This window comes from Maritalea mobilis (assembly GCF_019800885.1).
Lineage (GTDB): Bacteria > Pseudomonadota > Alphaproteobacteria > Rhodobacterales > Rhodobacteraceae > Roseibacterium > Roseibacterium beibuensis.
Genome location: NZ_JAHVKE010000001.1, coordinates 1,625,591 through 1,681,943, shown reverse-complemented (window position 1 = coordinate 1,681,943; position 56,353 = coordinate 1,625,591). Strand labels below are relative to the sequence as shown.

Sequence of the window (56,353 nt, the reverse complement as noted above, 5' to 3'; positions counted from 1 at the left end):
CCCCGGCAGCGTTCACGAGCTTCCTGCCCTCGTGGACCGTGTCGCCCACGCTGACCTGCCAGGTCCTGCGGACCCGGGCGATGGCGCTGACGCGCGCACCGGTCTGCACCGTGCCCCCGTTGGCGCGGATCTGGCGGGCGAAAACCTGGATCATCCGATCAGTGTCGACATCCCAGGCATCCGCGTGATGTGCGGCGCGCCGCACATGGGACGGGTCGAGGATCGGAACCATCTCGCAGGCCTTGTCCACCGCGATCTCCGGCAGTTCCATCGTCTCGCGATCGCGTTCGAACCGCCCCTCTTCTCCGGGTCCGGCCAGGAGCATCAGCCCGCGCGGCGACAGCAGCCCGCCATCGAGCGTCTGGTGGTCATGGCGCGAGGCCTCGTTGAGCGCGATGGTGACGGGATGCCCGTAATTCGCCTCGTAGAGGGCGGCCGACCGCCCCGAGGCATGGTAGGCGAGTGCCGACTCTGCTTCGAGCAGGAGGACACGACCGAATTCCGAGAGGCGCGCGCCGGCCGAGGTGCCGGCAATACCGCCGCCGATAACGATGAAATCATAAACCATTTCGGTGTGGTTGCACGGGTCGTGCGCCGTTGCAAGGGGCAGGCGGCGCGCCACGCGGGGCATCGAGCCCCCCGTGGCGCCGGCGCTGTCGCGCCGATGCATATTTGAAGGATAAAGATGGGGCAGGGAGGGCGCGGATCGGGGGCCGGCACGCATCCCCGGAAACGGGAAAGGCCCGCGTCGGGCGCGGGCCTTTCGGATCGTGTCGCTTCGCGTTGGCGATCAGTTCGGGATTTCGCCCGTCAGGCCTTCGACGTAGAAATCCATGCCGGCCAGCGTGCCGTCATCGGCCACTTCGCCTTCGGCCAGCCACGCGGTGCCGTCCTGGCGATTGATCGGGCCGGTGAAGGGGTGGTACTCGCCTGCTGCGATCGCCTCCATCATCTCGGTGGCCGAGGCGCGGACTTCTTCGGGGATGGCGTCGGTCATCTCGCCGATTTCAACCATGCCCGGGCCGATGCCGTCCCAGGTGTCCATCGATTCCCAGGTGCCGTTCATCGCCGCTTCGACGCGGGCGATGTAATAGGGCGCCCAGTTGTCGATGATCGACGCCACGCGCGGCGCGGGGGCGAACTGGTACATGTCCGAGGCCTGGCCGAAGGAGATGATGCCGGCCTCTTGTGCGACCGTCTGCGGCGCGGTGGAGTCGGTGTGCTGCATGATCACGTCGGCACCCGCGTCGATCAGCGCCTGGGCCGCGTCGGCCTCGGCGGCGGGATCGAACCAGGTATAGGCCCAGACGACGCGCATCTCGACATCGGGGTTCACTTCACGCGCATGCAGGAAGGCCGAGTTGATGCCGCGGATCACCTCGGGGATCGGGTAGGAGCCGATGTAGCCGATGATGTTGCTTTCGGTCATGTGGCCGGCGATATGGCCGATCACCGCGCGCCCCTCGTAGAAGCGGGCCGAGTAGGTCGAAACGTTCGGCGTGTCGCGGCGGTAGCCGGTGGCGTGCTCGAAATACACATCGGGAAATTGGGCCGCGACCGCGTTGGTCGGGTCCATGTAGCCAAAGGATGTGGTGAAGACCATGTCGGCGCCACCAAGGATCATCTGGGTGATGGCGCGCTCGGCATCCGCACCCTCGGGCACGTTCTCGAGATAGACGGTTTCGACGGCGTCGCCGAAATGCTCCTCTACGGCGAGGCGGCCCTGGTCATGCTCGTAGGTCCAGCCCAGATCGCCGACCGAGCCGACATAGATGAAGCCGACCTGGAACGGGTCGTCCTGTGCGGTGGCCGCGCCCGCAAGGGTCGCGGTGGCCAGCGCTGCGCTGGCCAGAAGCTTGGTGATAGATTTCATGTCAGATCATCCTCCATGTTGGATTTCGGGATTTCGGTGTAACGTGTCTCGGACGGCTCGGGCGCCTGTTCCTCGTGCGTCTGTTCGATCAGGGCGACGGTGATCAGGCCCGCAGGCACGGCCACGACGCCAAGGCCGATCAGCAGGACGCAGCCCGTGAAGATGCGCCCGCCCGTCGTGACGGGGTAGACATCGCCATAGCCCACCGTGGTCAGCGTCGACAGCGCCCACCACAGGCTTGCGGGAATCGAGCCGAAGAACTCGGGCTGCGCCTCGCGCTCGAAATGGTAGATGCCGACGGCGGCCAGGTACAGGATCACGGTCGAGATGAAGCTGAAGATCAGAAGCTCGGCCTTTGTCTGCTCGAAGGCGCGCGCGATGCGGTCGAGCGCCCGGTTCGCCTTGAAAAGCTTGAGCAGCCGCACAAGCCGCAACAGGCGCAGCGAGCGGACCGTGACAAGGTCGGGAAACAGGAACACCACCGCCGGGACGATGGCGATGAAGTCGATGATGCCCCACGGGCTGAGTGCGTAATGCAGCGGGCGCGGCGAACAGATCAGGCGCGTGACATATTCCACCGCGAAGAGCGCGAGGATCACGGCCTCGCCCCAGCGCAGGGCCTGCCGCAGCTCGGGCGACAGGGCGGGCAGGGTTTCCAGCGCGATGATCACGGCCGAGATCACGATCAGCGCATAGAGCACAAGCGCGACGCGGCGACCGACACGCGGATGCGTGCCGTCGAGGATCTCGATGATGTCGCTGCGGTGCATGGGCACTCCGGGTCGGCCTCCCGTTCATGACGACGTGCCTCTTGGTATCGCGGAGGTCAAGCTTTCAACTCCAGCCGGTCGATCGCATCCTCGACGCGGTAATGGTCTTGCAGCAGAACGTAGTCGCCTTCGGTAATCTGGCACAATCGGTCAATCTGTGCCCGGGTCAGCCGCGCATCGCTTGCCGGGGCGCGCGAACTGTTCGCGGTCGGCATCGCTACCGGCGTGCCGAAGCGGTCACTGATCAGCCGTTCGAGCGGGGAGATGGCGTCGATCCGATGGATCGAGTCGAAGAACCCGAGACTTGGGCCAAGGTGCCAGGTGAACGGGGTGGTGTGGATGAAGATGTTGGGGCTTATCTCGCGATAACTGTCGATATGATCGATCAGCGTTCCGAGATCGGGTGCCGCGGGCAACCCCAGTTTCTGGAACGCGGCCCGTTCGGGATGGGTCTTGCCGTGAACCCGGTTGGCGATCTTGCCGCGCCACGCCGACACAAAGCGCCCGATCGGGTCGCGCACAACCGCGAACTTGTGAAAGCCCTCCGCGCCCTCGGGGTCGGGATCGAACGGGTGGGTCCGCAGGAAGGGTACCTTGTGCACATTTGTCCAGGCCGACATCGGGGCATGACCGCGGAAGCGCTGGCGCAAACGCTTGAGCAGTTTGTTGGGCCTTGGAACGAAGGGAGTGCCGGTTTCGATCCGGTAGAACAACTCCTTGATCGAGGTGCTGCCGACCTTCGTCACGTCGTAATAGACCAAACGCGTTTTTGGAGAGACGATCGCCATCTGCGCGGTCAACTGCTTGCGTGAAAGACGCGCCCCAGGGCTGCGGGCGCGTTGAGCGCCGCGCGCGAGCGGTCCGACGAGATGAGGACGAGGACGATGATCGTCACGAGGTAGGGCGAGGCATCCAGAAGCGCCACGGGCACGCCGATCTCGGCCGCTTGCAGGCGCAGTTGCAGGGCCGCGATGCCGCCGAACAGGTAGGCGCCGAACAGCACGCGCCACGGTTTCCAGCTGGCAAAGACGACCAGCGCCAGCGCGATCCAGCCCGCGCCTGCCGTCATCCCCTCGATCCAGTTCTGCACGCGGACGACCGACAGGAACGCCCCGCCAAGGCCCGCGCAGGCGCCACCGAACAGGATGGCGAGGATGCGGATGCGCACGACCTTGTAGCCAAGCGCGTGCGCCGCCTCATGGCTTTCACCCACCGCGCGCAGGATCAGGCCGGTGCGGGTGAAGGCCAGCACGTACCAGACGGCGGCGACCAGCAGGACGGAGAGGTAAGTGACAAGCGAATGGCCGAACAGGATCGGGCCCACGACCAGGATCTCGGCCAGTGCAGCCGGGAACGGATCGGTCACAACCGGTGGGGTCTGGCCGGGATAGCCCACGCCCAGAAGCGCCGAGAGGCCGAGGCCGAACAGCGTCAGCGCCAGGCCCGTCGCCACCTGGTTCGACAGCAACAGTTGCGTCAGAACGGCGAAGATCAGCGACAGGGCCATGCCCCCGCCCATCCCGGCAAGGAAGGCCAGGGTGGGCGATCCGGTTTCGACCGCCGTGACGAAGCCCACGACCGCCCCGGTGATCATCATTCCCTCGACGCCGAGGTTCAGGACACCCGATTTCTCGACCACCAACTCGCCGATCGCGGCCAGCAGGACGGGGGTGGAGACGGTGATCAGCGCCACGGTCAGGGCGACGAGGTCGATACTCATGCCGCGGCCCTCCCCGTGCCGAACCGGATGCGGAAATTCGACAGGACGTCGAGCGCGAGCAGGAAGAACAGTAGCATCCCCTGGAAGGCCTGGATCGCCGGGGCGGGCACGCCCAGCATCAGCTGCGCCAGTTCTCCGCCGATATAGGTCAGCGCCATCAGCAGGCCCGCCAGCAGGATGCCCACGGGATGCAGGCGGCCCAGGAAGGCCACGATGATCGCGGTGAACCCGTAGCCCGAATTGAAGTCGATGCTGATCTGCCCCGCGGGGCCGGACACCTCGAACAGGCCCGCCATCCCGGCCAGCGCGCCCGAGACGCCGAGGCACAAAAGCACAAGCCGCGTCGGCTCCACCCCGGCGAAGCGGGCGGCGCGCGGGGCCTGGCCCGCCAGCTTGATCTGGTAGCCCAGTACGTGACGGTTCAGCAGCACGTAGGCCGCGATGACGGCGATGAAGGCCGCGACGACGCCCCAGTGCATCCCGGTTCCCGCGATCAGTTCGGGATTGTCGGTGCCGGGATGACGGGCGAGGTTCCGGCTGCCGGGAAAGCCCCGCGCCTCGGGGTTGCGCAGCCAGTTCGTCGCGGCCGAGGCAAGGATCGCTTCGGCGACGTAGACCAGCAAAAGCGACACGAGGATTTCATTGGTGCGAAACCGCGTTTTCAGGATGCCGGGGATCATCGCCCAGGCCCATCCGCCAAGCGCGCCCACGATCACCATGCCGGGAAAGATCAGGATGTTCTCGGACGGGTAAAGCGCAAGGCCGAAGGCCGCGCCGCAGATCGCGCCGATGATGTACTGCCCCTCGGCCCCGATGTTCCAGATGCCCGCGCGGAACCCCAGCGACAGGCCGATGGCGATCAGGATCAGCGGCCCTGCCTTCACCAGAAGTTGCGGGCGCGAGTAGCTGGCGAATTGCGGGTGAAACAACGGGTCCCAGAAGATCACGCGGATCGCCTCGACCGGGTCCTGACCAAGCGCGGCGAACATCAGCCCGCCCGCGATCATGGTCAGGATCACCGCGATGACCGGGGTCGACAGCGACCAGAAGCGCGAGGGCGTGGGGCGTTTTTCAAGGCGGATCATTGGGCGGCCTCCACCTCGTGCATGTCATGGGCGCCACCCAACATCAGGCCGATCTCTTCCATCGACAGGCCACGCGCCGGGCGCGGGGCCGACAGCCGCCCTTCGTTCAACGCGCAGAACCGGTCCGAGATCTCCAGCAACTCGTCGAGGTCCTGGCTGATGACGATCACCGCAGCACCATTCTGCGCCAGGTCCAGCAGCGCCTGCCGGATCGCGGCGGCGGCGCTGGCGTCCACACCCCAGGTGGGCTGGTTCACCACCAGCACGTCGGGGTCCTGCAAGATCTCGCGCCCAATGACGTATTTCTGAAGGTTTCCGCCCGACAGCGCGCGCGCGGCCACGTCGGGGCCAGGGGTGCGCACGTCGAAGCGCGCGATGATCTCCTCGGCAAAGCCCTTGGCCTTGCCCCAGCCGACGAAGCCGTTCTGATCGAGCCCCTTGCGCACGCGTCCCGTCAGCACGGCGTTTTCCGTCAGGCTCATGTCGGGCGCGGCGGCATGGCCCAGCCGTTCCTCGGGGGCGCAAAGCAGCCCCAGCTTGCGCCGCGCCTCGGGGCCTGTGTCGCCGATGGGCGCGCCCTTGAATTCGACCGCGCCCGGGGCGCTGCGGCGCTCGCCCGACAGCGCGGCCAGCAATTCGTCCTGCCCGTTGCCCGCGACGCCCCCGATGCCCAGCACCTCGCCCGCGCGCACCTCCAGCCCGACATGGCGCAGCGGTGTACCGAAGGGGCTGGCGGGTTCCATCGACAAGCCCGCCACGGTCAGCAAAACCTCGCCCGGCTCTGCTTCGTCACGTGCGGGCTGGCTCAGCGACTTGCCGACCATCATCTCGGCCATCTGCGCCGCCGACACCTCGCGCGGTGTGCATTCGCCCACCACCTTGCCCAGACGCAGGATCGTGGCGGCATCGCAAAGCGTGCGGATCTCTTCCAGTTTGTGGCTGATATAAAGGATTGCCGTCCCCTCCGCCGACAGCTTGCGCAGGGTGTGAAACAGGATTTCCACCTCCTGCGGCGTCAGCACGGAGGTCGGTTCGTCCATGATCAGGAGTTTCGGGTCCTGCAACAGGCAGCGGATGATCTCGACCCGCTGACGTTCGCCCGCGCTCAGGTCGCCCACCAGCCGCGCGGGGTCGAGCGGCAGGCCATAGGTCCGGCTGACGTCGTGGATGCGCTGCGCGAGGTCGCGGGGCTTGGGCGGGTCTTCCATCCCCAATGCGATGTTTTCGGCGACGCTCAGCGCCTCGAACAGGCTGAAATGCTGGAACACCATCGCCACGCCCGAGGCGCGGGCGGCGCGCGGTTCGCTTGGCGTGTAGTCCGCCCCGTTCAGCGTCATCGTCCCGGCATCGGGCCGCACCAGCCCGTAGATCATCTTGACCAGCGTGGATTTTCCCGCGCCGTTCTCGCCCAGAAGCGCATGCACCTCGCCCGGTTGAATCGCAAAGGACACGTCGTCATTCGCGACGACGCCGGGATAGGCCTTGGTCAGCCCCTTGATCTCAAGGAGTGCGCTCAAAGGTGGCGTCCCTTCATGTCCCCTGATGTCCCCCGTCCGGCAGTTTTGCCGAATCCTTGTGCATTTGCCCTTTCAGTAGCCTTGCAGCGACCCCAACGGCAATGGCTTGGGGGTGTTTCCCAAGGCTCGGGTCGCCAATCGGGCAGGTAATGCGCGAAATTTCAGCATCTTCGTGCCCCAGCGCGGCAAGCCGCGAGCGAAAGCGCGCCCATTTGGTGGCCGACCCGATCACCCCGCAACTTGCGAACCCGTGGGTCAGCGCGGCATGGCACAGCGCAAGGTCGATCTCGTGGCTGTAGGTCAGGATCAGGTGATGCGCGCCGGTCGGGGCATGGGCCATCGCACGCGGCGGCTCGGCGGCAATCAGGCGCGTGACGCCGTCGGGCAGGTCATCGGGAAAGCGGTCGGGCGCGGTGTCGATCCAGGTGATGCTGAAGCCGGGCAGGGGGGCGAGCGTCGTGACGATGGCGCGGCCCACATGCCCCGCGCCCCAGACCCAGAGCGGCGTGCCCTCGGGCCGCGCGATCCCCTCGGCCGCCTCGAAACGCAGCGTCACCGCCCCGCCGCAGCATTGCCCGAGCGCGGGGCCAAGCGCGATGGTGCGCTCTGCCTGCACCTCGCCCGCCGCGATCATGCGCCGGGCAGTCTCCATCGCCTCCCATTCCAGCGCACCGCCGCCGATGGTGCCAAGGGTGCGGTCCGCAAAGACGAGCATCGCCGCCCCCGCCTCGCGCGGGGCGGAGCCGCGCGTGCCCGTCACCGTGACGCGGATGCCGCTCACGCCGTGCCCTTGGCCCGCTTGACGGCGGCCAGAACGGCCTCGGGCGTGGCGGGGGCTTGCAGGTCGGGGAAGTTCGGGCCGCAGGCGGCACAGGCGTTGCCCAGGGCCGAAAACACGCTGATCCCCAGCATGAAGGGCGGCTCGCCCACGGCCTTCGAGCGATAGATCGTGTCCTCGCGATTCTCATCCTGCCAGAGCGCGACGTTGAACACCCAGGGCCGGTCGGAACAGGCGGGGATCTTGTAGGTCGAGGGCGCATGCGTGCGCAGCCGCCCCGCGTCATCCCACACCAGTTCCTCCATCGTCAGCCAGCCCGCGCCCTGCACGAAGCCGCCTTCGATCTGCCCGATATCCAGCGCCGGGTTCAGCGAGGCGCCTGCGTCATGCAGGATATCGGTGCGCAGCACCCGGTTCTCGCCCGTCAGCGTGTCGATCACCACCTCGGAACAGGCGACGCCATAGGCGAAATAGAAGAACGGCCGCCCCTGTCCCTTGATCCGGTCCCACGCGATCTTGGGGGTCTTGTAGAACCCCGTCGCCGACAGGCTGAAGCGCGCCATGTAGGTACGCTTCACTGCCTCGTCGAACGGCATCGAGGCCCCGCCCGCGATCACCTGCCCGTCTTCGAACACCACGCTGGCGGGGTCGGCCTGCAACTCCTCGGCCACCACAGCGGCGATGCGGCCCCTGATCTCGTCGCAGGCGGCCTTGACCGCCATGCCGTTCAAATCGCTGCCGGAACTGGCCGCCGTGGCCGAAGTGTTGGGCACCTTGCCCGTATCGGTGGCCGTGATCTTGACCCGGTCGATCCCCACGCCGAACCGGTCGGCGGCCACCTGCGCCACCTTCTGAAACAGGCCTTGGCCCATCTCGGTCCCGCCGTGGTTCATGTGGATCGAGCCGTCCTGGTAGACATGCACCAGCGCGCCCGCCTGGTTCAGATGGGTCAGCGTGAAGGAGATGCCGAATTTCACCGGCGTCATCGCGATCCCGCGCTTGAGCACGGGGTTCTCGGCGTTCCACGCGGCGACCCGGGCGCGGCGTCCGTCCCAATCGCTCGCCTTGGCCAGCGCCTCGGTCATCGGGTGCAGGATGAAATCCTCGACCTCCATGCCATAAGGCGTGGTATTGCCAAACTCGGTGCTGGGCACCGGCGAATGCGCCCCGCCAAAGCGCGTGGCATGACCCGCGCCGGTCTCGACCTTGACCGAGCCGCGCCCGGCCAGATCGGCGGTCTCCAGCCGCCCGCCCGGCGTCGCAACGGCGGCTTCGCCGTCCTGTCCACTGCCCTTGGCCGGCGCATAGTAATTCAGGCGGCGCAGTTCCAACGGGTCCACGCCAAGGCTGTGGGCGATATGGTCCATCACCCGCTCGATGCCCACCATCCCCTGCGGCCCGCCAAACCCGCGAAAGGCCGTGGCGCTTTGCGTGTTGGTCTTCAACCGGTGCGAGGTGATCCGCGCCGCCGGCAGCAGATAAGCATTATCGGCATGCAGCATCGCGCGGTCGGCCACCGGCAGCGACAGGTCCATGGCCCAGCCGCAGCGGATATACTGGGTAAAGTCGATCCCCGTGATTTTCCCCTCGGCATCCACCCCCGCGCGATAATCGATCCGCGCATCATGCCGTTTGCCGGTCACGACGAAATCGTCGTCGCGGTCATAGCGCATCTTGGCGGGCCGCCCGGTGCGCGCGGCCACCAGCGCGCAGGCGATGGCGAGGTGATTCCCCTGGCTTTCCTTGCCGCCAAAGCCGCCGCCCATGCGCCGCACCTCGACCCTCACGCCATGCATCGGGATCCCCAACGCATCGGCCACCTTGTGCTGGATTTCCGTCGGGTGTTGCGAGGAAGAGTGCACGATCATGTCGCCCCCTTCCTGCGGCAGGGCGAGGGCGGATTGCCCTTCGAGGTAGAAATGCTCCTGCCCGCCCATCTCGATCCGGCCCTCGATGACATGAACGGCGCGGGCCAGCCCGGCCTCGACGTCGCCCTTGGCATAGACGCGCGGCCCGTCCTCGAACCGGCTGTCGGCGGCCATGGCCGCGTCGATGGTCAGGATGGGGGCCTCTTCCGCGATTTCGACACGCGCCTTCGCCGCCGCCTTGCGCGCCAGCAGGTGAGAGCTCGCCGCGACAAGGAAGATCGGCTGCCCCGCGTAATGGATCGTGCCGTCGGACAGCAGCGGTTCGTCATGGTTGGACGGGCTGCAATCGGGGTTGGGGCTCAGGTCCTCGGCAGACAGGACTGCGACAACCCCTTCGGCGCTCCGCACCGCGTCCAGATCCAGCGCCGTGATCCGCCCCTTCGCCACGGTGGACAGGCCAAAAGCCAGGTGCAGGCAATCGGCAGGCGTCGGGATGTCATCGACATAGCGCGCCGCGCCCGTCACATGCAGGCGGGCGGCGTCATGGGGCAGGGGCTTGTGCACGCTCATGGCCGCACCTCCAGCGCCGAGGTGGGCACGCCCGCGCTGTCGTGGAAGGCCCGCCGCAGCATGTTCTGCGCCGTTTCCAGCCGGTAGGCGGCCGAGGCGCGCATGTCGCTCATCGGGGTGTAATCCTGCGCGAAGGCGGGCAGGGCGGCGGCGATCGTCGCCTCGGTCCAGGGTTGGCCGGTCAGCGCGGCCTCGACACGGGCGGCGCGTTTCGGCGTCCCCGCCATGCCGCCGAAGGCGATGCGCGCCGAGGTCACCGTGCCCCGTTCGACCACGATGTTGAACGCACCGCAGACGGCGGAGATATCCTGATCGAACCGTTTCGACAGCTTGTAGACCCGCAGCGTGTCGGGCTGGACCGGGATGCTGACCGCTTCGACGAATTCCCCCGGCGCGCGGTCCTGCTTGCCGTAGTCGATAAAGAACTCTTCGAGCGGCAGGCTGCGCCGCGCCGCGCCTTTGCGCAGGTGCAGCGTCGCCCCTAGCGCGATCAGCGCTGGTGGGCTGTCCCCGATGGGCGAGCCATTGGCGATATTGCCCCCCACCGTCGCCGCATTGCGCACCTGGACCGAGCCGTATCGGCGGATCATCTCGGCCAGGCTTGGATGCCGGTCGGCGATGAACGCTCCGAACTCGGCCACACTGGTCATTGCCCCGACGCGGATTGTTTCGCCATCGGTAACAATCCCCTTCAGATCGGCGCATTGGTTCAGGAATGCGATGGGCGACAGGTCACGTAGACCCTTTGTCACCCACAGCCCCACATCGGTTGCCCCGGCGATCAGCGTGGCATCGGGGTTGGCCGCGTACCACTCGGCCAGATCGTCCGAGGTCCGGGGAATGAAGGGCGTTTCCGGCGCGGGCGCATCCGGCAGTGCGGCCAGGTCTTCGTGCATCCACGCGGGCACCGGCGCGCCCTCGGTGGCCTCGGCGGCACGGATGATCGGAGCGTAGCCTGTGCAGCGGCACAGGTTCCCCGCCAGTTGGTCGTCGTGATCCGTCCGCCCATTCAGATGCGCGGTCGCCATCGAGACGACGAACCCCGGCGTGCAGAACCCGCATTGCGACCCGTGATGGTCGATCATCGCCTGTTGCATCGGGTGCAGGTCGCCATCGGGCCCCGAAAGCCCTTCGACCGTGCGCACGGCCTTGCCGTCCAGTTGCGGCAAAAACAGGATGCAGGCGTTCAGCGCGCGCGCCCCGTCCTGATCCGTCACCATCACCGTGCAGGCGCCGCAATCGCCCTCGTTGCAGCCTTCCTTGGTGCCGGTCAGGTGCCGTTCCTCGCGCAGCCAGTCGAGCAGCGTCACCGTGGGGGCGGCCTCGACCACCTGTGCCTCGCCGTTCAGCAGAAAGCGGATCGCCATGGATGTCTTCCGCCGCGCTACCCTGATGGGGTGGTCGTCCGGCCCTCGATGCGGCGTAGAGGGCGGCCCCGTCCGTGCGTTGACCAGATGGTAGAAAACCGGGGCGGGGCGGGCAATGCAAGCCTTGCGTCGGGTCGGTTGCCCTTCTGACGTGCGATTGCGCGCGAAATGGGCAATCATGGCCCCAGGTGTTCGCGCAATCCAGCGGGGTGGAGTGACTCGTCATGTGGGGCCTGGGGGCGGTTCTGATCGGTCTGGCGCTGGGCGTTGGGCTCCAGCAATGGCTGGCCCGTCGCTTCGCCGGCGATGCCAAGGCGCTGGGCGAGCGTGTGCTGCGCGGGCGCACGGTCGGGCGCGGCGACCCGCCCGCCATCCTGCGCATGCGCGCCGAGGGGAACGGGGCAGGCGGCACCTGGCGCGCCGCCCGCCTGACGCAGGAGGCCGAGATGCGGCTTGGCCCCGACAAGCCCTGGGCCGCGATCACGGCCGAGCAGGTGATCGGCCTGGGGCAGCCGGGCTTTGTCTGGACCGCCAGGCAGGGCCGTGGCCCCGTTCCGAAGATCGTGGTGGTGGATGCCTATGCAGGCGCGCGCGGGCGGCTGCGGGCCGCGCTGTTGGGCGCGGTCAACGTGGCCGATGCCTCCGGCCCTGAAATGGACCGGGCCGAGGCGATGCGCTACCTCGCCGAACTGCCCTGGGCGCCCGACGCGGTTTTGGGCAATCCCGATATCCGCTGGCGCGACGGGCCGGATGGCAGCATCGAGGCCGGGCTGGCCGTGGGCGGGTCCGTCGCCTGGGTCCGCTTCCACCTCGACGCGGTGGGCGACATCGTGGCGGTCGAGGCCGACCGCCCCGAGCGCACGCAGGACGGCACCGTGATCCTGCGGCCCTGGCGCGGAGAGTTCCGCGAGTATGGCGAGATCGGCGGACGGCGCATGCCGCTCTCGGCCGAGGTCGGTTATATCTACGACGACGGCTACCACGCCTATTGGCGCGGGCGCATCACCGGCTACGAATTGATCAGGTGACGCGACCCCTCGGGGTTATCCACAGCCTCGCCACCAGATGATGTGGTTTGACGGTTCCCTCGCGGGCAGGCTTTGGCTAGCGTGAGCGCATGGCCGATCCCCGATTCATTCATCTCCGACTGCACACCGAGTATTCGTTGCTGGAAGGCGCGATGCGGGTCAAGAAACTGCCCGGCATGGTCGCGGATGCCGGCATGCCCGCCGTCGCGGTGACTGACACGAACAACATGTTCTGCGCGTTGGAGTTTTCCGAAACGGCGGCCAAGGCCGGGGTGCAGCCCATCATCGGCTGCCAGTTGGACGTGGACTATGCGCCCGTTCAGCCCGGTGAACGTCCGAATCCGCCCGCCGCCATCGTCCTGCTGGCCCAGAACGAGGCGGGCTACAAGAACCTGATGAAGCTGAACTCCGCGCTTTACCTGCGCGGCGATGGCAGCTTTCCGCATGTGACGCTGGAGGAACTGGCACAGCATGGCGAGGGGCTGATCTGCCTCTCTGGCGGACCCGAGGGGCCGGTGGGCCAATTCCTGCGGGTCGGCAACACGGGGCGGGCGCGGGCGCTGTTGGAACGGATGGCCTCGATCTATCCCGACCGGCTCTATGTCGAATTGCAGCGGCACCCGGGCGAGGGCGGCCTGCCCGAGACCGAGGCCCAGACCGAGCGCGGCCATGTCGAACTGGCCTACGAGTTGAACCTGCCGCTGGTCGCCACCAACGATGTCTATTTCCCCAAGGCCGAGATGTACGAGGCGCATGACGCGCTGATCTGCATCGCCGAGGGTGCCTATATCGACCAGTCCGAGCCGCGCCGTCGCCTGACCCCGCAACACCATTTCAAGACACCCGAGGAGATGGCCGCGCTCTTCGCCGATCTGCCCGAGGCGCTGGAAAACACCGTCGAGATCGCGCGGCGCTGCGCCTTTCGCGCGCGCACGCACCCGCCGATCCTGCCGCGCTTCGCCGATGACGAGGTCGAGGAATTGCGCCGCCAGGCGCATGAGGGCCTGCACGCCCGCCTTGCCGTCATCCCCCACGCGGATACCGTCGAGGCCTATGAAAAACGGCTCGAATTCGAGCTTGGCATCATCGAGGGGATGGGCTTCCCGGGGTACTTCCTGATCGTGGCCGACTTCATCAAATGGGCCAAGGATCATGACATTCCGGTCGGGCCGGGGCGCGGTTCGGGTGCGGGTTCACTCGTGGCCTACGCGCTGACCATCACCGACCTCGACCCCCTGCGCTACAGCTTGCTCTTCGAACGCTTCCTGAACCCCGAACGCGTGTCGATGCCCGACTTCGACATCGACTTCTGCATGGACCGCCGCGAAGAGGTCATCCGCTACGTGCAGGAGAAATACGGTCGCGACCGGGTGGGCCAGATCATCACCTTCGGCGCGCTTCTGTCCAAGGCCGCCGTGCGCGACGTGGGCCGCGTGTTGCAAATGCCGTTCGGCCAGGTCGACCGCCTGTCCAAGATGATTCCGGTCGAAGGGGTGAAGCCCGTCTCGATCGCGCAAGCCATCAAGGACGAGCCGCGTTTCATCGAGGAAATGCGCGAGACCGAGCAGGACAAGCGCGATGGCCGCGTGAACCCCACGCGCCGCCTGATGGATTACGCCGAGAAGATCGAGGGCCTGCTCAGGAATGCCTCGACCCACGCCGCCGGCGTCGTGATCGGCGACCGCCCGCTGGATGAGCTTGTGCCGCTCTACCGCGATCCGCGCTCCGACATGCCGGCCACGCAGTTCAACATGAAATGGGTCGAACCCGCGGGCCTGGTGAAATTCGACTTCCTCGGTCTCAAGACCCTGACGGTGGTGCAGAACGCCATCGACCTGATCCATGCCTCGGGGCGGCAGCTGCACGAGGCGCCGGACGGCAGCACCATCTACCAGCCGCCCGAGGGGGCCGAGAACCAGATCAACGCCATCCCGCTGGATGACCCCGCCACCTACGCCCTTTACGCCAGCGCCAAGACGGTCGCCGTGTTCCAGGTGGAAAGCTCGGGCATGATGGATGCGCTGCGGCGCATGAAACCCACCTGCATCGAGGATATCGTCGCGCTCGTGGCGCTCTACCGCCCCGGCCCGATGGAGAACATCCCGAAATACTGCGAGGTGAAGAACGGCATTTCCGACCGCGACCGCCTGCATCCGCTGATCGACCATATCCTCGACGAGACGCAGGGCATCATCGTCTACCAGGAACAGGTGATGCAGATCGCGCAGGAAATGGCGGGCTACAGCCTCGGCGGCGCCGACCTGCTGCGCCGCGCCATGGGCAAGAAGATCAAGGAGGCGATGGACGCCGAACGCCCCAAGTTCCTCGAAGGCTCCGCCAAGAACGGGGTGGACGAGGCCAAGGCGCTCGAAGTCTGGAACCTATTGGAAAAATTCGCCAACTACGGCTTCAACAAGTCCCACGCCGCCGCCTATGCCGTGGTCAGCTACCAGACCGCGTGGCTCAAGGCGAACCACCCGGTCGAGTTCATGGCCGCCGTCATGAATTGCGATATCCACCTCACCGACAAGTTGGGCATCTACAAGCAGGAGGTCGACCGCCTCGGCATCGAGACCGTGCCGCCCTGCGTCAACCGCTCGGCCGCGACCTTCACCGTGAAGGACGGCAAGATCCTCTACGCGCTCGGCGCGCTGAAGAACGTGGGCGTCGAGGCGATGCGCATGATCGTCGAGGCGCGCCAGACCGAGCGCGGCGAAAAACCCTTTGCCACGCTCTTCGATTTCGCCCGCCGCGTGGATCTCAAGCGCGTCGGCAAACGCTCGCTCGAAATGCTTGCCCGTGCCGGGGCCTTCGACGATCTCGACCGCAACCGCGCGCGCGTCTTCGCCGCGCTCGACGCGCTGACGGCCTATTCCGCCGCAATCCACGAGCAGAAGGCCAGCAATCAGGTCAGCCTGTTCGGCGAAGCGGGCGAGGACCTGCCCGAACCGCGCCTGCCCGACCCGACCGACTGGCTCCCGAACGAGAGGCTCGCCAACGAACACCAGGCCGTTGGCTTCTACTTCTCCGGCCACCCGCTGGACGATTACCTGCCCGCCCTGAAACGGCGCGGGGTGCTGACCCTGGCCGAGGTCGAACAGCGCGTGCAGGGCGGCGCCTTCGTCACCAAGATGGCAGGCGCCGTCTCGGTCCGGCAGGAACGCAAAAGCCAGCGCGGCAACCGCTTCGCCTTCGTCTCGCTGTCGGACCCCACAGGCCTGTACGAGGTCACCGTCTTCTCCGACGTGCTCGAGGCCAGCCGCCAGCACCTCGAAACCGGCTCGAACGTCATTCTGCAGGTCAAGGCGGAGCTGGAAAGTGACCAGCTCAAGCTGCTCGCCGCCGCCGTGCAGCCCGTCGATGACGGCATCGCCGCCGAAGCGGGCGGCCTGCGCGTCTTCATCGAGGACCCGCGCGGCGTCGAAACGGTCTCGACCCTTCTCGAACATGCCCGGGACGAGGCGATGCGCTCGGCCAAGGGGCCGATCCACATGTGCCTGTTGCACCCCGACCTGCCCGGCGAGGTCGAGGTTCTCCTCGGCGACGACTTCCCCGTCTCTCCCCAGATCAAGGGCGCCCTGCGCAGCCTCGAAGGGGTGGTGACGGTCGAAGAGGTTTAAACGGCGTCTTTCACCGGGTCAGGTTCGGAGCCAAACCTGCCTGCCATTCAAAGAAACGCAGGACATTGCGCGGCTGGTTTCTGGCACTGAACGCACGTTGCACCGCGTTCGGCGTCGCACAGGAGAAAAGCTCACTGCCATTGGTCCCCACCACCGATACACAGATGCCCGGGTAGCTACTGTCAATCTCGCCGCTGTAGAGCTGCCAGTATCCGATGGATACCGTGTTGCCGGTCAAATTGCAGACCTGAACCACACTGGAGCCGCCATCCCACGCGTATTGACGAATGGCGGCAATGGGTCCGAACCCGGACGGTGCATTCACGCGCGCCCAGCCGACGGCACTCCCGGCGGAACACCTGGGCGATGCGTTGGCCGGGGTCACAGCCACGAAGGCAGCAATTCCAAAAGCAAGAATGGAAAGAAAAAAACGGTGCATTTCGATCTCCAGCAGTAAAAAGAACGCACGTTCCTTCTTTACCCTGCACGAATAGTTGATCGAATAAAGCAAATTCTTGTCCCGCCGGCGCAAGCCCTCGGCCTGAATCGCGTGCAAACACCGTTCGAGTTCTCCAATGCAATGGCTGGGCCTGCGGGCGCGGAAACCTGTCCGCACCATGGGCTGTTCTCAGCCCGCCAACCCTGTCGCTCAAGGCGATGATCGTGTGACGGCCTCACTCGGTGATGTTCGCCATCACCTCCGCCTGCCAGTCCTCGAAGCGCAGGATCGACTCCTCTGTGCCGGGCGTGGCGGCATAGGCGGCCGCGACCACCTCGGGCGTCGCGCAAGAGAACATCTCGGCCCCGTCCTCCCCGGTCAGGCGGATGCAGATGCCGCCATGGGCCTCGCTGATCTCGCCCGAGAACAAGTACCAGAATTCCGCGAAATCGCCGGTGCTCGACAGAAGGTTGCACACCTCGACGATCCCGTCCGCGCCATCCCAGGCGAATTGCGTGGCGATCTCGACCGGGGCCATCTCGGGCAAGGTCAGATGCGCCTCGGCGACGTATTCCCCGGCGGAACAGACCGGTTGCGCCGCGGCGGGAAGGGCGAGGGCTGCCAGGACAGGCAGGGCGAGGGCGGGGGAGAAGACGGACTTTTTCATGGGGCCGAGGTAAGGCGGTGTCGCAATGCCCTGTCAACCTTGCAGGATGGGCCGTGGCGGGGAAAATCAGGCAGACAGCGACACCCGCTCACCGCGCTTCCCATTCACGGGGCGACGCCCTACCGTCGCCGCCATGAGCCAGACCCTCGACAGCCGCACCTCCTGGATCCGCCTTGCCCTCAGCCTAGCCCTGTCGCTGATCGGCAATGTGGGGATGTGGGCGATCATCGTGATCCTGCCGGCGGTGCAGGCCGAATTCGGGCTGGACCGCGCGGATGCCTCGATCCCCTACACCCTGACCATGCTGGGCTTTGCACTGGGCAATTTCCTGATCGGCGGCTGGGTGGACCGCTGGGGCGTCTCGCGTGCGCTCGCCGTCTCGGCGCTGATGATCGCGGGCAATTTCGGCGCGGCGGCGCTCGCCCCGAACCTGTGGACCCTCAGCGCGGTGCAGGCGGTGATCGGGTTCGCCACGGCGGCCAGCTTTGGCCCGCTGATCGCCGATGTCAGCCAATGGTTCCTGAAACGGCGCGGCATCGCCGTCGCCATCATCGCCAGCGGCAACTACCTGTCCGGCGCGATCTGGCCGCTGATCCTGGCCGATATCCTGGCCGGGCCGGGCTGGCGCGCGGCCTATCTGGTCATCGCGGCCACCGCGCTGGCGGTCATGCTGCCGATGACATGGGCCTTGCGCAAACCGCTCCCCGAGGAGGCCATGCGCGCCTCGGAGACGGCCGCAGCCCTTCGCGCCCGCACCAGCGGCCTCTCGCCGCGCATGCTGACCTGGGCGCTGGCGGCGGCGGGGATCGGCTGCTGCGTGGCCATGTCCATGCCGCAGGTCCATATCGTCGCCTATTGCGTCGATCTCGGCTACGGCCCCGCCGTGGGCGCGGAGATGCTCAGCCTGATGCTTCTGGGCGGGGTCGGCTCGCGGCTGGTGTCGGGCCTTCTCGCGGACAGGCTCGGCGGGGTGCTGACCCTGCTGATCGGATCGACCCTGCAAATGCTGGCGCTCTTCCTCTACCTGCCGACGACCGGCCTCATGCCGCTTTACATAGTCAGCCTCGTCTTCGGCCTGGCGCAGGGCGGCATCGTGCCCTCCTATGCGCTGATCGTGCGCGAATACCTCCCCCCGAAAGAGGCCGGCGCTCGTGTCGGCTTCGTCATCATGGCGACGATCCTGGGCATGGCGCTGGGCGGCTGGATGTCGGGCTGGATCTACGATCTGACCGGCAGCTATCGCTGGGCGTTTCTCAACGGCATCGCCTTCAACGCGCTCAACATCGCGATCATGCTGGGCATCCTGCTCCGCTCCCGCCCGCGCAAACCCGCCATGGCCGCCGCCTGACGCCCGTTAAGGTTAACGCGCGCGGCCCTGCCCATCTTTATCCCCTGAAAATGCCGGGGGCTTGGGGGCAGAGCCCCCAAATCGGCCGCTCACCAATGCGGCGGCTTCTGGTCGGCCAGCGGCACGGTGCCGCCCTGCTCCAACTCGCGCTCTGCCTCGCGCTCCATCAGCATGCCGACCCGCCGGGACAGCCGGGTGATCTCGGCATCCTGCCGCGCCACCACCTCGGACAACTCGTCGACCACGCGGGTCAGATGTGCCAGCGCTTCTTCCAGCTTGTCCGTCTCCGCCATCGCCCAGCCTCCTGCCTTTGCGCCACCCTTGCGTATGCACGGGGTGTGTACGGGATGTGTACGCCCTGTGCACGGCGATTTTGCATCGCTTCGCGCCCCGTCGCGGCCTGGCCCCCGCACTCGCCTTGCCCATCCGCCGCCCCTCGGATAGAGGGGGCGCGACCCTGAAAAACCTCCGCGATCCAGCATGGCCAAGCAAAAGAAACAGCCCCGCCCCAAGGCGGAAACGCCCAAGGGCTTCCGCGACTATTTCGGCGCCGAGGTGACCGAGCGGCAAGAGATGCTGCGCCAGATCGCCGAGGTCTATGACCGCTATGGATTCGATCCTCTGGAGACCAGCGCGGTCGAGACGGTCGAAGCCCTGGGCAAGTTCCTGCCCGACGTGGACCGCCCCAACGCGGGCGTCTTCGCGTTCCAGGAAGACGGGGGCTCGGATGACGGCACCTGGCTGGCCCTGCGCTATGACATGACCGCGCCCTTGGCCCGCGTCGCGGCGCAGTTCCGCAACGACCTGCCGAACCCCTACCGCCGCTACACGATGGGCCCCGTCTGGCGCAATGAAAAGCCCGGACCGGGCCGGTTTCGGCAGTTTTATCAATGCGATGCGGATACGGTCGGCGCGGCCAGCGTGGCCGCGGATGCCGAGATCTGCGCCATGCTCGCCGACACGCTCGAGGCCGTGGGCATCCCGCGCGGTGACTACATCGTGCGCGTCAACAACCGCAAGGTCCTGAACGGTGTGCTCGAGGTGGCGGGCCTGTCCGGTGACGACCAGGAGCACGAGCGCGGCATCGTCCTGCGCGCCATCGACAAGCTGGACAAGTTCGGCCCGGACGGCGTGCGCCTGCTTTTGGGTGAAGGGCGGATGGACGAGTCCGGCGATTTCACCAAGGGCGCAGGGCTGAGCGAGGCGCAGGCCGATACGATCATGGGCTTCATGGACGCCAAGCGCGACAGCGGGGCCGAGACGGTCGCCCGCCTGCGCGAACTGGTCCAAGGCTCGGATGTGGGGGCCAAGGGCGTCGAAGAACTCGAAACCATCGCCGAGCTTCTCGCCGCCCAAGGCTATGGCCCTGATCGCATCGTTATCGACCCCTCCGTCGTGCGCGGCCTTGGCTACTATACCGGCCCGGTCTACGAGGCCGAGTTGACCTTCGAGATCACCGACGAAAAGGGCCGCCCGCGCCAGTTCGGCAGCGTGGCGGGCGGCGGGCGTTACGACGACCTCGTCAAGCGTTTCACGGGGCAGGAGGTGCCGGCGACCGGCGTCTCCATCGGGGTCGACCGTCTGCTGGCCGCGCTGCGCGCCAAGGGCCGCATCCACGGCACCCGGCAGGGGCCGGTCATCGTGACGGTGATGGATCGCGACCGCATGGCCGACTACCAGGCGATGGCCAGCGACTTGCGCGCGGCGGGCATCCGGGCCGAGGTCTATCTCGGCAACCCCAAGAATTTCGGCAACCAGTTGAAATACGCCGACAAACGCGAAAGCCCCGTCGCCGTGATCCAGGGCTCGGACGAGAAGGACCGCGGCGTGGTGCAGCTCAAGGACCTGATCCTCGGCGCGAAGCTGGCGCAGGACGCCACGCTGGAGGAATGGAAAAGCCAGCCCGCCCAGACCGAGGTTTCCCGCGCCGATCTTGTGCAAGAAGTCCGCGCCATGATGGAGCGTCACGGGTGAGGGACAAGGCCGCCATTCGCGCCGAGGCCGAGGCGCTGGCCTCGGTCTTTTCCGAGGCGGGCGCGGTGCCCGTCGAGGCGCCGCTGATGCTGTCGGCGGACACGCTTCTCGACCTCTATGGCGAGGATATCCGCGCGCGCGCCTACACCACCGACGACCCCGACCGGGGCGAGATGATGCTGCGCCCGGATTTCACCGTTCCGGTGGTGCAAAGCCACACGGAAAACGGGGCCGAGCCCGCGCGCTACACTTATCTGGGTGAGGTGTTCCGCAAGCAGCCCGCCGGGTCGGGCCGCCCCACGGAATACCTGCAGCTGGGGTACGAGCTGTTCGACCGGACGGACCCGGCGCGCGCCGATGCCGAGGTCTTCGCCCTGTTCGTCAAGGCGCTCGAAGGCCTTGGCCTGCGCGCCGTGACCGGGGATATCGGCATCCTTCTGGCCGCGATCGAAACGCTTTCCACCACCGAACCGCGCAAGGCCGCGTTGCGCCGCCATGTCTGGCGCCCGCGCCGGTTCCGCGCGCTGCTCGACCGCTACACCGGTCGGGCCGATCCGCCCGCCGGGCGCGCGGCGCTGCTGAAGGCCGTGCGCAAGCACGGCGTCGAGGCGGTGATCGCCGGGGCCGGCCCCGCCGTGGGGCTGCGCGGCACGCCGGAAATCGCCGAGCGGGTCGAACGCCTGCTGGCCGATGCCGACACGCCCCCCATCGGCACGGCCGAGGCCGAGGTGCTGTCCGAGATCCTCAGCCTGCGCGCGCCGCTGCCGCAGGCTTGCGACCGTCTGTGGGACATGACCGTGGACCTGCCCGGCCTGACCCAGGCCGTCGAACGCTTCGCCGCGCGGATCGAGGCGCTGGCAGGTGCCGGGCTGGACCCGGCCAGCCTGCCGTTCGAGGCCAGCTACGGGCGCACCACGATGGAATATTACGACGGCTTCGTCTTCGGCTTCCTCGCCGATGGCCGCCCCGACCTGCCCCCCGTCGCCACGGGCGGGCGCTACGATGCGCTGACCGCGATCCTGGGCGATGGCCGCGCGATCCCGGCGGTGGGCGGCGTGATCCGCCCCGAACTGGTGCACCAGTTGAAAACCGGGGAGGGCGCGGCATGAGCATCCGGCTGGGCGTGCCCTCGAAGGGGCGGCTGATGGACAAGACCTTTGCCTGGTTCGCCGAGCGCGGGATCGAGATGCGCCGCACCGGGTCCGAGCGTGAATACGCCGCCGAAGTCGCGGGCGCGGATATCGACCTGCGGCTTCTGTCGGCGGGCGAGATTCCGCGCGAACTGGCCTCGGGGCGCATCCATCTGGGCGTGACCGGCAGCGACCTCGTGCAGGAACGCATCCCGGCCTGGGAGCAGGCGGTCGAAGTCGTTGCGGAAATGGGCTTCGGCCATGCCGACCTGATCGTGGCGGTGCCGACCTGCTGGGTCGATGTCTCGACCCTCGACGATCTGGATGCGGTCGCGGCGCAGTTCCGCCAGCGGCACGGGTATCGTCTGCGCATCGCCACCAAGTATCACCGGCTGGTCCGCGATTTCCTGCGCGAAGCGGGCGTGGCCGATTACCGGCTGGTCGACAGCCAGGGCGCGACCGAGGGCACGGTGGCCCATGGAACGGCCGAGGCGATCGCCGACATCACCTCGACCGGAGAGACCTTGCGCGCCAATAACCTGAAAATTCTCGAAGATGGGCTGATCCACCGCTCCGAAGCGACCCTGTTCCGGGCGCGCGGGGCAGAGTGGACTGAGAATGAACGCGGGGCACTCGCGGAGTTTTACGAGCAACTCGGCCTCGACTAGGACCCGCGCAATATAAAGGCGCATCCATCAGGCTGACTGGTGTTCGCCTTTCAAAGAACGCCGATCTCGGCCAGGGCGTTTTCCAGTTCGGGTGGCAGGGCCTCTTCCTGCTCGCGGCCCGGGGGCAGGTCGCGCGGCGCATCTTCGGGGCGCAGGTAGCGCCAGCCCTGGAACGGGCGTTTCGGGGTCGAGGCCACGCGAACCGTCGCCGGGTCCAGAACGATGCCGCAGCGCGAGATCCCGTCGCCACGATCCACCGGGTCGAGCCGCAGGATCGGCTGGCGGCACAGTATCAGCCCTTTGAACACCCAGTAGAGCGACCCGCCGTCCAGAACCTCCTCGGCGCGCTTGGGCCACATGCGCGTGACATGGCGCGGCAGGCCGTCCGGTCCCTTGGCGCGGGCGGTGGCCTGCCATGCGGTCAAGTCCTCGACGCGCTCGGCGCCAACGCAGAGTTTCACAAGATGAACGGTCACGGCAGCCTCCTGACCCAATACCTAGCGCGCCCGCAGCGGCGGGAAAAGGGGCGGACCGGTCCTGGGCGCGACAATCCGGTGTGTTGTCGCCGTGACCCGGCTGGTGTCCGGTATGCACGGGAAAAAGGAAGGGTCCGGGCCGGGTGGGGCGGCCAAGACATGTCACTGTGCGTTTCGCGTATCCGGAAGCGATTGGCCTGCCTTCTTGTGCTGGGCCTCGCGGGCTGCGGGCTGGCCACGCCGGGGACCGCGCCCGAGGACGCACCACGCCTCGTGTCGCCGTTCCGCGAAACGGCCCTTGTCGTCAGCGCGGCGCGCAGCACCCTCGCCCCGCCCGGCCCTGCGCAGAGGCCTGCCGTAGTCGAGGTTTCGCCGATGGCGTGGCGCGACGGCACGGTCACATGGCTCGGCCATGCGAGCCTTCTGGTGCGGCAAGCCGGGCAGTCCATCCTCATCGACCCGGTTCTCGACACATCCGACGAGGGCCGGGTCGCGCTGCTGAGGCGGGTCGGTACCCCGGCGGACCTGTCGGGCCTGGATCGGCTGGATGCAGTGCTGATCACCCACGATCACCGCGACCATTTCGACAGTTCGAGTTTGGCGATGCTGGCCGCCCGCTTTCCCGAGGCGCGGCTGATCCTGCCGCGCGATGCCGCCCTGCGCACGGCGCTGCCCTTCGCGTCGGTCGAGCGGGTCGATCCGTGGCAGGACCTGCACCTCGGCGCCCTGCACGTCACCGCCGTGCCTGTCGTTCACCACGGAAGCTCCCCCGCCTTCGCTGGGTTGGGGCCGCGCTCTCTCGCGCTTGGCTATGCGTTGCGCGGGGGCGGGCGCGCGGTGCTTGCGGCGGGCGACACGGGGCTTGGGCCGGTCTTCAGCGAGATCGGGGCGCGATTGGGCCCCTTTGACCTTGCCATGGTGCCCATCGCCTCGGGGGATCCGGCCTCGGTCTTCGGGCATATGCATGCCAGCCCCGAGGATGCCGTCACCATCGCCACCCGGCTGCGCGCGCGCCGGGCGATGCCGATCCATTGGGGCATGTTCCCGGTGATCCGCGTGCCGCACGGCCCGGTCGTCGACCGTTTCGTCGCCGCAGCGCAGGCGGCTGACATGCCGACGATCGTGCTGCCCGTTGGGGGAACTGTCCCGATCCGCCCCTGAGATCCGCGCCGGTCGTTGACCGGTAGGGGCAGTGCATCTATCTTGCGGTGCCCGACCCCAAGCCCATCAGGATGTTGTCATGACTCGCTTTGCCGCCCCGATCGCCGAGCAGATCTGGGACATGAAATACCGCATGAAATCAGCCGATGGCGCGCCCATCGACCAGACGGTCGAGGATACGTGGCGCCGCATCGCGCGGGCGCTGGCCAGCGTCGAGGATCAGCCCGCCGGGTACGAGGGGGCCTTTTACGACGCGCTGGAGGACTTCAAGTACCTGCCGGCAGGCCGGATCGTGGCGGGCGCGGGCACGGGGCGGTCGGTGACGCTGTTCAACTGCTTCGTCATGGGCACCATCCCCGATTCCATGTCGGGCATCTTCGACGCGCTGAAAGAGGCCGCGCTGACCATGCAGCAGGGCGGGGGGATCGGCTACGATTTCTCGACCATCCGGCCCAAGGGCGCGCCGGTGGCGGGCGTGGCTGCCGATGCCTCGGGGCCGCTCTCGTTCATGGATGTCTGGGACGCCATGTGCCGCACCATCATGTCGGCGGGCAGCCGGCGCGGGGCGATGATGGCGACGATGCGCTGCGACCATCCCGATATCGAGGATTTCATCGCGGCCAAGTCCGACCCCGCCCGCCTGCGCATGTTCAACATGTCCGTGCTGGTCACCGACCCGTTCATGGAGGCGGTGAAGGCCGACGGCTCGTGGGAATTGCAGTTCGACGGCAAGGTCTATCACACCGTGCAGGCCCGCGACCTTTGGAACCGGATCATGCGCGCGACCTATGACTATGCCGAGCCCGGCGTGATCTTCATCGACCGCATCAATGCCGAGAACAACCTGTCCTATGCCGAGGAGATCGCGGCGACGAACCCCTGCGGCGAGCAACCATTGCCGCCCTACGGCGCCTGCCTTCTGGGGTCGATCAACCTCGCGCGGCTGGTGGACCGCCCGTTCGAGGCGGGGGCCGAGATCCCCGATGCCGCGCTGGATGACCTTGTGGCCACCGCCATCCGCATGATGGACAACGTCGTCGATGCCTCGCGCTTCCCGCTGGAGGCGCAGGCGCAGGAGGCGCAGGCGAAACGCCGGATCGGGCTTGGCGTGACCGGCCTTGCCGATGCGCTGGCCATGGTTGGCCTGCGCTACGGATCGGAAGAGGGCGCGGCGCAAACCGGCCGCTGGATGCAGGCCATCGCCAATGCCAGCTACCGCGCCTCGGCCCTGCTGGCGAAGGAAAAGGGCACTTTCCCGCTCTACGATGCGGCGGCCTATGCCAAGGCCCCGATGATCACGCGGCTCGACCCGGAGGTGCAGGCGCTGATCGCCGAGCACGGGCTGCGCAACGCGCTGCTGACCTCCATCGCGCCCACGGGCACGATCAGCCTGTTCGCGGGCAATGTCTCCAGCGGGATCGAACCGATCTTCGCCAATTCCTACACGCGCAAGGTGCTGCAACCCGACGGCACCCGCACCGAGGAAGAGGTCGTCGATTACGCCGTCGCCCTGTGGCGCGACCTGAAGGGCGACGCACCCCTGCCGGATCATTTCGTCACCGCGCAGGATCTCGCCCCGCTGGAGCATGTCCGCATGCAGGCCGCGGCCCAACCCTGGATCGACAGCTCGATTTCCAAGACGATCAACGTCCCCGCCGATATCGATTTCCAGAGCTTCAAGGACGTCTATCTCGAAGCCTACGAGACCGGCTGCAAGGGCTGCACCACCTACCGCCCCAACGACGTGACGGGCAGCGTGCTGAGCGTTTCGGAAACCGACAGCAAGGACGAGGGCGCGCGCGCGGTCGAGGCCGCCTCGGGCGAGATCGTCTACATGTCCGAACCACTCGACCGGCCGCAAAGCCTGGAGGGGCACACCTACAAGCTGAAATGGCCCGACAGCGAGCACGCACTCTACATCACGATCAACGATATCGTGTTGAGCGGGCATCGCCGCCCCTTCGAGGTGTTCATCAACTCCAAGAACATGGAGCATTACGCCTGGACCGTTGCGCTGACGCGGATGATTTCGGCGGTGTTCCGGCGCGGCGGCGACGTGAGCTTCGTCGTCGAGGAGTTGAAGGCCGTTTTCGACCCGCGCGGCGGCGCGTGGATGCAGGGCAAATACGTGCCTTCGATCCTTGCGGCCATCGGCGGCGTGATCGAGCGGCACCTGATCTCCATCGGGTTCATCGAGGGGGAGGGGATGGGCCTGAAATCCGACCCGCAAGCCGAGGTGGTCAATCTCGGCCAACGCCCCGGACCGGCCTGCCCGCATTGCGGCCAGTACGACATGCGCATGGTCGAAGGCTGCTTGACCTGCGGCAGTTGCGGCTACTCGAAATGCGGCTAAGCCGCGCGTGACAGGCTTTTGACCAGTTCCGGCACGACCAGCAGGGGCACCGCCAGCACCAGGATGCTGCCCCAGTGGTCGAGGCTGAGCGGCGCGGTGTGTAGCAGGGTCTGTATCGGCGGCCAGTAGACGGCCGCGATCTGGGCCAGCACCATCGCGGAAAAGGCCATCCATAGCGCCGGATTCGACGTCCAGCCGAGGCGCCAGCAGGGCGTCCGAAGCGATCGGAAGGCGAAGACGCTGGTTTTCTCGAACAGGACCATCCCCGTGAAGGCGGCCGTCCGCGCGACCTCGACCCCCTGGTCGAGCAGCGAATAGAAAAGCCACAGGCTGGCCCCCGCCGTGTAGAGGCCGAAGGCCAGGATCACGGGCAACGCGGACAGGCCGAGCAGATGCATGCGCGGATCGCGCGGCGGCACGCGCATCTGCCCGGGTTCGGGTTTTTCCAACCCCAAGGAAATCGCCGTCACGCCATCGGTGACGAGGTTCATCCAGAGGATCTGCGTCGGCAGGAAGATCAGCGGCCCGCCGAGGCTGAGGTTGACCAGCAGCGCAAGAACCTCGCCGGTATTCGAGGCCAGCAGGTAGCGCACGAACTTGCGGATGTTCTCGAACTGGCGGCGGCCCTCGGCCACGGCGCCGACGATGGTCGCGTAATTGTCGTCAAGCACCACGAGATCGGACGCATCCTTGGCGACCTCGGTGCCGCGAATGCCCATGGCAAGGCCGATATCGGCGCGTTTGAGCGCCGGCGCGTCGTTGACCCCGTCGCCGGTCATGGCGACGATGGCGCCCCCGTCCTGCAAGGCGGCCACGATGCGCAACTTGTCCTCGGGCTGGACCCGGGCGAAGACGACGTTTTCCCGCAGCGCCTCGGCGAGGGCGGCGTCCTCCATGCCGGCCAGATCATCGCTCGTCAGAACGCGATCGCCGGGAATGGCCAGTTTCTCCGCGATGTTCATGGCGGTGGCCGGATGGTCGCCGGTGATCATCACGGTTCGGATGCCCGCGCGCGCGGCGAGGGCGACCGCGTCGCGCACCTCGGGGCGGGGCGGGTCGACAAGGCCGACGAGGCCCAGGAACACCAGCCCCTCTTCGACGATCGGCTCGGACGCCCCGGGGCTGTAGGCCAGCGCGATGGTGCGCAACCCGCGCCCGGCCATCGCCTCGACCTCTGCCGCGATCTCGTCCCTAAGGGTAGGGGGCATCGGGGCGGGGCCCTCTGCCCGGTCGATCCGGTCGCAAATGGCCAGGATCTGTTCCGGAGCGCCCTTGCAGTGCAGCACCATGCCCGCGCCCGTCCGCTCCAGCACGCTCATGCGCTTGCGGTCACTGCTGAAGGGCAACTCCTCGACGATGCTGTCGCGGTCCACCGGGTCGGCCCAGGCCTTGGCCGCCAGCGTGGCAAGCGCGCCTTCGGTGGGCTCGCCGACCATGTCCCACTGGTCGCCGCGCCGGACCAACCGGGCGTGAGAGCAGATCTGCGCGGTCTGGGACAGTCGCGCCAGGACGGGGTCGTCCTCGGCCCGGGTTTTCTGCCCGTCGCGGGCGATATGCCCGGCCGGGTCATAGCCGCTGCCGGTCACCTCGTAGCGCGCCTCGGCGGTGCGGATGACGCGGGCGGTCATCTTGTTCTCGGTCAGCGTGCCGGTCTTGTCGGTGCAAATGACGCTCGCCGCCCCCAGCGTTTCGATGGCTTGCAGGTTGCGCACCAGCGCGTTGCGGCGCGCCATCGCGCCGGCGCCAAGCGCAAGGGTCACGGTGACGACCGCCGGCAAGCCTTCGGGGACCATCGCCACGGCCAGCGACAGGCCCAGCATGAAGACATCGGCCAAAGGCCGGTCCGTCAGAAGCGCGGCGACGGCGACCACACCGGCCACGCCGACGGCCAGCAGCCCCAACTGCCGCGCGAGGCCCTGCAACTCGCGTTGCAACTGGGTCTGCGCATCGCTGACGGTGGCCGTCAGCGTGGCGATCTTGCCGAACCGCGTCTGCTGGCCGATGGCGGTGACGCAGACCTCGGCATGGCCGCGCAGGACCGTCGTGCCCGAGGCGACGGACTCTCCGGCGGCGCGCGAGACGGGCACCGACTCGCCCGTCAGCACGCTTTCATCGATCAGAAGCCCGGCCTCGTGCAGGATGTCGGCATCGGCCGGAACCCGGTCGCCCTCGGCCAGGATCACGAGGTCACCGGGCAAAAGCTCTCGCGCGGGGATGGTGCGGCGCAGGCCATCGCGCACCACGACGGCGGCGGGCGACAGCATCTTGCGTAAGGCCTGCATGGTCGTCTCGGCGCGCCATTCCTGCACGAAGCCGAGGATCGCGTTCAGCACGACGACCGCGATGATGGCGATGAAATCCCCGATCTCCCCCAGGAGAAGGGAAATCGCCGCCGCCGCGATCAGCAACAGCACCAGCAGGTTCATCACCTGGTTGGCCAGCAAGGCCAGCGGCGAGGCCCGGGGCGGCTCGGGCAGTTCGTTCCAACCGTGCTGCGCCCGCAGGTCGGGCACGGATTTGTCGCTGAGACCGTGGTGCATCGCCTGGGTCCTGTTCCGGCGTTCGGGTCCGAGGGTATCGCGACGGTGGCGCGCAACGTTGATCCGGGTCAAGGGCGGCCGCGATGGGGTGTCAAATACCGCACAGGCGCGGCTGCACTGTTTCAACGGCAATGGCTTTTCTTGCTTTTTCTGCGCCGCCGTCTCTATTTTCGCCACAATCCACCGCCAAGACGAGCGGAAAGAAAAAAACGACGAGGCATGGTTATGGCAAGTTACGGCCCCTGGGCGGCCACTTTTTTTTGTGCAATGGCCGTGGTCGGGCTGACTGGCGCGGGCTGGGCCAACGGCCCCGAGACCGACTTTCCCCATGTCGACCCGCTCACCATCGAACCGCCGGTGCCGATGCCGGAAGGGCGGCGCATCCTCGGCGTGACGCGCATTTTCGACAATGACTGGTACGGCATCCCGGTTGGCGACCGCTATGACCGCTGGCAGACCGGCAGTTTCGCCGTCTCCATCCTGCACGGGCACGAATGGCAGGACGCGCTGCCGGACCGTCCGTTTCAATTGATGGAATACCGTGTGCGCGGTCAGATCATCGCGCCCGACAACCTCGCTGCGCCGGACCCGGGCGACCGGCCCTATGCCTCGTCCTGGTGGCTGGGCGCGGCCACGCATTTCGGATGGCAGGGCTTTGACGTGACCGCCGGGGCGGACGTGGTCATCACCGGTCAGCAGACCGGGCTGATGCAGATCCACAGCGCCGTGCACGAGGTCTTCGGCAACAACCCCATCCGCCTGGAAGACTACGAGATCGACGACGGGATCTACCTCCATGGCCGTCTGGAGGTCGCGCGCCAATTCGAATTCGACAGCTGGTCCGCCCGCCCCTTTGTCGAGGTGCAGGCCGGGGTAGAGACCTTCGCGCGCACCGGTATCGACCTGACCTTCGGCAATCTCGGCGCCAATGGCCTGCGGCTGCGCGACGAGGTGACGGGCCAGCGCATCGCCGGGCTCAACTCTCTCGAAGCGTTGGGGGGCTGGTCCTTCCTGCTTGGCGGTGACGTGGCCTATGTCACGGATTCGGTCTTTCTGCCCGAGGATCGCGGGGTCGAGGTCGAAGAGATACGTCACCGTCTGCGCGCAGGCGTGAATTACGGCGTGGGCGACAGCAATTTCTTCTACGGCGTCACCTACTTGTCCGAGGAATTCGTGAACCAGCCCGCCGGGCAGGTGGTGGGCACGCTCTCGATCGATCTCCGCTTCTAGGCCACACGCCGAATCATAGCCGAATCAACGGCTTCACAGGCCGAATCACCCGTGCTATCTTTCGATACATAACGTCGGAAAACCGGCGAAGCATACAACCTATGAGGCGGGGCTATGGGCACGGGCTTGCGGGGCGCGTTCATGTTGTCATGGGCGCAAACCTGTATCGAGGGATTACCGGCAGAACCAAACCAAGAACTGGCCGAGGGGATGACATGGCGCTGGCACGGTCGCGCCCTGCCGCTTGAAGGTGACGGCGCCGCCCTCATGCTCTCCGCCAGCCGGGATCACGAAGAGCTCCGTTCCCGCGCGGCGCGGGTGGTGGATAAACTCCTCCAAGGCCCTGCGCGCGGCCCCGCCGATCCTGTTTTCGAAGACGACGATCCGCTGTTCTCCGGCGGTTTCATCGTGTCGGATGGTGTCGGCTTCTTCCGCGCCGTGCCGATCCCGGTGGAAGAGGGCGCGACGCCGATCCTTCTCTTCTCGGATGGTCTGCCGGCCCCGGATCGCGAGCACACGATCATCGCCTGTTCCGACCGCTTCCTGCGCGATCCCGACAGCGACGCCCCCGCCGTCATCTGCTTCACGCCCGGAACGCGCCTGCGCACCGAAGACGGCGATGTCGCGATCGAGGATCTTGGCCCCGGCGACCGCATCCTGACCCGCGACGACGGCCCGCAAGAGGTCATCTGGTCCGGCAATCGCCGCATGTCGGGCGCGCGCCTGTTTGCCATGCCCGAGCAGCGCCCGATCCGCCTGCGCGCCTGTGCGCTCGGGGTGGACCGGCCCGATGCCGACCTCGTGGTCAGCCCCGAACACCGCGTCCTGATCGGGGGGGCTGCCTCGCGCGACCTGTTCGGCGAGGCCGAGGTGCTGGTGCGCGCCGCCGACCTCGTGGGCGATGCGCAGATCAGCGTCGATCACTCCCTGCGCGAGACCTACTACATTCACCTCATGCTGGAACGGCACCAGGTGGTCTGGGCCAATGGCTTGCAGGTCGAAAGCTTCCATCCCGGCTACATGGGGCTCGATCATCTCAGCCGGTTGCATCGCGACTATCTCTTCGAGTTGCGCCCCGAGTTGGAGCGCGATCCCCACTGTTACGGCGCGCCCGCGCGGCGGATGCTCAACCGGGCCGAGGCGGCGATCATGCTGGATGGCGGCCGCACCCGCCCGAATGCCGCGCAGCCCCGCAGCCTCGCGATCTGATCGAACCGCAGCAGTCGTCCCCCCCCATTGACACCCGCGTCCCGTGCTGTAGAAGCGCGGCTCATTCCCCGGTCGATCAGGCCGGGGTATTCATTTGGTGTTGGTGGCCCCCGCGAGGGGATGCCTGTCGGGCCCCGGACAACCTCCGGATAAGTCCAAAGGACAACGCCCTTCACCGCCCCGCTTCCGGGGCACCGCAACGAAGGAGATCAGACGGTGACCAAACGCACCTCTGCCAAGTACAAGATCGACCGCCGCATGGGCGAAAACATCTGGGGCCGCCCCAAGTCGCCGGTGAACCGCCGCGAATACGGCCCGGGCCAGCACGGCCAGCGCCGCAAGGGCAAGATGTCCGACTTCGGCCTGCAGCTGCGCGCCAAGCAGAAGCTCAAGGGCTACTACGGCGACCTGACCGAAAAGCAGTTCCGCCGCATCTACGCCGAGGCCGAGCGTCTGCGCGGCGACACCGGTGAACAGCTGATCGGCCTGCTCGAGCGCCGCCTCGACGCCGTCGTCTACCGCGCCAAGTTCGTGCCGACCGTTTTCGCCGCCCGCCAGTTCGTCAACCACGGCCACGTGCTGGTGAACGGCAAGCGCGTCAACATCCCCTCCTACCGCGTGCAGGAAGGCGACGTGATCGAGGTCCGCGAGAAGTCCAAGCAGATGGCGCTGGTCCTCGAAGCCAGCCAACTGCCCGAGCGCGACGTGCCCGACTACCTCGATGTCGACCACTCCAAGATGATCGCGACCTTCGTGCGCACCCCCGGCCTCGCCGACGTGCCGTACCCGGTCCAGATGGAACCGAACCTCGTCATCGAATACTACGCGCAGAACTAAGCTTCGCGTTGATCCGATTTGCGAAGGGCCGCCCGCTTGGGCGGCCTTTTTCATGTCGCGGAAAGTTTATGACTGGTGGCCATTTCGCGCATCGCCAATGGTAGCTTTGCGGGCCGAGCCTCTCGGGCTTGCAACAGCAGCCCATCTTTCACTAACCACAGCGAAAAAATCATTCACGGCAAAAAGTACAGGCCTGACATGACAGCGATTTCTATCCGACAGGCGCAGGACAAAGACGCCACGACAGTCGCTTCTCTGGTTCACGCGCTTCTTGATGAGCTTTCAGGTGGGAACGCACCCGAATTGAGTGAGGTCACCCGGTCCGCCAAGGCCGTTCTTCCCGCGGCGAATGTTGTTGCGGCGATTGCTTGGGTCGAGGGCGAGGCCGTTGGCGTCATGACGCTCAATGAGTGCGCTGCGATTTATGCCGGCGGGAAATTCGGAGAAATATGCGAACTCTATGTGCGCCCTGACATGAGGTCTAAAGGGGTTGCGCATCAGCTCGTCGAGCATGCTCAGCGCGAAGCGCGCGCTCGGGGGTGGACGCGGATCGAGGTTGGAGCGCCAAGGCAGCCTGATTGGCATCGCACTCTCAACTTCTACTTGCGCAACGGGTTTGATGAGATCGGTCCACGCCTTCGGTGTTTGCTTTAGATCTAGCGAAGCTTGGGTTGCGACAACTTTTACCCCTGCGCTCTGCTCCAGATCTGGGTGGCACGACCAGCGACGCGCGCTGATGGCGAGAGGCCGCCTGTTTCCGTGTTGCGCGCAACTCGACCCTCACACCTAACGGCGCGGGTCAACTCTTCCAGAACGCCGACCCTCGGCACGCCAGATTTGCTGGTGGCCGTCACAAAGGTAATGCAGCGGGTATTCTTTGTACGCTTATCTCAAAACCCAGGCCGCCCTGACCAACAGCGCGAAGGCGAGCAATTCTACCAGTTCCTCGAACAGCGCATTCTTGGAAAGTCCGAAAGCGCCCTGTTCGAAAATGCTCGACACACCGAACACGAGGATGGCCAGGTAAATGGACAAGCTCGTCGGATGGACCAAAAGGCGCCGGATCGCCGCCAGTTTCGAGTCCACGAAGCGGACAAAAACCACGAGCGCTACAATAAGAAACGCGCCAACGACGGAGCCCATCAAGACCTGAACGGCCAACACACCTTGCGCGCTTGCCCCCACGGCTGACCCAAAGCTCACCTCTCGGCCGACACCGATGAAAGGGAAGGTCGTGACGAACAGGCCATAGGACAGAAGCGCGAGGTTGTTGGTCTTGAAGAGCGCGTAGGTCCGAACAAGGAACAGCAAGGTCGCCATCAGCAAGAGCACGACTTGCAGGTTTTCGAGCAGTCCGTTCTCGGCGGCGATTTCGGGCGTGGTCAAGGGGAGCGTGCCAATCTTTGCAGTGGTATTGGATGGAGCGCGGCCGCAACCGGTCGCGACGAGCCCCATCCCAAGTCACTACCCGCCCTACGGGATTTGGCCCCAGGATTGCAACTGCTGACGCTATCGAGCGATCTCTTTCGATTGGGGGCGGGGACGCGGACGTTCTCTGAGAATAGAGCGAGGGTCGGGTCAGCGAACTTGGCCGCGGTATATAGCACGGGATTCAATGACTGCTTCAAACCCTGCCGGATTTTGGTGACCGTTGCGGTGGATCCGCCAGAACCTTCCTAACCGATAATGGCGCCGACATAGTGAAGCCGCTGGCACGATGCAGTGTCACGCCGCCACACTGGCTACCGTGCGTCCGGAGATCATCGCCGACGCGAGGGCGTGGGCTTCAAACGCACGGAGAATGCGGCGGGCGGGCGGGCCGACATCCACCGTCTCGTCTATCGCTTCGGGGAAAATTGCGCGGATCTCTGACAAGGCGCAGTCGTCCAGCGCGCCCAGTGCTTCGGGGCCGGGGAACAGGCTTTCGCACGGCATCCCGTTGGCGATCACGATTTCATGGCGCTCAAACAGCAGGTGATTATAGGCAACGCCTTTGGGGGCCTTGGCGGGGGCGATCCCAGGGCAGTCCTTCAGCATCCGAACGGCCGCCAACACATCGAACTCGCCGAACAACATCTCGACCCGCCAATCGCTCAGCATCAAGCGATGGTTCGGCGACAAAACCAGATCGCGCGATGGCTGACCGGGGCCAAATGTATCGCGCGCGACTTCAATCGGGCACAGACTGGGCTGTGTCCGCAACACATCTGCCGAGAGTTCGCGCCGCCCCACCCATCGCAACGGCAGAGCCCCGGAGTCGCGCGTCATGACCATGTCGCCGGGGCGCAGAGTCTCAACAGGCACCGGCCCCTCGGGCGTGTCGATCAACGTGCCATCGGCAAAGCAGATGATCGTGATCGGCTGGAACGGATCGGTAAAGTCCTTCTCGCCGCCGTCCATCGCCCGGATGACGCCGCTATAGGTGTTGCCGTCCGCGCCGATGTAGCTGAAGTGGATTTCATCGACGTTGTCGGGGTCAACGTAGAAATCGAAGCCGCCAATGAACCCGATGGAATCGTCGGGATCGTATTGCAGGATGTCGATCCTCAACCCGTCCTGCGAGAACGTGGATAGGTCCACCGTGACGCTATCGGCCTCGGTATCGTCCAGAAACTTGATCTTGAAGAAATCGACATCATCGCCGGGGTCAGCGGTAATGGTCACATCCCCCCCACCGGAGATGTTAAGGTTAATGATGTCGTTGTCACCCGTGACAACAGACCCATTCGCTGTGACGTTAATATTCGCCAGCCGCCAAGCTCCTGCCTCGTCGCGCCTCGTTCAAGCGGGCCCGATCAGTCAGGAAGATATAGAGTGGGTTGCCCAAATTCCCGAATTGTCCCTGAGTTTCGACATATATTTCCACGCAAGTCGTAGCGTTGGGGCCACAGGCATGCCGCTCGCAATAGAGCGCACGAGCAAAGCCCAAGCCAGTCGATGGCGAATTTACCGCCTTCCAGCCGTTCGCTGCGGAAAACATGAACGTCCGCCATGAACCGACAGCCATGAACCGACAGCCATCAACTGCCCCTCCTGCGGGGCGCTTGCCCCGGTCCTACGTTTTTCCGGGCCACCCTTAACGATATCTTCACCTTTCCCTGGCATGGTGGATCTCGACGTTTTCCCACATCGAGTTTTTCATCATGTCCACCCGCAGCAATTCCTGCGCGGGGTCGGTGCGATGCGCCCCGTCCGCTGATCCTGCCTCTTTCGCTTCCCGGCCCGTCGACGCGGCCCGCTCCACTCTGCGCCAGCGCACAGACAAACCCCTCGCCAGCCGCAGACTTTCGGCGTATCTGCACGGGCATGGCACTTGGCGATACCCTCAAAACCCTGTCTCTGTCCGAGGCGGAGGCGCTGCCGATCTGGCGGCGGCCCGTGGCCCTCTTGGCGGTCATGGCCTTTGCCATGCCCATCGCCTTCGCCACCTGGTCGGCGCTTTTGAACAACTTCGTCATCGAGATGGCGGGTTTCGATGGCTCGGATATCGGCTGGCTGCACACGGTGCGCGAGATCCCGGGCTTCCTGGCCATCGGGGTGATCCTGCTGATCCTCTTCATCCGCGAGCAGGTGCTGGGGCTGATTTCCCTGATGCTGTTGGGTATTGCCACGGCGATGACGGCGCAGTTCCCCTCGCTCGGCGGGTTGCTGTTCGTGACGCTGCTCAGCTCCATCGGGTTTCACTATTACGAGACGGTGAACCAGTCGCTCCAGCTGCAATGGATCGACAAGAAAAAGGCCCCGCAAACCTTGGGCTGGCTTTTGTCCATCGGGTCGGGGGCGACGCTGGTGGCCTATGCGCTGATCGTTCTGACCTGGCGGGCCTACGACCTCAGCTACGACCTGGTCTACTGGGTCGCGGGCGGGACCACGGCGGCCATTGCGCTCTTCTGTTTCATCGCCTTCCCGCAATTCGAAAGCCCCAATCCGCAGACCAAGAAGATGGTCCTGCGCAAGCGATACTGGCTCTATTACGCGCTGCAATTCATGTCGGGCGCGCGGCGGCAGATCTTCGTCGTCTTCGCGGGCTTCATGATGGTAGAACGCTACGGGTTCGAGGTGCACCAGATCACCGCGCTGTTCATGGGGACGTTGCTGGCGAACATGGTGGCCGCGCCGCTTCTGGGGGCGGTGGTGGCGCGCTTTGGCGAGCGTCTGGCGCTGATCATCGAGTATGCCGGCCTCGGCATGGTCTTCGTGTTCTATGCCGGGCTTTACGTGTTCGACTGGGGGCCGGTCATGGCCGCGGCGCTCTACGTGGTGAACCACCTGTTCTTTGCGCTGGCGCTGGCCATCAAGACCTATTTCCAGAAGATCGCGGCCCCGGGCGACATCGCGCCCACGGCGGCGGTGGCCTTCACCATCAACCATATCGCTGCGGTGTTCCTGCCGGCGGGTCTGGGGTATCTCTGGCTGACCTCGCCCGTGTCGGTCTTCGTGCTGGCGGCGGCGATGGCGTTGGTGTCGCTGCTTCTGTCGCTCCTGGTGCCGCGCCATCCGGAACCGGGGCGCGAAACGCTGCTGACCCGTGCGGCGACCGCGCCCGCCCCGGCGGAGTAGGTCAGACCGATTGCCCCTGCCGCTGGCAGAGGGGTGCGATCGAGAAATGCGTGATCTCGCCGTTCAGCATATCGAACACCAAGCGGCTGCTGCACCCGTCCGCCGTGGTGCCGGTGCCTTCGATCCGGCCCTGGCGCACCCCGTTTGACGTGGACCACGAGAAGGAATTGAAGCCGACGTCCTCGAAGGGGGCCAGCGGGTCGAAGATGGCGCGCAGGGCATCCTCGCTCAGGCTGTCGGCGGTGCCGGGGTGGAGCAGTGCGCGCGCCTCGGCGATCTGACCGGACCCGGCAAGCGCCAGGAAGTCCCGCGCGGTGCGGCTGTCGCCCTTTTGATCCTGAAAGCCGAACCAGATCGCCGCGACGATGATCGCGATGGCCCCGCCTATGAAAACGATAACGCCGCGTGCACCCTTGAGCATGACCGTGTCCCTTTTGCCGTCCGTTACCGCAGACTAACCCGAAACGATGGCGGGCGGGCAGGCAGGATTTCCCGACCGTCCGCGATCCGTCGACGGATGCGATTGAAAAGGGTGGGGCGCGTGGTTGCCCGAAGATCGCGGCGCTGCTGGCCTAACGCCGCGAGGCAGGCTATGCGGTGCAGGACACCCTCAAGAAAGGCCCCGCCATGCCAACCTTCACGGCGCTGACCACCCTTCCCGGAAAGGACAAGGCCGAGGCGCTTGGCCTCGCGCTCGAAGACATCGTTCCGGAACCGACCGGCATCGGGGTCTTCGAGATGGAGGACGGCTCCGGCCTGTGGGAGATCGGGGCCTATTTCACCGAAAGCCCGGACGAGGTGGCGCTGGCGCTCTTGGCCGCGGCCCATGGTGCGCAGTCCTTTGCCGTCTCGGAACTGCCCGAGACCGATTGGGTCGCCCATGTGCGGCGTGAGTTGCATCCGGTCGAGGCCGGGCGTTTCTACCTCTATGGCTCGCATGACGCAGACAAGGTTCCCGAGGCGTCGGTTCCGCTGCTGATCGAGGCGGCGATGGCCTTTGGCACCGGGCATCACGGCACGACCAAAGGGTGCCTCGAGGCCTATGACGCGCTGCTGGCGCACGGCAAGGTGCCCGGCAATGTCGCGGATATCGGATGCGGCACGGCGGTTCTGGCCATCGCGGCGGCCAAGACCGCGCCCAATCCCGTAATCGCCTCGGATATCGATCCGGTGGCGGTCGAGGTGGCGCTGGCCAACGCCACGGCGAACGGGGTGGGCGACCGCGTGGCCTGTGTCGAGGCGGCGGGCTTCGACCACCCTGATCTTGCAGCGCGCGCGCCCTTTGACCTGGTGTTCGCCAATATCCTGAAAGGCCCGCTGATCGATCTGGCGCCCGCGATGGCCGCCCATATGGCGCCGGGCGGGCATGTCATCCTGTCGGGGTTGCTGAACGAGCAGGCCGATGAGGTCATCGCCGCCTACGAGGCGGCGGGCCTATCCCTTTTCGCACGATCCGAGATCGGCGAATGGACCACGTTGACCATGATTGCTTAATTTTCGTCGAATTTTGGCCTCATTTGTGGTAGCAAGATTTCCGGTGGGGGCGACTTGTAGCGGACAGGTTGCCCTAATGGCTCAGAATGAAACAACTTTTTCTCAGCGCCTCGAGAGAATCGAGAGCGCCAATAAGCGCGGCTTATTTTCTCGCCGCCGCCGTCGTCCCCCTCAATCGGGGCTGGTCTTTCACGCAGATGGTGTCGTGACACGCCGCGCGCCGCCGCGTCAGCGATTGCGGTTTGCCTTTCCTTTGCGCGGGTTGATCGTCGCTTTCGTGCTGATCGCCCTGGTCAAATCCTATATGATGTGGGCCTTGGGCGGTGAGGTCTATGGCGCCGCGATCTCGGGGCTTCTGGCCGGGTCGGAGCTGGAGCGTGCGGCCGGGCTGGTGCTGGCCCCCGATGCGGTCACCCTTTGGATGGTGGATGCCATGCAGGCCATCTACCGCTTCTTCGGATCCATGATGACGGCCTTGGAAGGCTTCGCCTCTTCCGTGATCGCGGTCTGATCGCCACCTTTCATCCGCTACACCATGAAAAAAAGGGGCGCGCAGTTTCCTGCGTGCCCCTTTCCTGTCCCCTGGTGGCCGCCGGTGCAGCCACCGTCCCGCGAGTTCAGCTGTGGCGACCCTCTGCGATCATGTCGATGTCGCCGCGCACAAGGCCCAGGTCGTCCAGTTCCCGGTCGCTGAGCTGCGAAAGCGCCTTGCGCGTCACGCGGGCGTCGTTCCATGCGGCCAGCCGGCCAACCATGCCGGCAAGGAGACGGGTGGCGCTGAACCCTGCGCCGAGGGGGCGGTTGGTGATGATGGCCATTGGTCTCATCCTTTCCGGTTTCAGTTGGGTCGGCAGGCGCGTGTCAGCGCCCTGTGAATGAACCGCACTTAGATGTCGGAAATGCGCCATGCAATAAGCGATTTTTGCATGGGATCCATGCGCGGATTGCATGTCTCGTTTTCCGCCTAAGCCCATGCGAAATATGGCAAAAATCCGCTCAGCTGGGTGTCGTTTCCAGTCGCCGGAGTGACGCATTTCGACCTCGTGAAAGGGCCCGTGTCGCAATCAGGCATCGGGGCGTCGAAAACGCTCTTCGCTTGGCAAATGTTCGCCTTTCGTGCTAGTGGTGCGAAAAGGTCGCAGAAATCGCGATGCAAACGGGGCAGGCGGGCAGCAGATGCGCATCATCGGGATCGATCCGGGGCTCAGAAGCCTTGGCTGGGGTGTGATCGAGGCGCATCAGGGCCGACTCAGTCACGTCGCGAACGGCCAGTGCCGGACGGAACGCGGCGACCTCGCCCTGCGGCTCTTGTCGCTTCATGACCAGTTGAGCGAGGTGTTCGCCGCCTACGCGCCCGAGACGGCGGCGGTCGAGCAGACCTTCGTGAACCGTGACGGGGTGGCGACGCTGAAGCTGGGCCAGGCGCGGGCGATCGCGCTGCTGGTGCCTGCGCAGGCAGGGTTGCACGTGGCCGAATACGCCCCGAACGCCGTGAAAAAGGCCGTGGTCGGTGTGGGCCATGCCGACAAGCGACAGGTCGAGCACATGGTCCGGCTGCAACTGCCGGGCGCGGTTCCCACGGGCTCGGATGCCGCCGACGCGCTGGCCATCGCGATCTGCCATGCCTTCTACGCGCAGGCCTCGGGCCGGTTGGAGGCGGCGCTGGCCGCGGCGGGGGGCGCGAAATGATCGGAAAGCTGTCAGGCCGGGTGGATTACAAGGCGTCGGATCACGTGCTGCTGGACGTGGGTGGTGTGGGCTATGTCGTCTATTGTTCGGACCGGACGCTGGCGGCGCTGCCGGGACCGGGCGAGGCGGTGGCGCTCTACACCGAATTGCTGGTGCGCGAGGACCTTTTGCAGCTGTTTGGTTTCCGCACACCGTATGAGCGGGAATGGCACCGGCTGCTGATTTCCGTGCAAGGGGTTGGTGCCAAGGCGTCGATGGCGATCCTCGGCACGCTCGGGGCCGAGGGGGTGGCGCGCGCGATCACCCTGGGCGACGCGGCGGCGGTGAAGGCCGCGCCGGGGGTCGGCCCGAAACTGGCGCAGCGCGTGGTCAACGAGTTGAAGGACAAGGCGCCCGCGACGATGGCGATGGGTGGCAGCCTTGGCGCGGCCATGGGCGATGCACCGGCAGAGGTGATCGAAGGTGGCGCCCCAAGGGCCGCGCCCGCACCTGCCGCCCCGGCCTCCAGCAGTGCGCAGGCGGATGCGCTTTCGGCGTTGCAAAACCTCGGCTATGCGCCCGCCGATGCCGCGCGGGCCGTGGCGCAGGCGGCGGGCGAGGATGCGCAGGCCGAAACCCCTGCGCTGATCCGCGCGGCGCTGAAACTGCTCGCGCCCAAGGAGTGATGGCAATGGCCCCTCAAGACGGGCATAACGCAGCGCAATGACCGAGCCTGACCCGACATTGCGCCCCGACCCGCTGCCCGAAGATGGCGACCGCGCCCTGCGTCCGCAGACGCTGGACGATTTCATCGGACAGGAAGAGGCGCGTGCGAACCTGCGCGTCTTCATCGAAAGCGCGCGGCGGCGGGCCGAGGCGATGGACCATGTCCTGTTCCACGGGCCGCCGGGGCTGGGCAAGACGACGCTGGCGCAGATCATGGCGCGCGAGCTGGGGGTGAACTTCCGCATGACCTCGGGGCCGGTGCTGGCTAAGGCGGGGGATCTGGCGGCGATCCTGACCAATCTCGAAGCGCGCGACGTTCTGTTCATCGACGAGATCCATCGCCTGAACCCGGCGGTGGAAGAGGTGCTCTACCCCGCGCTGGAGGATTTCGAACTGGACCTCGTGATCGGCGAGGGGCCGGCGGCGCGGACCGTGCGGATCGAGTTGCAGCCCTTCACGCTGGTCGGGGCAACGACGCGGCTGGGCCTGCTGACTACGCCCTTGCGCGACCGCTTCGGCATCCCGACGCGGTTGAATTTCTACACCCATGCCGAGCTGGACCACATCGTGGCGCGCGGGGCGCGTCTGGCGGGGTTGGAGTCTGAACCCGCCGGCACCGCCGAGATCGCCAAGCGCGCCCGTGGCACGCCGCGCATCGCCGGGCGGCTGCTGCGCCGGGTGATCGACTTCGCGCTGGTCGAGGGGGATGGGCGGCTGACGCAAGCCATCGCGGACAGGGCGCTGACCCGGTTGGGGGTGGACAGCCTGGGCCTGGACGGGGCCGACCGGCGCTACCTGACGCTGATCGCCGAGAATTACGGCGGCGGGCCGGTGGGGATCGAAACCATTGCCGCGGCACTGGCCGAACCGCGCGATGCGCTGGAAGAGGTGATCGAGCCGTTCCTGTTGCAACAGGGCCTTATCGCCCGGACACCGCGCGGGCGGATGCTGGCGCATAAGGGCTGGTCGCATTTGGGGCTCGCGGCACCGAAGCAACCGGGGCAGGGCGACCTGTTCTGAGCGATGCAGGATTTCTCGAGAAATCCTGGCCGGAAAACTCGAGTTTTCCGCGTTTTCGCAAGCGAAAACGCTGGCTCCTCTTGACCCTGTGGGCGTGACGCGATTGACCCTTTTGCCCATGACCGATGCAACGCTCGACCCGCTGTCGCCCGCCGAGATCGAGGCGCTGTTCACCCGCGCCGATGGCCAGTACCTCTTTGCCCGCTGGGGGCGGCCCATCGTGCCCGTCGTCTTCGGCGTGGAGGATCAGACCGTCTCGATCCTGAAGGGCGCGATCGAGGCGGTGGTGGCGCTGGCCGGTCACAAAATGGCCGAAACCGACCCGGAACTGGGCGCGAACCTGATGGTGTTCTTCATTCGCGACTGGTCGGAACTGGTCGAAACGCCGAACCTCGACCGCCTTTTGCCCGATCTGCCTGGCATCGTCGCGCGGCTGCAGGAGGCGGACGCGAACCAATACCGCTCTTTCCGCTTCGACGAGGCCGGCGGGATCAAGGCCGCTTTCGTATTTGTTCGAATGGATTCGCAAATGCGCGAAGCCGCGGCCGAAACCATTGCGCTCAGCCAGGTGGTGCAGACGATCCTTCTGTGGTCGGACACCGCGTTTCTCGGCACCTCGCCGCTGGCGGTGTTGCAGGAAGGTGGCCCCGCGATGCTGAAGCCCCAGATCGCCGACCTGATCCGTGCGGGCTATGACCCGGTCATGCCGGTGGCCGCGACCGACCCCTCCCATGCGCTGCGGCTGGCGGCCCGATTGCCGCGCCCCTCTTGAACGCAAGCACGGCTGCGGGCATGTCGTTGACATGATCCATCGTCATCCCATCCGCGTCTATTACGAAGACACCGACCTTGCCGGGATCGTCTACTACGCGAACTACCTGCGCTTCCTTGAGCGCGGGCGGTCCGAGATGGTGCGCGATGCCGGCATCAGCCAGGTCGAGATGAAGGCGCAGGGGCTGGTGTTCGCCGTGCGCCGGGTCGAGGCCGATTACCTCAAGCCCGCCCATTTCGAGGACCTGCTGACGGTCGAAACCCGCTGCGTGGCCCTCAAGGGCGCCAGTTTCGACATGCCGCAACGGGTTTTGCGCGGCGACCAGGTGCTGCTGGAGGCCGTGGTCAAGGTTGTCGTGTTGAACGCGGCGGGGCGGGCCACACGACTTCCGGCGGATATTCGCGCAAAACTGGAGACGATTTTGGCGAATGACGGCGAATAAAGCAGAAGTGTTCGCCATCCCTCTTACAAACTGGTAAACTGCTTCCTTAATGAGGCGCTGAAAACAGCGTCCGTGACCGTTTGAGGCCGGGCAGAGGAAGATTTAAGCCACCATGGAAACAGAAACGCTCGCGCTGGCGCAGGAGGCGGATTTCACGCTGATCGCGCTGTTCTTCCGCGCGTCCTTCATCGTCCAGCTTGTCATGATCGCGCTAATCGCGGCGTCGGTTTGGGTCTGGGCCATCACCTTTTCCAAGATCGCCATGTATCGCCGGGCACGCGCCAACGCCGCCGCCTTCGACGCGGCCTTCTGGTCGGGCGAGCCGCTGGATGAGCTCTATGATCAGGTCGCCGAGGCGCCCGGCAGCGCGTCCGAGCGTGTGTTCGTCGCCGGTATGACCGAGTGGCGGCGCAGCCTGCGCGATGACGGGGCGCTGATCCCCGGCGTGCAGCAGCGCGTGGACCGCTCGATGGATGTCGCCATCTCGCGCGAGGCCGACCGGCTGACCAACGGGTTGACCTTCCTTGCGACAACCGGGGCGACCGCGCCCTTCGTGGGGCTTTTCGGCACGGTCTGGGGCATCATGCGCTCGTTTCAGGAGATCGCGATTTCGGGCAACACCTCGCTCGCCGTCGTTGCCCCCGGTATCGCCGAGGCGCTGCTGGCGACGGGACTGGGCCTGTTGGCCGCCATCCCGGCCGTGATCCTCTACAACAAGCTGTCCGGCGATGCCGAGGCGCTTGTGGCGACCTATGAAGGGTTTGCTGATGAATTCTCCACGCTTCTGTCGCGGCAGCTCGACTGATGGGGGCGTCGGTCGGACATAACGCGGGGCCGCGCAGGCGGCGGGGGCGGGCGCGGCGCGTCGCCAGCCGCCCCATGTCCGAGATCAACGTCACGCCCTTCGTGGACGTGATGCTGGTGCTTCTGATCGTGTTCATGGTCTCGGCGCCCCTGATGACCGTGGGCGTGCCCATCGACCTGCCCGACACCTCGGCCGAGGCGCTGCCGTCGGAGGATGAAGAACCGTTGACCGTGACGCTGGCGCCTGATGGCACTGTTCTGATCCAGACGACCGAGGTGCCGGTGGGTGACCTGGTCGCGCGTTTGCAGGCCATCGCCTCGGAGCGCGACAGCCCGCGCATCTTCCTGCGCGCGGACGGCTCCATCCCCTATGAACGGGTGATGACGATCATGGGCGCACTGAATGCCGGCGGGTTCCGCGAGATCGGCCTGGTAACCGATTCCGGCGGGCCGCGTCTTGACGGGAATGGGGAGTGACGGGGCCATGCGCCGGTCGCTCTATGCCTCGGCGACAATCCATCTCGCGATCCTGTTGTGGGTTGCGATCGGGGGGAATCTGCTCCGCAGTTCTCCCGAGGCCGAGTTCCAGGTGACCGGCGTGACGCTTCTGTCCACCGCCGAGTTCGAGGCGTTGACCCAAGGCACCCTGCCCACCCCGGCGGCCGTGGACACGATCACCCCACCCGAGCCGGCGGAAGAGATCGCCGCCCCCGATCCGCTGGCCCCGGAACAGGCCCCGCCGCCGCGCGCCCGCCCCGAGGAAACCGCCGCCCCCGAGCCGGAAGTCGCGCCCGAGCCGACGCCGCCCGCGCCGCAGGCCGAGGTGACCGACGAGATTGCGGCCCTGCCGCAGCCGTCGGGCGCGCCGGACCTGCCCCCCAGCGATACGCCGACCCCGCGCGAGGCCCCGCGCGTCGCCCCCGTGCCGGCCCCTGCGCCGGAGCCGGAGGTCGAGACCGCGCCCGAGGTTCTGGACCAGCCCATCTCGCCCGAGGTGAGCGATGCGCCCGCCGACGAAGCCCCCCAGACCGCCCCGGAAGAGGCGACGACCGAGATCGTGACCGAGGCCGAGGAGCCCGCAGGCGGCCCGATCGCGCCAACCTCCTCGCCGCGCCCCACGGCCCGGCCCGCGCGCCCCGCACCGGTCGAGGTGGCCGAGCAGACCCCTGCGCCAGAGCCGACGCCCGAGCCGCAACCCGAGGACACCGCGCCCGCTGCCGAAGACCCGCTGGCCGATGCCATCGCCAGCGCCGTGGCCGAGGCCGTCGAGACGCCCGCCCCCGCCGCGCCCTCTGGTCCGCCGCTCAGCCAGGGGGTGCGCGACGGGTTCCGCATCGCCGTGCAGGCCTGCTGGAACGTTGGCGCGCTCTCGACCGAGGCGTTGGGGACGACCGTGGTCGTGGGGTTCGACATGGCGCGGAACGGCGTGCCCGAGGCTGGCACCATCCGCCTGATCGAGTTTTCCGGCGGGTCCTCTGCCGCCGCGCAACAAGCCTACGAGGCCGCGCGCCGCGCGATCATTCGCTGCGGCACCAATGGCTACGACCTGCCCGAGGAAAGCTATGACCGTTGGCAACAGGTCGAACTGGTCTTCAACCCCGAGGGGATGCGCCTGAGATGATCCCTTCACGGAATTCGTTTATCCTCTTTCCCCAAGCCGCCCGCGCGGCAGGAGGTCTTTGATGTTGAAATCCTTGAAACTGCTGGCAATCGCTGCCGTCGCCGCCTTGGTGCCGTTGACGGCCAGCGCGCAGAACGGGCCGCTGCGGCTGGAGATCACCGAGGGTGTGATCGAGCCGCTGCCCTTCGCCCTGCCGCAATTCATCGCCGAGAACGGGGCCGCGACGGACGTGGCCGCCGACATCACGCGGGTCATTGCCGCCGACCTGCGCGGTACGGGGCTGTTCCGGCAGATCCCGCAGGATGCCTATATCTCCAGCGTCACGAATTTCTCCTCGCCGGTGCAATATGCCGATTGGCAGGCGATCAACGCGCAGGCGCTGATCACCGGCTCGGTCGAGTCCCGCGGCGATGGGACCATCGTCGTCCGCTTCCGCCTGTTCGACGTGTTCTCCGAGGCGCCCTTGGGCGAGGGACTCCAGTTTTCCGGCAGCGCGGATAGCTGGCGTCGCATGGCCCATACCGTAGCCGACCAGGTGTACGAGCGGATCACGGGCGAGACCGGCTATTTCGACACGCGCGTGGTCTTCATCCACGAAGAGGGGCCGAAAAACGCCCGTCTCAAGCGCCTGGCCGTCATGGATTACGACGGCGCGAATGTTCAGTTCCTGACCGACAGCCGCAGCCTTGTCTTGGCCCCGCGCTTCAGCCCTCAGGGCGACCGGATCATCTACACCAGTTACGAGTCCGGCACGCCGCGCGTCTACCTGATGGATGTCGCCACCGTCACCAGCCGCCCGCTCGAGGCGATCCCGGCGGGCAACATGACCTTCTCGCCGCGCTTTTCGCCCGATGGCACGCAGGTCGTGTTCTCGTTGGAGGATGGCGGCAATACCGACATCTACCTGCTGGACCTTGCCACCGGCACGCGCACACGGTTGACCAGCGCCCCATCGATCGAGACCGCGCCCAGTTTCTCGCCCGATGGAAGCCGGATCGTGTTCGAGTCCGACCGCTCGGGCACGCAACAGATCTATGTCATGAACGCCAGCGGCGGCGAGGCGACCCGGATCAGCCAGGGCTCGGGCCGCTACGGCACGCCCGTCTGGTCGCCGCGCGGCGATTACATCGCCTTCACCAAGCAGGAAGGCGGGCGCTTCCATATCGGCGTGATGCGCACGAACGGATCGGAAGAGCGCCTGCTGACCTCCAGCTTCCTCGACGAAGGCCCGACCTGGGCGCCGAACGGCCGCGTCATCATGTTCACCCGCGAGACGGCGGGGGCGAACGGTGCGCCGGCGGTCTATTCGGTCGATATCTCGGGGCGGAACCTGCAGCGGGTGGCGACGCCCGGCATGGCCTCTGACCCGGCGTGGTCGCCGCTGCTGCGGTAGCCGTCACGACAATGGACGGGGCCGCGGGCCCCATGATAGTTTAGGCAAAACACGAACCCCGAGGACCCGAGCATAATGACCCCGATCCTGACTACCCGTTTCGCCGCGCGCGCCGCACTCGTGGCCGCCGCCCTGTCGCTGGCCGCCTGTTCGCAGGGCGGGTTTGGCGGCGATGACGCCATCGAGTTGCGCGGCGGCGGTGCCGGCAGCGGCGCGGCCTCCGACCCGAGCAGCCCGGCCTATTTCAACAGCGTCGTCGGCGACCGCGTGCTGTTCGAGGTGGACCAGTCCACCCTGACCGCCGCCGCCCGCGCCACGCTGGATGCACAGGCGCGCTGGCTCTTGGACAATCCCGAGTATTCCGCGCTGATCGAAGGCCATGCCGACGAACAGGGCACGCGCGAATACAACCTTGCGCTCGGCGCGCGCCGCGCCTCGGCCGTGCGCGATTACCTTGTGACGCAGGGCGTGCCGGACAGCCGCCTGCGCACCATCAGCTATGGCAAGGAACGCCCGCTCGAGATCTGCTCGGAAGAGGCCTGCTATCGCCAGAACCGCCGCGCGGTCACGGTGATCTCGGCCGGTCCGGGGGTCTGATCCCATGCGCCGCGCCCTGATCGCCGCCACGCTTCTGGCGTTCACCCTGCCGGTGCAAGCCCCCGCGCAGAGTGCCGAGACGCTGGCCGATATCCGGCAGGAACTGTCGGTGCTCTATGTCGAGTTGCAGCGGCTGGGGCGCGAGTTGAACACCACCGGCGGCGCATCGGGCAGCGGAGGCAGCGGCCCCGCGCTGGCGCGGATGGACGCGATCGAGGCCGAGCTTCGGCGCCTGACCTCGCTGACCGAAGAGTTGGAGTTGCGGATCAACCGCGTGGTGACGGATGGCACGAACCGCGTAGGTGACCTCGAGTTTCGCCTGTGCGAGCTGGAGCCCGATTGCGATATCGGCAGTCTCGGCGACACGCCGAGCCTTGGCGGCGTCGAGGTGCCGACGACCGGTGGCACGCTGCCCGTGACGGGCGGCGGCACAAGCGGCGGCGCAGGCCCGCAACTGGCAGTGGCCGAGCAGGACGATTTCGACCGCGCCCGCGCTGCCTTCGACGCCGGGAATTATGCCGAGGCCGCGCAGGCCTTCGAGGCCTTCACCCAGACCTATCCGGGTGGCCCGCTGTCGTCCGAGGCGCATTTCCTGCGCGGTGAGGCAGAGGCCGCGCAAGGCTCGTGGAACCGTGCGGCGCGTGCTTATCTCGACAGTTTCACCGCTGCGCCGGATGGGGAGCGTGCGCCCGCCGCGCTGACCAGCCTGGGGATTTCGCTGGGGCGTCTTGGGCAGGTCGAAGAGGCATGCGTGACACTGGGCGAAGTTGCCGTGCGCTATCCCGGCAGCCCCGCCGTGTCCGAGGCGCAATCCGAGATGTCGCGCCTCGGCTGTTCGTGAGCGACCCCTCTCTACAGGATCGTTTCGCCGCCCGCATGGGCCAGTTGCTGGGGCCGGAGTTTCCGTCCGAGATCGGGTTGGCCGTGTCGGGCGGTGGCGATTCCATGGCCCTGCTGACGCTGGCGCATAACTGGACGCGGGAGTGGGGCGTGCGGTTGCGCGTCGTCACGGTGGATCACGGGCTGCGCCCCGAGAGCGCGGATGAGGCCGCGATGGTCGCCCGCGAATGCGCCGCGCTTGGCTGGCCGCATGACACGTTGCGCTGGCAGGGCTGGGACGGGCAGGGAAACCTGCAAGACGCGGCACGGCGCGCGCGGCTGGACCTGATCGACGGCTGGCGCGGGGGCATGCGCGACGTGCTGGTCGCCCATACGCTCGACGATCAGGCCGAAACGGTGCTGATGCGCCTCAAGCGCGGCTCGGGTGTCGACGGGCTGTCGGGCATGGCCGAGGCGCGGGTTCTGCCCTCGGGCATGCGTATCCTGCGGCCCTTGCTGGGCGAGCGTCGGGAGGCGTTGCGGCACTATCTGCGGACGCTGAAAATGCCATGGGTCGAGGACCCGTCGAACGAAGACCCGCGCTTTGACCGCGTTCAGGCGCGGCGCGCCTTGGCGGAATTGGCCCATTACGGGCTGAGCGCCGAGGCCTTGGCCCAGACTGCCGCGCGCATGGCGCGGGCGCGGGACGCGCTTTCCTTGCGGGCGGCGGAGGCCGCCAAGCGGATTGTCGCCGAGGGCGTGGGCTGCGGCCAGGCGACCGGGGATCTGTGGATCGACCGTGACGGCTTCGCCGCGTTGGATCGCGAAACACAGTTGCGCCTGCTGGCGGCGGGGCTGCTCTGGATCGCGTCCGCCGCCTATCGCCCGCGCGCCTCGGCGCTGGAGGCGATGCTGGAGGCCGCGCTGTCGGGCGGGGGCAGCACGCTTGCCGGGTGCGCATTGCGCGTGACCACGACGCATCTGCATTTGTTCCGCGAATACAAGGCGGTCGAAGGGGTGTCCGTGCCGGCAGGGCCCGGCGCACGCTGGGACACACGCTGGCGCATCTGCGCCCAAGGTGACGGTCTGACGATCCGTGCGCTTGGCCCGGATGGCTGGGCGCAGGTCGCGGAGAAACCCGGCGATGCGCCCCCCTTCGCCTCGGCGCGCAGCCTACCGGCGCTGTTCAGGGGCGAAATGCTTGTCGCATGCCCTGCGATCGGGCATGGTGATCCAAAGGTTTTCGAGTTCGACCCGTCCGGCGGCCCTTTTGCCGCAGGGCTGAATCCGCATTGAAGTCAGCGCCCCCGTGTCTATCTTAGGCTGAAGGCGGGCGCGGAACTCCCCCGCCACGGAATTTTGAGGAGATTTCCCTTGGGCAACGCGCGAAATATCGCATTCTGGGTCATCCTGTTCTTGCTGATCCTCGCTCTCTTCAACCTGTTTTCGGGCGGCCAGTCGCAGATGAATGCGCGCGGCGTTGCCTATTCGGATTTCATCCAGCAGGTCGAAAACGGCGCGGTCATGTCGGCAACACTGGATGGCGAAAACATCCAGTTCACCACCGCAGACGGCACCTTTGGCACCGTCGCGCCGGGTGACGCACAGACCACCGAGATGCTGCTGAACAACGATGTCCGCATCGAGGCGCAGCCGCAGGAGCAGTCGGGCTTCCTGAGCGTCCTGTCGCTCTGGCTGCCGGTTCTGGTGCTGATCGGGATCTGGATCTTCTTCATGAACCGGATGCAGGGCGGCGGTCGTGGCGGCGCCATGGGCTTTGGCAAATCCAAGGCGAAACTCCTGACCGAGAAGCATGGCCGCGTGACCTTCGACGACGTGGCAGGCATCGACGAGGCCAAGGAAGAGCTGGAAGAGATCGTCGAATTCCTGCGCAACCCGCAGAAATTCTCGCGCCTTGGCGGCAAGATCCCGAAAGGCGCGCTGCTGGTCGGCCCTCCGGGCACCGGTAAGACGCTTCTGGCACGCGCCATCGCGGGCGAAGCGGGCGTGCCCTTCTTCACCATCTCGGGGTCGGACTTCGTGGAAATGTTCGTCGGCGTCGGCGCATCTCGCGTGCGCGACATGTTCGAACAGGCCAAGAAGAACGCGCCCTGTATCGTCTTCATCGACGAGATCGACGCCGTGGGTCGGTCGCGTGGCGTGGGCTACGGCGGCGGCAATGACGAGCGCGAGCAGACGCTGAACCAACTTCTGGTCGAGATGGACGGGTTCGAGGCCAACGAGGGCATCATCATCGTCGCGGCCACCAACCGCCCCGACGTTCTGGACCCCGCGTTGCTGCGTCCCGGTCGGTTCGACCGCCAGGTGCAGGTGCCCAACCCCGACATTCGCGGTCGCGAGCGCATCCTTGGCGTGCATGCCCGCAAGGTGCCGCTTGGCCCCGACGTTGACCTGCGCATCATCGCGCGCGGCACGCCGGGCTTCTCGGGCGCCGATCTGGCGAACCTCGTGAACGAGGCGGCCCTGATGGCGGCCCGTGTGAACCGTCGTTTCGTCACGATGGAGGATTTCGAGAACGCCAAGGACAAGGTCATGATGGGCAGCGAACGCCGCTCGATGGTCATGACCGAGGACGAGAAGAAGCTGACCGCCTATCACGAGGCCGGTCACGCCATCGTCGGCCTCAACGTCCCGCAGCATGACCCGATCCACAAGGCGACGATCATCCCGCGGGGCCGGGCGCTTGGCCTCGTGCTGTCGCTGCCGGAACGGGACCAGCTTTCGGTCAGCTACACCAAGTACACATCCAAGATTGCCATGGCGATGGGCGGACGCGTCGCCGAAGAACTTGTGTTCGGCCTGGAGAACGTGACGTCGGGCGCAGCCTCGGACATTCAGCAAGTGTCCAAGATCGCTCGGGCGATGGTCACGCAGTTCGGCTATGCCGAAGAGCTTGGCTTCGTCGATTACGCCAACGAACAGCAATCTTACCTGGGCAGCTATGGCGGTGGCACCAACCACTCGGCCGCGACGCAGAAGATCATCGACGACAAGGTCAAGGAACTGGTGGACGAAGGCTATGAAACCGCCAAGCGCATCCTGACCGAAAAGCGCGATGATCTGGAGCGTCTGGCGCAGGGCCTGTTGGAATACGAGACCTTGACCGGCAACGAGATCCAGAAGGTCATCAACGGCGAGCCGCTGAACCGCGGCGACGACAGCGACGACGCCTCGACCGGCGGCACCCCATCGATCACGGCCGTGCCGAAGACGAAAAAGCCGAAATCCGATCCGGACACGGGCGGGTTCGAGCCGGAACCGTCGGCCTGATCGCCGCGATCATCAATTAAAGGAAACGCCCCGGCCGGTTTGGCCGGGGCGTTTTCGTTTCAGCGGTCGCAGAGGTTAGTCGTCGGTATATTTCTTGCGGGCCTCGGTCATGCCCTTTTCCATGGCTTTCCAGGCTTCCTGAAAGCTCGACTGCATTTCCTTCCACGCGTCCACGTTCGCCTTGTGGATCTTGTCGAGATGGTCCTGCGCGACCTTGCGCTGCTCTTCCATCTGTTCGAGTTGCGCCTTGAAATGCTCTTGCCCCTTGGCCTGCATCTCGCCGACCTGGGCCTGCATCTTTTTCAGCTCGGCGTTCCACGCGTCGAGCTGTTCCTTGGCCTTCTCGACGAATTCATCCTGTTTCATCGGGTGGTATCCTCCAATTCCAGATGAGACGAGGCTAACACGGTTCTGCAAAAAACGGGCGACGCTTTCGCCGGTTTTCGGGTTGCGGTGAGCCGAAGCCAGCGATCAAGTGGACGCGTTTCTGGGAAAGGATGCCGACATGCCCGCGCTGAAACCGACCGAGTTCACGGGCCGTGTGGTCTGGCTGGGCGTCAACCAAGACCGCGCCGCGGCGCTCGAGTCGACCTCGCGAGACGTGCTGTCGCTGCCGTTCGGTGGGCCGCCGGAGGAAAGCCATTCCGGCGTTACGCGCCTGTCCTGTAGTCGCGTCGCCAGACAATATCCGAAAGGCACGGAAATCGCGCATACGCGGCAGGTCTCGATCGTGTCGGAGGAGGATCTGGCGTTGATCGCTCAGGACATGGGCCTTGCCCGGATCGAGCCGGAATGGTTGGGCGTCAGCATGGTCGTGGCTGGCATTCCCGATTTCTCGCTTATTCCGCCATCGTCGCGCCTGCAGGATAACGCCTCGGGGACAACGCTGGTGGTGGATATGGAAAACCGACCCTGTCACCTGGTCTCGGCGGTGATCGAGCGGGGGTATCCCGGCGTCGGGAAACGCTTCAAGCCAGCGGCGCGGAACCGGCGGGGCGTGACGGCCTGGGTCGAACGGCCCGGCGAGATCGCGCTTGGGGCCACGTTGCGATTGCACATCCCGGATCAACCGGTCTGGCCGCATCTTGCCACGGCGCGAAACGGCTGAGCGATCAGGCCAGAACGGCAAGCGCGAGGCTGGGAACCATACCCATCAGGGCACCGGTGAAAATCAGGATCGCAGGCATTGAGGGGCGCATGGGGTCGCTCCGTTTCCTTGTGGCAGTTGCTGTAGGAACGTGACTTCAGCGCAAAAAGTTCCGGGCGGCCCGCGGGGAAAGCCGTGCGGTGACGGGCAAACGGGCCATAATGTCGGAATTGTCCGCTTGGCCAGGCGTGCCAGCCGATATAGCCGAGAGCGGGAGAAGTGCAGCGGAAGGGAGCCGCCCAACATGGGGTTCAAGACCGATATCGAGATCGCCCGAGAGGCGAAGAAACAGCCCATTCAGCAGATCGGCGCCAAGCTGGACATTCCGTCCGAGGCGCTGCTGCCTTACGGCCATGACAAGGCAAAGGTCGGGCAGAAGTTCATCAATTCCCTGGATGACCGCCCGAATGGCAAGCTGATCCTCGTGACCGCGATCAACCCCACGCCGGCTGGTGAGGGAAAGACCACGACAACCGTGGGCTTGGGCGATGGTCTGAACCGCATCGGCAAGCGTGCCGCGATCTGCATCCGCGAAGCCTCGCTCGGGCCGAACTTCGGAATGAAGGGCGGGGCTGCTGGCGGGGGCCATGCGCAGGTCGTGCCGATGGAAGACATGAACCTGCATTTCACCGGCGATTTCCACGCGATCACGGCGGCGCATAACCTGCTGTCGGCGATGATCGACAACCACATCTACTGGGGCAACGAGCTTGGCATCGACGAGCGCCGGGTGACCTGGCGCCGGGTGATCGACATGAACGACCGCGCGCTGCGCGATGTGGTGACCGCGTTGGGGGGCGTGGCCAACGGCTTCCCGCGGCAGACCGGCTTCGACATCACCGTGGCCTCCGAGGTCATGGCGATCCTCTGCCTCGCCGCTGATCTGGACGATCTGCAAAGTCGCCTGGGCGACATGATCGTGGCCTACACGCGCGATCGCGCGCCGATCTATTGCCGCGATATCAAGGCCGATGGCGCGATGACCGTGCTGCTGAAGGATGCGATGCAGCCCAACCTCGTGCAGACGCTGGAAAACAACCCCGCCTTCGTCCATGGCGGTCCTTTCGCCAATATCGCCCATGGCTGCAACTCGGTCATCGCGACCAAGACGGCGCTGAAACTGGCCGATTACGTCGTGACCGAAGCCGGCTTCGGCGCGGATCTTGGAGCCGAGAAATTCATGAACATCAAGTGCCGCAAGGCGGGGCTCGCGCCCGACGCGGTGGTGATCGTGGCGACCGTGCGTGCGATGAAGATGAACGGGGGCGTGGCCAAGGCCGATCTGGGGGCCGAGAACGTGGCGGCCGTCGAGGCCGGTTGCGCGAACCTCGGGCGCCACATCAAGAATGTCAAAGGCTTCGGCGTGCCGGTCGTGGTGGGCATCAACCATTTCGCGGGCGATACCGAGGCCGAGATCGCCGCGGTGAAGGCCTACGTGGCCGAGCAGGGCGCCGAGGCGATCCTGTGCAAGCATTGGGCCGACGGTGGCGCGGGGGCCGAGGACCTGGCCCGCAAGGTGGTGGAGCTGGCCGATAGCGGTGTGGCGGAGTTCACGACGCTCTATCCCGACGAGTTGCCGCTGTTCGAGAAGATCGAGGCGGTGGCCAAGGGCATCTACCATGCGGGCGAGGTGACGGCGGACAAGAAGGTGCGCGATCAGCTCAAGGCCTGGGAAGAGGCCGGGTACGGCCATCTGCCGGTCTGCATGGCCAAGACGCAGTATTCCTTCTCGACCGACCCGAACGAGCGCGGCGCGCCGGAGGGGCATACCATTCCGGTGCGCGAGGTGCGGTTGTCGGCGGGGGCCGGGTTCGTCGTGGCGATCTGCGGGGAGATCATGACCATGCCGGGCCTGCCGCGCGTGCCGGCCTCGGAGAATATCCGCCTGAACGAGGACGGACTGATCGAAGGCCTGTTCTGAGCCGGGCGCGCGGCACGGGGGCCTTGAACCCCCGCGCCACGCCGGGGGCGCTGCCCCCATGCCGCCCGGGCGGGCGGCATTCCCCCGGAGTTTTTTGGCCAAGATGAAGAGGCTTTTGCCGGGTCCGTTTCGCTGACTGGTCGTTAGGACCTGTGGTCCCGTTTGCAAGGTCTTGCGGGGCGATGAGCAGGGCTGCCGATCGTCTTGGCATTGGTGCTGGAGGATCAGGACGGGATCATCGTGCCTTGCAGGATGGCAACGTCGCGCAGGCTGCCATCTTCGGCTTCTGCCCGTACGGTCGCGCGTGCGATTATCAGGCGTCGGCCCGGTTTGACGACTTCGCCTTCCGCGATCAGTCGGCGGCCGGTGGCGGGCGCCAGCAGGTTGATCTTCATCTCGACGGTCAGCACCTCGGAGCCCTCGGGCATGAGGCTGAGCGCGGAGTAGCCCGCCGCGCTGTCGCCGAGTGCGAAGGTGGCGCCGGCATGCACGAACCCGTGTTGCTGGCCGATCCGTGGCGACACGTCGAGGGACAGCACCACCCGGCCGATTGCGATCTCGTCTATCCGTGCGCCGATTGTCGCCATCATCTCTTGCCGCGCAAAGCTGTCGCGGATCGCTTGCGCGCGCTCAGGCGCGATCGAGGTCGTTCTGCCGGGGTGCTCCATGAAGCAAACAGCCTTTTGAGTGCGGTTTTCTGGCCCTTTTCCGGGACGGAAGATGGGGCCGGGGTGGGGCGATCGAAACCTCGGAAGGTTCGCGCAAGCTTGCATGTTTTTGCACGACGACACGACTGTTTTTGACCTTTTGCCGTGAAGCCGAGCCAACGCGTCGGCAGACGGAGATGACCTGCATGTGCGGCAGGAGGGCGGTCGGTATGTCGTTGCGTTGAATGGCGGGCAGGGTGCGCCAGTCAGCGCTGCGCCGTGCCGGTGTTCCGGTCGAGTGAACCCTATCCGGCGTCGCGACGGGCGCGCGGCATGGGCAGCGCAACGGGCGGGTCGCCCAGCAGGATGGCGCGCGCACCGGGGGCCATGAGCCCCGATAGTTCGGGCCGGTCGCAGGAGAGGCCGCCGGTATAGGTGCCATAGGCAGGCAGGACCAGGCGGCGGTCATCGACGAGAAAGCAGCGGCGCGACAGGCTGCGACCGCGCAGGGCGACGCGGGCCTTTGGGTGGTAGTGGCCAGAGACTTCCCTGGTTTTCTCCGGATCTGCGATATGGCGAAAGGTGATCCCAGCCAGCGTGACCGTTGCAAGATGGGTCCCGTCCACCGACACGGGCCCCGGGTCGTGATTGCCCTCGATCCAGATCCAGCGGCGGCCTGCCATGAGGGGGCCGAGTGCCTCGCTTGTCTCATCGTCCAGCGCCTCGGCGGCGGCGCTGTCGTCGAAACTGTCGCCCAGGCAGATCACGGTTCTCGGGTCTGTCGCGGCGATGTCCTCTGCGAGTTTCGCAAGGGTCTCCACCCCTTCATAGGGCGGCAGCATCGGCCCGCCGCGCCGGGCCATGCGCTCGGATTTCCCGAGGTGCAGGTCGGACACACAGAGCAGACCCTGCGCAGGCCAGGAGAGCGCGCCGGAGGGCCGCGCGTGGAAGGTTTCGCCGGCGAAGGTGAAGGGCAGGGTGTTCATGCTTCGTTCGGTGTGCCATGTGGAATTTCATGGCGCAAGGGGGTGGCTTGAGGCCTGAGGGGGCGGCGGGTCAGGTCCCCGTGGTCTCCAGCCCCGCGGTCTGCATCAGGCGGGTGGCTTCCTCTTCCAGAAGGCGCTGGTTGGCCAGCCCCTCGACCGGGACGCGCCCGGGTTCGAGGAAAAGCGGCGCGGCCAGCGGGGTGACGCGGGTCAGGCG

54 protein-coding genes (2 of these 54 cut by a window edge) are annotated in these 56,353 nt (G+C 66.4%); 30 read left to right on the top strand and 24 right to left on the bottom strand.

Features of this window, described 5'->3' with window-relative positions:
• From KUV65_RS08140 to xdhA, 10 genes are all read right to left on the bottom strand, one after another.
• Positions 1–568, bottom strand: the 5' portion of a protein-coding gene (locus KUV65_RS08140; RefSeq protein WP_222189280.1) for an NAD(P)/FAD-dependent oxidoreductase. Its footprint begins 536 nt before the window's first position; the window shows 568 of its 1,104 coding nt (coding positions 1–568); the start codon lies at positions 566–568; its stop codon lies beyond the left edge, outside the window.
• 222 nt (positions 569–790) lie between these two features.
• On the bottom strand, positions 791–1,873 hold the full coding sequence (locus tag KUV65_RS08135) for a BMP family ABC transporter substrate-binding protein (protein WP_222189278.1): 1,083 nt from the start codon (positions 1,871–1,873) through the stop codon (positions 791–793).
• Positions 1,870–2,643: an ion transporter gene (locus KUV65_RS08130; RefSeq protein ID WP_222189276.1), complete on the bottom strand. Its 774-nt coding sequence runs from the start codon at positions 2,641–2,643 to the stop codon at positions 1,870–1,872. Before KUV65_RS08130 ends, KUV65_RS08135 begins: the two co-directional genes overlap by 4 nt.
• A 56-nt stretch (positions 2,644–2,699) precedes the next feature.
• Positions 2,700–3,443: a sulfotransferase family 2 domain-containing protein gene (locus tag KUV65_RS08125; protein WP_222189266.1), complete on the bottom strand. Its 744-nt coding sequence runs from the start codon at positions 3,441–3,443 to the stop codon at positions 2,700–2,702.
• On the bottom strand, positions 3,440–4,363 hold the full coding sequence (locus KUV65_RS08120; RefSeq protein WP_222189264.1) for an ABC transporter permease: 924 nt from the start codon (positions 4,361–4,363) through the stop codon (positions 3,440–3,442). The genes KUV65_RS08125 and KUV65_RS08120 overlap by 4 nt, the downstream gene beginning before the upstream one ends.
• Positions 4,360–5,448 carry an ABC transporter permease gene (locus KUV65_RS08115; protein ID WP_222189262.1) on the bottom strand — a complete coding sequence of 363 codons (1,089 nt, stop codon included), beginning with the start codon at positions 5,446–5,448 and terminating at the stop codon, positions 4,360–4,362. The genes KUV65_RS08120 and KUV65_RS08115 overlap by 4 nt, the downstream gene beginning before the upstream one ends.
• On the bottom strand, positions 5,445–6,965 hold the full coding sequence (locus KUV65_RS08110) for an ABC transporter ATP-binding protein (RefSeq protein ID WP_222189260.1): 1,521 nt from the start codon (positions 6,963–6,965) through the stop codon (positions 5,445–5,447). Before KUV65_RS08110 ends, KUV65_RS08115 begins: the two co-directional genes overlap by 4 nt.
• 13 nt (positions 6,966–6,978) lie before the next feature.
• Complete coding sequence (gene xdhC, locus KUV65_RS08105) at positions 6,979–7,746, bottom strand: xanthine dehydrogenase accessory protein XdhC (RefSeq protein ID WP_222189258.1); 768 nt, start codon at positions 7,744–7,746, stop codon at positions 6,979–6,981.
• Positions 7,743–10,181 (bottom strand): xanthine dehydrogenase molybdopterin binding subunit, encoded by a 2,439-nt coding sequence (gene xdhB / locus KUV65_RS08100; RefSeq protein ID WP_222189256.1) that lies wholly within the window; start codon positions 10,179–10,181, stop codon positions 7,743–7,745. The genes xdhC and xdhB overlap by 4 nt, the downstream gene beginning before the upstream one ends.
• On the bottom strand, positions 10,178–11,548 hold the full coding sequence (xdhA, locus tag KUV65_RS08095; RefSeq protein ID WP_222189254.1) for a xanthine dehydrogenase small subunit: 1,371 nt from the start codon (positions 11,546–11,548) through the stop codon (positions 10,178–10,180). Before xdhA ends, xdhB begins: the two co-directional genes overlap by 4 nt.
• 224 nt (positions 11,549–11,772) lie before the next feature.
• Here xdhA and KUV65_RS08090 point away from each other — a divergent pair, with 224 nt between their 5' ends.
• Complete coding sequence (locus KUV65_RS08090) at positions 11,773–12,576, top strand: DUF6544 family protein (protein WP_222189252.1); 804 nt, start codon at positions 11,773–11,775, stop codon at positions 12,574–12,576.
• A gap of 89 nt (positions 12,577–12,665) precedes the next feature.
• Positions 12,666–16,196 (top strand): DNA polymerase III subunit alpha, encoded by a 3,531-nt coding sequence (dnaE, locus tag KUV65_RS08085; protein WP_222189250.1) that lies wholly within the window; start codon positions 12,666–12,668, stop codon positions 16,194–16,196.
• Between the two features lie 10 nt (positions 16,197–16,206).
• On the opposite strand, the gene KUV65_RS08080 is transcribed toward dnaE, so the two are convergent.
• Together KUV65_RS08080 and KUV65_RS08075 are read right to left on the bottom strand one after the other, a co-directional pair.
• Positions 16,207–16,815 carry a hypothetical protein gene (locus KUV65_RS08080; protein ID WP_222189240.1) on the bottom strand — a complete coding sequence of 203 codons (609 nt, stop codon included), beginning with the start codon at positions 16,813–16,815 and terminating at the stop codon, positions 16,207–16,209.
• Positions 16,816–16,870: 55 nt separating this feature from the next.
• Positions 16,871–17,302 (bottom strand): hypothetical protein, encoded by a 432-nt coding sequence (locus KUV65_RS08075; protein WP_222189238.1) that lies wholly within the window; start codon positions 17,300–17,302, stop codon positions 16,871–16,873.
• Between the two features lie 133 nt (positions 17,303–17,435).
• Between KUV65_RS08075 and KUV65_RS08070 the strand changes: the two genes are divergently transcribed.
• Positions 17,436–18,650, top strand: coding sequence for an MFS transporter (locus KUV65_RS08070; RefSeq protein WP_222189236.1), 1,215 nt, complete (start codon positions 17,436–17,438; stop codon positions 18,648–18,650).
• A gap of 89 nt (positions 18,651–18,739) precedes the next feature.
• Here KUV65_RS08070 and KUV65_RS08065 read toward each other — a convergent pair whose 3' ends face one another.
• Positions 18,740–18,943 (bottom strand): SlyX family protein, encoded by a 204-nt coding sequence (locus KUV65_RS08065; protein WP_222189234.1) that lies wholly within the window; start codon positions 18,941–18,943, stop codon positions 18,740–18,742.
• Positions 18,944–19,130: 187 nt separating this feature from the next.
• Between KUV65_RS08065 and hisS the strand changes: the two genes are divergently transcribed.
• The 3 genes from hisS to hisG are packed head-to-tail and all read left to right on the top strand — an operon-like array spanning position 19,131 to position 22,422.
• A complete protein-coding gene (hisS, locus tag KUV65_RS08060) occupies positions 19,131–20,624 on the top strand; it encodes a histidine--tRNA ligase (RefSeq protein ID WP_222189232.1) in 1,494 nt (497 codons plus the stop codon).
• Positions 20,621–21,733, top strand: coding sequence for an ATP phosphoribosyltransferase regulatory subunit (locus KUV65_RS08055; RefSeq protein ID WP_222189230.1), 1,113 nt, complete (start codon positions 20,621–20,623; stop codon positions 21,731–21,733). Before hisS ends, KUV65_RS08055 begins: the two co-directional genes overlap by 4 nt.
• Positions 21,730–22,422 (top strand): ATP phosphoribosyltransferase, encoded by a 693-nt coding sequence (gene hisG, locus KUV65_RS08050; RefSeq protein WP_222189229.1) that lies wholly within the window; start codon positions 21,730–21,732, stop codon positions 22,420–22,422. The genes KUV65_RS08055 and hisG overlap by 4 nt, the downstream gene beginning before the upstream one ends.
• A gap of 50 nt (positions 22,423–22,472) precedes the next feature.
• On the opposite strand, the gene KUV65_RS08045 is transcribed toward hisG, so the two are convergent.
• Positions 22,473–22,898: a DUF1489 family protein gene (locus KUV65_RS08045; RefSeq protein ID WP_222189228.1), complete on the bottom strand. Its 426-nt coding sequence runs from the start codon at positions 22,896–22,898 to the stop codon at positions 22,473–22,475.
• 159 nt (positions 22,899–23,057) lie between these two features.
• Here KUV65_RS08045 and KUV65_RS08040 point away from each other — a divergent pair, with 159 nt between their 5' ends.
• Both KUV65_RS08040 and KUV65_RS08035 read left to right on the top strand, forming a co-directional pair.
• Positions 23,058–24,059: an MBL fold metallo-hydrolase gene (locus KUV65_RS08040; protein ID WP_222189219.1), complete on the top strand. Its 1,002-nt coding sequence runs from the start codon at positions 23,058–23,060 to the stop codon at positions 24,057–24,059.
• Between the two features lie 79 nt (positions 24,060–24,138).
• Positions 24,139–26,412 carry an adenosylcobalamin-dependent ribonucleoside-diphosphate reductase gene (locus KUV65_RS08035; RefSeq protein WP_222189216.1) on the top strand — a complete coding sequence of 758 codons (2,274 nt, stop codon included), beginning with the start codon at positions 24,139–24,141 and terminating at the stop codon, positions 26,410–26,412.
• Here KUV65_RS08035 and KUV65_RS08030 read toward each other — a convergent pair.
• Positions 26,409–28,952, bottom strand: a complete 2,544-nt coding sequence (locus KUV65_RS08030; RefSeq protein WP_222189214.1) for a cation-translocating P-type ATPase — start codon at positions 28,950–28,952, stop codon at positions 26,409–26,411. The genes KUV65_RS08035 and KUV65_RS08030 overlap by 4 nt on opposite strands.
• A 267-nt stretch (positions 28,953–29,219) precedes the next feature.
• On the opposite strand from KUV65_RS08030, the gene KUV65_RS08025 reads away from it, so the two are divergent.
• The 4 genes from KUV65_RS08025 to KUV65_RS08010 all read left to right on the top strand — a co-directional run bounded on the left by KUV65_RS08025 (position 29,220) and on the right by KUV65_RS08010 (position 32,882).
• Entirely contained in the window at positions 29,220–30,182 is a 963-nt protein-coding gene (locus tag KUV65_RS08025; RefSeq protein ID WP_222189212.1) for a lipid A-modifier LpxR family protein, read from the top strand.
• A gap of 141 nt (positions 30,183–30,323) precedes the next feature.
• Positions 30,324–31,391 (top strand): Hint domain-containing protein, encoded by a 1,068-nt coding sequence (locus KUV65_RS08020; protein ID WP_222189210.1) that lies wholly within the window; start codon positions 30,324–30,326, stop codon positions 31,389–31,391.
• Between the two features lie 216 nt (positions 31,392–31,607).
• On the top strand, positions 31,608–32,228 hold the full coding sequence (gene rpsD, locus KUV65_RS08015; protein WP_222189208.1) for a 30S ribosomal protein S4: 621 nt from the start codon (positions 31,608–31,610) through the stop codon (positions 32,226–32,228).
• Positions 32,229–32,303: 75 nt separating this feature from the next.
• Entirely contained in the window at positions 32,304–32,882 is a 579-nt protein-coding gene (locus KUV65_RS08010; RefSeq protein WP_308124563.1) for a GNAT family N-acetyltransferase, read from the top strand.
• Positions 32,883–33,113: 231 nt separating this feature from the next.
• On the opposite strand, the gene KUV65_RS08005 is transcribed toward KUV65_RS08010, so the two are convergent.
• The 3 genes from KUV65_RS08005 to KUV65_RS07995 form a co-directional block, all read right to left on the bottom strand.
• Positions 33,114–33,683 (bottom strand): hypothetical protein, encoded by a 570-nt coding sequence (locus tag KUV65_RS08005; protein ID WP_222189198.1) that lies wholly within the window; start codon positions 33,681–33,683, stop codon positions 33,114–33,116.
• A 270-nt stretch (positions 33,684–33,953) separates the two neighbouring features.
• Positions 33,954–34,892 carry a Hint domain-containing protein gene (locus tag KUV65_RS08000; protein ID WP_222189196.1) on the bottom strand — a complete coding sequence of 313 codons (939 nt, stop codon included), beginning with the start codon at positions 34,890–34,892 and terminating at the stop codon, positions 33,954–33,956.
• 424 nt (positions 34,893–35,316) lie between these two features.
• On the bottom strand, positions 35,317–35,487 hold the full coding sequence (locus tag KUV65_RS07995; RefSeq protein WP_222189194.1) for a hypothetical protein: 171 nt from the start codon (positions 35,485–35,487) through the stop codon (positions 35,317–35,319).
• A gap of 47 nt (positions 35,488–35,534) precedes the next feature.
• Between KUV65_RS07995 and KUV65_RS07990 the strand changes: the two genes are divergently transcribed.
• A complete protein-coding gene (locus tag KUV65_RS07990) occupies positions 35,535–36,788 on the top strand; it encodes an MFS transporter (RefSeq protein ID WP_222189192.1) in 1,254 nt (417 codons plus the stop codon).
• 1 nt (position 36,789) lies between these two features.
• Here the strand turns inward: KUV65_RS07990 and KUV65_RS07985 are convergent, their stop codons facing one another.
• Positions 36,790–37,209 (bottom strand): hypothetical protein, encoded by a 420-nt coding sequence (locus KUV65_RS07985; protein WP_222189190.1) that lies wholly within the window; start codon positions 37,207–37,209, stop codon positions 36,790–36,792.
• Positions 37,210–37,415: 206 nt separating this feature from the next.
• Between KUV65_RS07985 and KUV65_RS07980 the strand changes: the two genes are divergently transcribed.
• Positions 37,416–38,282, top strand: a complete 867-nt coding sequence (locus KUV65_RS07980) for a 50S ribosomal protein L11 methyltransferase (protein ID WP_222189188.1) — start codon at positions 37,416–37,418, stop codon at positions 38,280–38,282.
• Between the two features lie 76 nt (positions 38,283–38,358).
• The gene (locus KUV65_RS07975; RefSeq protein ID WP_222189186.1) at positions 38,359–38,793 is read left to right on the top strand and encodes a hypothetical protein; all 435 of its coding nucleotides are present in this window, start codon (positions 38,359–38,361) and stop codon (positions 38,791–38,793) included.
• A gap of 106 nt (positions 38,794–38,899) precedes the next feature.
• Here KUV65_RS07975 and KUV65_RS07970 read toward each other — a convergent pair whose 3' ends face one another.
• Positions 38,900–39,100 carry a DUF1127 domain-containing protein gene (locus tag KUV65_RS07970; protein WP_261331616.1) on the bottom strand — a complete coding sequence of 67 codons (201 nt, stop codon included), beginning with the start codon at positions 39,098–39,100 and terminating at the stop codon, positions 38,900–38,902.
• 358 nt (positions 39,101–39,458) lie between these two features.
• On the opposite strand from KUV65_RS07970, the gene ruvC reads away from it, so the two are divergent.
• From ruvC to ftsH, 13 genes are all read left to right on the top strand, one after another.
• Positions 39,459–39,971 carry a crossover junction endodeoxyribonuclease RuvC gene (gene ruvC / locus KUV65_RS07965; RefSeq protein WP_222189184.1) on the top strand — a complete coding sequence of 171 codons (513 nt, stop codon included), beginning with the start codon at positions 39,459–39,461 and terminating at the stop codon, positions 39,969–39,971.
• Positions 39,968–40,636 (top strand): Holliday junction branch migration protein RuvA, encoded by a 669-nt coding sequence (gene ruvA / locus KUV65_RS07960; protein ID WP_222189182.1) that lies wholly within the window; start codon positions 39,968–39,970, stop codon positions 40,634–40,636. The genes ruvC and ruvA overlap by 4 nt, the downstream gene beginning before the upstream one ends.
• Before the next feature lie 37 nt (positions 40,637–40,673).
• The gene (ruvB, locus tag KUV65_RS07955; RefSeq protein ID WP_222189180.1) at positions 40,674–41,696 is read left to right on the top strand and encodes a Holliday junction branch migration DNA helicase RuvB; all 1,023 of its coding nucleotides are present in this window, start codon (positions 40,674–40,676) and stop codon (positions 41,694–41,696) included.
• Between the two features lie 118 nt (positions 41,697–41,814).
• On the top strand, positions 41,815–42,468 hold the full coding sequence (locus tag KUV65_RS07950; protein ID WP_222189178.1) for a hypothetical protein: 654 nt from the start codon (positions 41,815–41,817) through the stop codon (positions 42,466–42,468).
• A gap of 31 nt (positions 42,469–42,499) precedes the next feature.
• Positions 42,500–42,910 carry a tol-pal system-associated acyl-CoA thioesterase gene (gene ybgC / locus KUV65_RS07945; protein ID WP_222189176.1) on the top strand — a complete coding sequence of 137 codons (411 nt, stop codon included), beginning with the start codon at positions 42,500–42,502 and terminating at the stop codon, positions 42,908–42,910.
• Between the two features lie 112 nt (positions 42,911–43,022).
• A complete protein-coding gene (gene tolQ / locus KUV65_RS07940) occupies positions 43,023–43,715 on the top strand; it encodes a protein TolQ (protein ID WP_222189174.1) in 693 nt (230 codons plus the stop codon).
• Positions 43,715–44,191: an ExbD/TolR family protein gene (locus KUV65_RS07935; RefSeq protein WP_222189172.1), complete on the top strand. Its 477-nt coding sequence runs from the start codon at positions 43,715–43,717 to the stop codon at positions 44,189–44,191. The genes tolQ and KUV65_RS07935 overlap by 1 nt, the downstream gene beginning before the upstream one ends.
• Positions 44,181–45,335, top strand: a complete 1,155-nt coding sequence (locus KUV65_RS07930) for a hypothetical protein (protein WP_222189170.1) — start codon at positions 44,181–44,183, stop codon at positions 45,333–45,335. Before KUV65_RS07935 ends, KUV65_RS07930 begins: the two co-directional genes overlap by 11 nt.
• A 61-nt stretch (positions 45,336–45,396) precedes the next feature.
• Positions 45,397–46,728, top strand: coding sequence for a Tol-Pal system beta propeller repeat protein TolB (tolB, locus tag KUV65_RS07925; protein ID WP_222189168.1), 1,332 nt, complete (start codon positions 45,397–45,399; stop codon positions 46,726–46,728).
• A gap of 75 nt (positions 46,729–46,803) precedes the next feature.
• Entirely contained in the window at positions 46,804–47,325 is a 522-nt protein-coding gene (pal, locus tag KUV65_RS07920; protein WP_222189166.1) for a peptidoglycan-associated lipoprotein Pal, read from the top strand.
• Between the two features lie 4 nt (positions 47,326–47,329).
• Positions 47,330–48,166, top strand: a complete 837-nt coding sequence (gene ybgF, locus KUV65_RS07915) for a tol-pal system protein YbgF (RefSeq protein ID WP_222189164.1) — start codon at positions 47,330–47,332, stop codon at positions 48,164–48,166.
• Positions 48,163–49,440 (top strand): tRNA lysidine(34) synthetase TilS, encoded by a 1,278-nt coding sequence (gene tilS / locus KUV65_RS07910; protein ID WP_222189162.1) that lies wholly within the window; start codon positions 48,163–48,165, stop codon positions 49,438–49,440. Before ybgF ends, tilS begins: the two co-directional genes overlap by 4 nt.
• A gap of 78 nt (positions 49,441–49,518) precedes the next feature.
• Positions 49,519–51,435, top strand: coding sequence for an ATP-dependent zinc metalloprotease FtsH (gene ftsH, locus KUV65_RS07905; protein WP_222189160.1), 1,917 nt, complete (start codon positions 49,519–49,521; stop codon positions 51,433–51,435).
• Positions 51,436–51,510: 75 nt separating this feature from the next.
• Here ftsH and KUV65_RS07900 read toward each other — a convergent pair whose 3' ends face one another.
• Positions 51,511–51,801 (bottom strand): hypothetical protein, encoded by a 291-nt coding sequence (locus KUV65_RS07900; RefSeq protein WP_222189158.1) that lies wholly within the window; start codon positions 51,799–51,801, stop codon positions 51,511–51,513.
• A gap of 139 nt (positions 51,802–51,940) precedes the next feature.
• Between KUV65_RS07900 and KUV65_RS07895 the strand changes: the two genes are divergently transcribed.
• Positions 51,941–52,543: an MOSC domain-containing protein gene (locus KUV65_RS07895; protein ID WP_222189156.1), complete on the top strand. Its 603-nt coding sequence runs from the start codon at positions 51,941–51,943 to the stop codon at positions 52,541–52,543.
• A 283-nt stretch (positions 52,544–52,826) separates the two neighbouring features.
• Positions 52,827–54,503 (top strand): formate--tetrahydrofolate ligase, encoded by a 1,677-nt coding sequence (locus tag KUV65_RS07890; RefSeq protein WP_222189154.1) that lies wholly within the window; start codon positions 52,827–52,829, stop codon positions 54,501–54,503.
• A gap of 224 nt (positions 54,504–54,727) precedes the next feature.
• Here the strand turns inward: KUV65_RS07890 and KUV65_RS07885 are convergent, their stop codons facing one another.
• From KUV65_RS07885 to KUV65_RS07875, 3 genes are all read right to left on the bottom strand, one after another.
• Positions 54,728–55,171, bottom strand: a complete 444-nt coding sequence (locus KUV65_RS07885; RefSeq protein WP_222189152.1) for a PaaI family thioesterase — start codon at positions 55,169–55,171, stop codon at positions 54,728–54,730.
• 284 nt (positions 55,172–55,455) lie between these two features.
• Positions 55,456–56,136, bottom strand: a complete 681-nt coding sequence (gene pdeM / locus KUV65_RS07880) for a ligase-associated DNA damage response endonuclease PdeM (RefSeq protein WP_222189150.1) — start codon at positions 56,134–56,136, stop codon at positions 55,456–55,458.
• Between the two features lie 70 nt (positions 56,137–56,206).
• Positions 56,207–56,353, bottom strand: the 3' portion of a protein-coding gene (locus KUV65_RS07875; RefSeq protein ID WP_222189148.1) for a ligase-associated DNA damage response DEXH box helicase. Its footprint extends 2,274 nt past the window's final position; only the last 147 of its 2,421 coding nucleotides appear in the window; its start codon lies off the right edge, out of view; it ends in the stop codon at positions 56,207–56,209.

What these genes read in the sequence shown, in the direction of transcription:
- KUV65_RS07895 (WP_222189156.1), top strand. Translation starts at nt 51,941, where the DNA reads ATGCCCGCGCTGAAACCGACCGAGTTCACGGGCCGTGTGGTCTGGCTG.
- KUV65_RS08025 (WP_222189212.1), top strand. Translation starts at nt 29,220, where the DNA reads ATGGCCGTGGTCGGGCTGACTGGCGCGGGCTGGGCCAACGGCCCCGAG.
- ruvA (WP_222189182.1), top strand. Translation starts at nt 39,968, where the DNA reads ATGATCGGAAAGCTGTCAGGCCGGGTGGATTACAAGGCGTCGGATCAC.
- KUV65_RS07930 (WP_222189170.1), top strand. Translation starts at nt 44,181, where the DNA reads ATGGGGAGTGACGGGGCCATGCGCCGGTCGCTCTATGCCTCGGCGACA.
- KUV65_RS08035 (WP_222189216.1), top strand. Translation starts at nt 24,139, where the DNA reads ATGACTCGCTTTGCCGCCCCGATCGCCGAGCAGATCTGGGACATGAAA.
- KUV65_RS08130 (WP_222189276.1), bottom strand. Translation starts at nt 2,643, where the DNA reads ATGCACCGCAGCGACATCATCGAGATCCTCGACGGCACGCATCCGCGT.
- KUV65_RS07935 (WP_222189172.1), top strand. Translation starts at nt 43,715, where the DNA reads ATGGGGGCGTCGGTCGGACATAACGCGGGGCCGCGCAGGCGGCGGGGG.
- KUV65_RS07900 (WP_222189158.1), bottom strand. Translation starts at nt 51,801, where the DNA reads ATGAAACAGGATGAATTCGTCGAGAAGGCCAAGGAACAGCTCGACGCG.
- ybgC (WP_222189176.1), top strand. Translation starts at nt 42,500, where the DNA reads ATGATCCATCGTCATCCCATCCGCGTCTATTACGAAGACACCGACCTT.
- pdeM (WP_222189150.1), bottom strand. Translation starts at nt 56,136, where the DNA reads ATGAACACCCTGCCCTTCACCTTCGCCGGCGAAACCTTCCACGCGCGG.
- KUV65_RS08080 (WP_222189240.1), bottom strand. Translation starts at nt 16,815, where the DNA reads ATGGTGCGGACAGGTTTCCGCGCCCGCAGGCCCAGCCATTGCATTGGA.
- KUV65_RS07885 (WP_222189152.1), bottom strand. Translation starts at nt 55,171, where the DNA reads ATGGAGCACCCCGGCAGAACGACCTCGATCGCGCCTGAGCGCGCGCAA.
- tolB (WP_222189168.1), top strand. Translation starts at nt 45,397, where the DNA reads ATGTTGAAATCCTTGAAACTGCTGGCAATCGCTGCCGTCGCCGCCTTG.
- KUV65_RS08030 (WP_222189214.1), bottom strand. Translation starts at nt 28,952, where the DNA reads ATGCACCACGGTCTCAGCGACAAATCCGTGCCCGACCTGCGGGCGCAG.
- xdhB (WP_222189256.1), bottom strand. Translation starts at nt 10,181, where the DNA reads ATGAGCGTGCACAAGCCCCTGCCCCATGACGCCGCCCGCCTGCATGTG.
- KUV65_RS08115 (WP_222189262.1), bottom strand. Translation starts at nt 5,448, where the DNA reads ATGATCCGCCTTGAAAAACGCCCCACGCCCTCGCGCTTCTGGTCGCTG.
- KUV65_RS07890 (WP_222189154.1), top strand. Translation starts at nt 52,827, where the DNA reads ATGGGGTTCAAGACCGATATCGAGATCGCCCGAGAGGCGAAGAAACAG.
- KUV65_RS07970 (WP_261331616.1), bottom strand. Translation starts at nt 39,100, where the DNA reads ATGGCCATCATCACCAACCGCCCCCTCGGCGCAGGGTTCAGCGCCACC.
- KUV65_RS07950 (WP_222189178.1), top strand. Translation starts at nt 41,815, where the DNA reads ATGACCGATGCAACGCTCGACCCGCTGTCGCCCGCCGAGATCGAGGCG.
- KUV65_RS08065 (WP_222189234.1), bottom strand. Translation starts at nt 18,943, where the DNA reads ATGGCGGAGACGGACAAGCTGGAAGAAGCGCTGGCACATCTGACCCGC.
- KUV65_RS08135 (WP_222189278.1), bottom strand. Translation starts at nt 1,873, where the DNA reads ATGAAATCTATCACCAAGCTTCTGGCCAGCGCAGCGCTGGCCACCGCG.
- KUV65_RS08090 (WP_222189252.1), top strand. Translation starts at nt 11,773, where the DNA reads ATGTGGGGCCTGGGGGCGGTTCTGATCGGTCTGGCGCTGGGCGTTGGG.
- KUV65_RS07980 (WP_222189188.1), top strand. Translation starts at nt 37,416, where the DNA reads ATGCCAACCTTCACGGCGCTGACCACCCTTCCCGGAAAGGACAAGGCC.
- KUV65_RS08075 (WP_222189238.1), bottom strand. Translation starts at nt 17,302, where the DNA reads ATGAAAAAGTCCGTCTTCTCCCCCGCCCTCGCCCTGCCTGTCCTGGCA.
- KUV65_RS07975 (WP_222189186.1), top strand. Translation starts at nt 38,359, where the DNA reads ATGGCTCAGAATGAAACAACTTTTTCTCAGCGCCTCGAGAGAATCGAG.
- pal (WP_222189166.1), top strand. Translation starts at nt 46,804, where the DNA reads ATGACCCCGATCCTGACTACCCGTTTCGCCGCGCGCGCCGCACTCGTG.
- dnaE (WP_222189250.1), top strand. Translation starts at nt 12,666, where the DNA reads ATGGCCGATCCCCGATTCATTCATCTCCGACTGCACACCGAGTATTCG.
- KUV65_RS07985 (WP_222189190.1), bottom strand. Translation starts at nt 37,209, where the DNA reads ATGCTCAAGGGTGCACGCGGCGTTATCGTTTTCATAGGCGGGGCCATC.
- KUV65_RS08005 (WP_222189198.1), bottom strand. Translation starts at nt 33,683, where the DNA reads ATGGGGCTCGTCGCGACCGGTTGCGGCCGCGCTCCATCCAATACCACT.
- KUV65_RS07990 (WP_222189192.1), top strand. Translation starts at nt 35,535, where the DNA reads ATGGCACTTGGCGATACCCTCAAAACCCTGTCTCTGTCCGAGGCGGAG.
- xdhA (WP_222189254.1), bottom strand. Translation starts at nt 11,548, where the DNA reads ATGGCGATCCGCTTTCTGCTGAACGGCGAGGCACAGGTGGTCGAGGCC.
- hisG (WP_222189229.1), top strand. Translation starts at nt 21,730, where the DNA reads ATGAGCATCCGGCTGGGCGTGCCCTCGAAGGGGCGGCTGATGGACAAG.
- ybgF (WP_222189164.1), top strand. Translation starts at nt 47,330, where the DNA reads ATGCGCCGCGCCCTGATCGCCGCCACGCTTCTGGCGTTCACCCTGCCG.
- KUV65_RS08020 (WP_222189210.1), top strand. Translation starts at nt 30,324, where the DNA reads ATGTTGTCATGGGCGCAAACCTGTATCGAGGGATTACCGGCAGAACCA.
- KUV65_RS08120 (WP_222189264.1), bottom strand. Translation starts at nt 4,363, where the DNA reads ATGAGTATCGACCTCGTCGCCCTGACCGTGGCGCTGATCACCGTCTCC.
- ruvC (WP_222189184.1), top strand. Translation starts at nt 39,459, where the DNA reads ATGCGCATCATCGGGATCGATCCGGGGCTCAGAAGCCTTGGCTGGGGT.
- tolQ (WP_222189174.1), top strand. Translation starts at nt 43,023, where the DNA reads ATGGAAACAGAAACGCTCGCGCTGGCGCAGGAGGCGGATTTCACGCTG.
- KUV65_RS08070 (WP_222189236.1), top strand. Translation starts at nt 17,436, where the DNA reads ATGAGCCAGACCCTCGACAGCCGCACCTCCTGGATCCGCCTTGCCCTC.
- KUV65_RS08040 (WP_222189219.1), top strand. Translation starts at nt 23,058, where the DNA reads ATGTCACTGTGCGTTTCGCGTATCCGGAAGCGATTGGCCTGCCTTCTT.
- ruvB (WP_222189180.1), top strand. Translation starts at nt 40,674, where the DNA reads ATGACCGAGCCTGACCCGACATTGCGCCCCGACCCGCTGCCCGAAGAT.
- hisS (WP_222189232.1), top strand. Translation starts at nt 19,131, where the DNA reads ATGGCCAAGCAAAAGAAACAGCCCCGCCCCAAGGCGGAAACGCCCAAG.